This window comes from Citrifermentans bremense (assembly GCF_014218275.1).
Classification (GTDB): domain Bacteria; phylum Desulfobacterota; class Desulfuromonadia; order Geobacterales; family Geobacteraceae; genus Geomonas; species Geomonas pelophila.
In genome coordinates this window covers 1-57,671 of the sequence record NZ_AP023213.1, presented here as the reverse complement: position 1 = coordinate 57,671, position 57,671 = coordinate 1, and the positions used below count along the sequence as shown (strand labels likewise).

Here is a 57,671-nt window from a genome sequence, read left to right as displayed (position 1 = left end):
GACCTCGACCTGGGGCTCGACATCTTCACCAGGATCGGGAAATCCGTGGGAATAATCTAAAGGCCGGATCGGTCCAGGACCGGTAAAAGGAAGCCCCCTCCTCCCGCAACCGACGGGAAAGAGGGGGCTTTTTCAGTGGGAAATTTCATCATGACGGAATTGAGCGGCGGGGGAATTTGCGTCAGCCGCGACCCCCCTTGATTGCTCTCGGGTTGCAAAGCACGCATGGGTCGTTCGCCTGCATCCTGCACTTGTTGCAAAAGACGATGGGGTCTTTCTGGTATTTTTCCAGCTCCTCGACCCTCCCGTCTTTTTTCAGCTTGCACATGTGGTCCCTGTGTTTCACTGGATTTTCGCACTTAACTTTATCGCCCATCAAACAGCTCCTCCTATGAATTTGCCTCCGAAAATGGCCAGGGTGACCAGAAGCGGGTAGCAATGGAGCACCAAGGCGGCGACCCGGTCCCAGCGCCGCCAGGACAGGAACAGAAACGGGAGCGGCAGCAGCAGGGCGCAGAGAATGGGCGCAGCCTGTACCACGCCGAACACCGGGAGCATCAAGGTTGCCGTGATCATGGAGATGATCCAGAGCCGGCCAAGCGGCGCCGACCCTTTTTTGCCGACTGCAGGCGTGAAGACATGGAAACCGGCGCGCCGATAGTCGTCTGCCTCTTTTCGCTGCAACTGCCAGAAATGCGGGACCTGCCAGAGGTAGATGACCCCGGCGAGCAGGACGATGCGAAAATCCCCGAGCCCACCGCCCGCGGCGCTCCAGCCGACCAGCGGCGCGCCGCACCCGCACACCCCGCCCACCAGCAGAGCCAGAGAACTTACCCGCTTCAGTGGGGTGTACAGCGCCAGGTACCATATGAGCGTCACGAGTGCGACGGCGGCCGGAACGGCGCCGGCCGCGAAAAAGAGAAGGGAGGCGCCCGCCGCGAGCGCCGCCAGTCCCGCGAGGGTGGCTGCGGCCGGTGACAGCTTTTTCGTGGGGAGAGGGCGGTCGCAGGTGCGCCGCATCAACGCGTCGAGGTCGCGCTCCAAGACCTGGTTCAGGGCGGAGCCTGCCGCGGCCGAAAGCGCCACCCCCAGGAACAGGGCCAAAAGGGTCGGGCGCTGGACCGGGGAGGGGAACAGGAGGTAACCCGCCGCCGCCGCGAATCCGTTCATGAGCGAAAGCCGCAGCCGGAAAAGTCTCGCCAGCATTTTCACTTCAACCCCTTCAGGTACTCGATCACCGCCTTCAGATCCGCTTCCGGCATGGCCGATTGCGGCATTACCGCAGGGAAGTCGTCCACGACTGCGGCCGCAGGGTTCAATATCGATTCGCGCAGGTAGCCTTCGTCGACCGTGACCGTCTCCTCCTTGTCTCCTCTATGCACCTTGACCTGGCTTCCGTAGAGCCCCTTGAAGGTTGGGCCGACCTTTGCTGTGCCGTCCAGCGAATGGCAGCCGAGACAGCCGTATTTTTCCAGAAGCGCCTGCCCCTGTGCCGCGCCCCCTGCGGCCTGCTGCTGCAGCCAGGCGGCGAACTGCGCCGGTGGCAGGGCCTCGACCGTGGTGATCATGGCGGAGTGGCCGGTGCCGCAGTACTGCGAGCAGAACAGGTCGTAGGTACCCGGGCTCGTCGCCACGAACCAGACGTGGTTCTTCATCCCCGGGACCACGTCGCGCTTGATCTTGAAGGCCGGGACGTAGAAGCCGTGCACCACGTCCTTCGACTCCAGGTTCACCTGCACCGGTCTCCCGACCGGGACGATAAGCTTGCCGCTTTGCTTGCCGTTGTCGTAGATGAAGTTCCAGGACCACATCCTCGCCTCAGCCTTCACCTGCATCGCGTTCTTCGGCACCGTCCTGAGCGACAGATAGCTGGTCCAGCCGTAGTAGAACATCCCCATCACCAGGAGCGTGGGTAGGACGGTCCAGATCACCTCCAGAAGCGGGCTCCCCGAAACCTGCGAGGTCGGCTCCGGGTTCTTCGAGCGGCGGTAGCGGACCACGAAGAAGACCATGGTGGCGGTGATCCCCACCAGCAGCACCAGGCAGGCGCCGAAAAGGAAGGTGAATACAGGGTCGACTGCTTGCGTCGTTGTCATTAGCTGATTTTCCACGATGCCCCTCTAACGGTAGAGTACGTCGAAAAAGGTGCCCCCGATGAAGCCGGCCAGGGTGAAGAGCGCCACGAAGAGGATAATGCGGAATAGCCGCGGCTCGTACTTCATGTGCATGAAGAAGGCGATAACCAGGCCGGACTTGATGCTCGCGATGGCGAGCGCCGCCCAGACCTTCCAGACTCCGAGTTCCACCCTCGTCACCATGATGGTGGCGGCGGTCAATACCAGCAGTGCCACCCAGACGGCCATCAGTTTGCCGTAACTCAGGATATGTTCCGAATGTTCAGTATCCACCTGCTTCTCCTCTTAAAAACCTTAATCTGCCTCACCTCTCAATCTGCTTCACCTCTGTTTCTACAGAATCAGGTAGTAGAGCGGGAAGATGAAGATCCAGACCAAATCGACCAGGTGCCAGTAGAGGGTCACGTTCTCCAAGGTCACGTTGTCGGTGCTGTTTAGTATCCCCTTTTGCACCATGACGGCGGTCCAGGTCATGAGGATCCCCCCGATGACGACATGGATACCGTGCAACCCCGTGGTGAGATAGTACAGGCTGAAGAAGATCGATTCTCCCGGCGGCCCCGCGATCAGCTTGGGCGAATTCGGGTAGATGCCGTGATGAAACTTGGCGCTCCACTCCAGGTACTTGATGCAGAGAAAGACGAGCGCGCAGCCGATCGTGACTGAGAGGAGCCCCAGGGTGAGCCGCTTCGCCCCGCGCTTGATGGCGGTGACCGACATGGCTGCGAAAAGGGAGCTGGTCAGAAGTACCACCGTGTTGGTAGCGCCAAAGACCAGGTCCAGCTGGTGCCCCCCCAGGCCGAACTCCTTCGGGTAGCGGTTAAGGTAGACCGAGTAGAGGATGAAGACGCCGCCAAAAAGGAGCATCTCCGTGAACAGGAACAACCACATGCCAAGCTTTGCCCCGAAACTGTCCTTTTCCTGGTGACTCATGGAACCCCCGCCCCCTTGAACTCGTACGGCCCGTGTGTCACCACCGGGTCCTCGTCGAAATTCTCCGTGGGAGGCGGCGTGGCGATGCTCCATTCAAGGGTCGCGCCTCCCCAAGGGTTGCCGGTGAACGGCTCGCCGCGAAACAGTCCGCGCCAGAGGTTCCAGACCACGATGATGATCCCGGCGACCAGGATCCAACTCCCGACGGTGGCGACGAGGTTCAGCCGGGCGAACTCGGGGAGGTAATCGTAATAGCGCCTGGGCATACCCTCCATACCCAGCACCTGCATGGTGAAGTACATGACGTTGAACCCCACGAACATCAGGATCCAGCCGACGATGGCCGGTTTTTCCTTGTATCTCCGCCCGTAGTACTTGGGGAGCCAGTAATGTGCCGCCGCGAAGAAGGCGAAGCCGGTGCCGCCGAACATGACGTAATGGAAGTGCCCGACGACGAAATGGGTGTCGTGCACGTGGATGTCGGTGGCGGCGGCGCCGAGGATCAGGCCGGACAGCCCGCCTATGGAGAAGAGCAGGATGAAGGAGAGCGCGAAGAGCATCGGGGCCTCGAGCGATATCGACCCCTTGTACATGGTGGAGACCCAGTTGAACACCTTGATGGCCGAGGGGATGGCGACGATAAAGGTCAGAAACGAGAAGACCAGGATCCCCAGGTCGCTCATACCCGAGGTGTACATGTGGTGTCCCCAGACTGCGGATCCGGCCGCGGCGATGGCGAGGCTCGAGAAGGCGATCATCTTGTAGCCGAATATCGGCTTCCTGGAGAAGACGGGGATGATGTCCGAGATCACCCCCATCCCGGGGAGGATCATAATGTACACGGCGGGGTGCGAGTAGATCCAGAACATGTGCTGGTACATGACCGGATCGCCGCCGCGGGTCGGGTCGAAGAGGCCCAGGCCTAGGATGCGCTCGGTGATCACCAGCAGCAGCGTGATTGCGATGATCGGGGTGGCGAGTACCTGCACCCAGGCGGTGGCGTAGAGGCTCCAGGCGAATAGCGGGATCCGGGTCCAGGTCATCCCCGGCGCCCGCATGCGGTGGATGGTGGTGATGAAGTTGATCCCGGTGAGGATCGACGAGAAGCCGAGGACGAAGACACCGAAGACCGCGAGCGAAACGTTGGTGGTGGTCCGGGCGCTGAAGGGGACGTAGAAGGTCCACCCAGTATCGGGCGCGCCGCCGCCGGTGAAAAGGGAAACCAGCACGATGACCGCGCCTATGGCGTAGAGCCACCAGGACAGAAGGTTCACCCGGGGGAAGGCGACGTCCCGCGCGCCCAGTTGGATGGGAAGCACCAGGTTGCCGAAGGAGGCCGGTATTCCTGGGATGATGAAGAGGAAGATCATCACCACCCCGTGCACGGTGAAGAGGGCATTGTAGGTCTGGGCGGTGACGATGGTTGGGCCTGGGGCGATCAGCTCCAGCCTGATCAGCAGCCCCAGAGAGACCCCCACCAGGAAGAAGCCGAGCACGCAGTAAAGGTACATCAACCCTATCCGCTTGTGGTCTGTGGAAAAAATCCAGGAGCCGATCCCGGTCCTCCCGGTGTCCCGCCAGAACCCTCCCTGCCCAATTGCCGTGTCTTGACTCATTTTCCCCCCAAACGAACCGGCGCCGCTGCCACGGGCGCCGGGTGATCTTCCCGCTTTATTTCTTTTCCTGCCCTTTTCCACCCGGCGCGTTTTTCCCCCCGAAGACGAGGAAAGCTGCGAAAGCGAGCACGCAGACGATGATCACCGTGGCGCTCACCCGCAGCAGGTTGAATTCGTAGCTTTTGCTCTTGGGATCGAAGCTGAAGCAGTAGCTCACCATCTTGCTGATGGTGGCTCCGACCCTTCCCTGGCGCGCCTCCATCAGGGCGAGGGTGACGTCCTTGGCCAGGAACTGGGTGCCGTAGAGGTAACGCACGATCATGCCGTCCCCCGCCACCACGAAGCTCACCACCGGATGCACGAAATCGTTCCCCTGGCGCTGGAACTGGAACCCAGCCGCCTCGGTAAGCCTTCGGATGTTGGCCGCCTCGCCGGTAAGAAAGGTCCAGTTGCCGGCAGGGAATTTCCCACGCATAACCGTCTCGTACATCCGCTTCGAGCGCGCCGCCCGCTCAGGCGTCTCGCGCTCGTCGAAGCTGACCGACAGGACCCGGTAGTCCTTCCCCGGAACCAGCTTGATCTCGGGAAGCACCCTGGCCAACCCTTCCTGCAGATAATTGCAGACGTTGGTGCAGGAGTAATAGACGGGAAGGATGATGGTCGGGCCGGTGACCAGTTCCGACAGGCGCAGTTCGCGCCCCGTCTCGTCCCGGAAGGTCAAATCGAGCGGAATGCGCGCGCCCAGCTTCTCGTTAAGCCCGACGGGCTGGACCTTGGCGCCGGCGGAGGAAAAGGAGCCAAGCGGCTGGGTCCCTTCCACGTGCGCCAGTGCGGTGCTTCCCAAAAGCAGCACCAGAACCGGCACCAACGCTCCCCACCACCTCGCAAACCTCATCAAACCCCGCCCTTTGCCTCGATCATTAAGAAACAAGTGCTCATTATAAATGAAAGTCGCGGCGTGTCCATTACCGGGACGATAAAAGGTAAAACCGCGCTGGAAGCAGGGCGGTGGGTTTGTACTACAACGACGGCGGCGCTGCGAACCCTTCAGAATTAAGCTTGACTTAAAAATGTTTTACATTAGACTGTCTCAATCCTCTTCCTCATCATGGCAATCTAGCCGGTGGCGGCGATCCGCTTTTCGGCGACAAGGAGGCCGGCATGAAGAATTACCGCGGCAAATTCGTCATGGCAGCAATAATCCTCTCCTGCGGTTTGGTGATGCAGGTAGAGCAGGCGGAACGGGCTCAGATGAAGCAGGACAATGGCGGTATCCGCAGAAGCGTCCAGGACAGCACGGTAGCACCCAGCAGCGGGACGGTCGCACGCAACGAAGGAAGCTCGTGGTAATTGCCGTCAGCTAGAGATCTGGCGCCCGCCCCGCACCTGACAGTCGCGGGACGGGCTGCCCCTCCCCCCAAGCCCTCCAGGTTTCCTCTATATACTTTCACTAATTGCTCAAGTTTTAAATTCCGCTGGACGATAAACGACTGTGAATCTCAAATGCCAAGGTCTACAGGAGATCATACATGTCTTTATTCTCTCGGATCCTAACGATCAACTTGATCGCTGTCGCGGCCACCATTGCCGCTGCCATTGCTATCGGGGGAGGGGTTGGCCTTTTTGCCGCCGGCGCCTTGATAATGCTTCTCTCGGCAGTTGCCTGCGGCCTGTTGTCGCGCGGGGAAGCGAAGGCCTTGGAGGAGATGGCCATCGCTCTGGAAAACGCTGCTGCAGGCAACCTCAGCTACCGGGTGGCCGCCACCGGAAGCGGCGAGATAGGACGCATAGGGACCGCCTTCAACACCATGATGGGCGACTGGAACAAGACCATGCACCAGTTCTTCACGGTCACCGACCTGGTGCGCGACTCCGTTGCCCTGGTTAGCGCCACGAACGACGCGATGGCCGCCGCGGCCGAGGACGTGGCGCTTCAGGCCTCGACGATAGCAACCGCCAGCGAAGAGATGTCCGCCACCTCCGGCGACATCGCGCGAAACTGCCTCTACGCCGCCGAGAACGCCCACAGGGCGACCGAGGAGACCACAAGCGGCGCCGAGATCGTCAGCAACAGCGCGAGGCTCATGGAGAACATCGCGCAGCGCGTCATGGCGACCTCAAGCTCCGTCGCCGGGCTGGGAGAGCGCTCCGACCAGATCGGCGCCATAGCCGGAACCATCGAAGACATCGCCGACCAGACCAACCTTCTGGCCCTGAACGCCGCCATAGAGGCCGCCCGCGCCGGCGAGACCGGCCGAGGCTTCGCCGTCGTCGCCGATGAGGTGCGCGCGCTGGCGGAGCGGACCACCCGCGCCACCAAGGAAATCGACGCCATGATCAAGTCGATCCAGACCGAGACCAGGGCCGCGGTCGGCTCCATGGGAGAAGGTGTCGAGCAGGTGAACCAGGGAACCGCCGAGACCTGCCGCTCCGGGGAGGCGCTTAACGGCATCCTCAAGATGATCAACGATCTGACCATGCAGCTCTCCCAGATAGCCACCGCCGCCGAGGAGCAGACGGCGACCACCCACGAGATCACAAGCAACATCCAGATGATCACCAGCGTGGTCAACAACAACGTGGAAAGCGCCCGCGACACCAGGGCGGCCACCGCGAAGCTGGTGCAGCAGGTGGACGAGCTGCACCAACTGGTTGCCCACTTCCAGCTCTCCGACGCGATGGTCTGGGACCAGAGCTTCGCCACCAACATCGGCACCTTCGACGATCAGCACAAGAAGCTCTTCGCCATGGTGAACGAGCTGAACGAGGCCATGCAGCACAAGCGGAGCAAGGAGGCGATCGGCTCCGTCTTGAACCGCCTGATCGAGTACACCGGCAGCCACTTCGCCGCAGAGGAAGAGGCTTTCCGCAAGAGCGGCTACCCCGAGGAAGAGGCCCACGTCCGGGCGCACCGGGACCTGGTGCAGCAGGTGGTGGCGCTGCAGCAGAAGTTCAACTCCGGCGAGACACTCCTGACCCACGACGTGATCGAATTCCTGCAGAACTGGCTGGTCAAGCACATCAAGGGGACCGACGTCCGCTACACCTCCCACCTGACCAAGGCCGGTATCCGTTAATCCCGCCGATCGAAAAAGGAAGGCCGCTTCACAAGGTTGAAGCGGCCTTCCTTTTATTCTCCGCCGATATTAGTGCCTCGCCTCCAGCTCCCCAATGAATTAAAGAAGTTCTCCTGTTCGCCTTTTTCTGCTACATTTTGGTCTAATCTTCCTGCCGAGGTCGCCATGTCACCAAAAACTGCACTGCTACTGCTCCAGATGGGAGGCCCGGACTCCCTGGAAGCCGTGCACCCGTTTCTCATGAACCTGTTCACGGACCGCGACATCATTAAAATCGGTCCGGCTTTCTTGCAGCCGTTCATCGCCCGACGCATCGTCAACAAGCGCGCGCCCAAGGTGGAGGAGTACTACCGCCAGATCGGCGGCAAGTCCCCGATACGCGAGCTTACCGAGGCGCAGGGAGAGGGGCTGCAGCAGCTTTTGGGGGAGGATTTCCGCTCCTTCGTGGCCATGCGCTACTCGCGCCCCACTACCATCGACGCGCTGGCGGCTATCAAGCGCGCCGGGATAGAGAGGGTGATCGCCCTGTCGCTCTACCCGCACTACTCCAAGGCGACCACGGGGTCGAGCGTCAACGAGCTTAAGCGCGTGCTGAAGGAGTCGGGGGCGAAGTTCGAGATCACCTACATCGACCGCTTCTACAACCACCCGCTCTACATCAAGGCACTGTCGGAGAAGGTGATGCAGGGGTTGGCGAAGTTCCCGGACCGCAAGGACGTGGAGATAGTGTTCTCCGCCCACTCGCTCCCACAATCCTTTATCGAGGAAGGGGATCCGTACCTGGACCACATCCAGGAGACGGTGCGCCTGGTCATGGAGCAGGTGGGGGAGGGGAGCCACACCCTTTGCTTCCAGTCGAAGGCGAGCCGGGTCAAATGGCTGGAGCCTTCCACCGAGGCGACCATCGAGCAGATGGCCAAGGCCGGGAAAAAGAACCTCCTGATGGTGCCGCTTTCCTTTGTTTCCGACCACATCGAGACCCTGTACGAGATCGACATCCAGTACGGCGAAGAGGCCAAGGCGCTCGGCATCGAGCGCTTCATCCGGACCGAATCTCTTAACTCCTCGCCGCTCTTCCTGCAGTGCCTGGCGGACCTGGTGAAAACGGCGGCAACGTAATGAAAACCTGCAGCATCTGCAAGAAAGAGTACGACGAGAACGAGCCCGACACCCTCTACGGGGAAGCCGGGGAATGGCTGGCAGAGGAGCTTTTCCAGGATGCCGGCGAGCTCTGCCGGAGCTGCCGCGAGAACCGCGCCCGGCTGGTCATGATGTACGGTCACGACGTCAACACCTGAAACCCGTTTGGAGCCTTACATGGAACGCATCACTTTGGACGGCATCAACCTCACCCTCGCCAACCCCATAGAGCTGCCGCTGCGCTGGGTGGGGGACGAGGAACTTCTAAGGCAACTCCTGGCCGCCTGGATGGTCATCGACGAGCGGGACATCCCCTTCAACCCCCGCCTGATCGGCAAGCCCGGCGTGGGTAAGACCACCCTCGCCTATGCCGCAGCGAAAAGGCTAGGGCGCAAGGTCTACCTCTTCCAGGCCACCATGGACACGCGCCCCGAGGACCTGATCGTGACGCCGGTGATCGGGCCCGAAGGGTCGATCCAGTACGCGGCCTCCTCCCTGGTCTCGGCGATGATCAGCGGCGGCGTCCTCATCCTTGACGAGGGAAACCGCATGAGCGAGAAGGCCTGGGCCTCGCTCGCGCCGCTTCTGGACGACCGCCGCTACGTCGAATCGATCATCACCGGCCTGCGCATCACCGCCCACCCTGATTTCAGGATAGTGGTGACCATGAACGAGGACTCCTCCACCTTCGAGGTCCCCGAATACATCCACTCCAGGCTGCAGCCGCAGCTCTTCATCGATTTCCCCGAGGCGGACGAGGAACTGGCCATCCTGAAGGAAAACCTCCCGTTCGCCGGAAGTTCCATCCTGAACTACGTGGTGCAGTTCCTCCAGCGCGGGCACGCCTCCGACGAGCCGTACTCGGTGCGCGACGGGATCAACATCGCGCGCTACGCGCTTAAGATGATGGCCGCCACCGAAAAGGACCCGCGCGAGCTGCTGCCGCTTGCGGTGGAGAGGATCCTCGGTGAAGAGGCGCTGCGCTATCTGAAGTAGAGAAAACACCTTATGCCCGAGCGCCTGCATCTCGAAAATTTCGGCAACGTCCACGCCCTTCCCATCCTGCACTACCGGATGGAATTCGCGCAGCTGGTACGCGAGGCGTATGAACTGCTGAAACCCGACTGCATCGCCATCGAGCTCCCCCGGACCCTGGAGCCGCAGTTCCTGCGCGCCATCGCGCGCCTGCCCGAACTTTCCGTCCTCTCCTACCAAGTCGCCGGCCAGTCCGTCTTTCTCCTCGTCGAACCAGCCGATCCTCTCATCGAGGGGGCGCGCCTCGCGCTCGAGAACCACATCCCGCTACACCTGGTCGACATCGACCTGGACAGCTACCCCTCCCACGACGAGCAGCTTCCCGACTCCTACGCGGTGCAGCGCATCGGCCTCGAGCCGTTTTACCGGGAGGTGGAAAAGCTTTACCGCGACCTGGAGCCGTGCGACGAGGACCTGCGCCGCGAGCGCGGCATGGCGCACAGGCTGCAGCAGCTTTCCGCACAGCACCAAAGGGTCCTTTTCATCTGCGGCATGTCGCACCTGCAGCGGATCCGGGAGAACTTCGGGAAGCTTCTGGCTCAGCCGCTCACCCGCACCCGCCGCGAAGGGATCGCCATCTTCAACCTGCATCCGGAATGCTGCCACGAGGTACTGGCCGAGTACCCGTTTCTTTCCTCCCTCTACGAGATGAGGAGATCGCCCCTTCCCCCGGAACCCGCGGCGGGTGGCGCCTCGTTGCGGAAAAGCTTCAACGCGTTCGAGCTGATCCTCGGAGGGAAGCAGTCGATCCCCGAGGAGCAGGCCCTCTTGGAGGCCATCCAGCGCAGCGCCCACCGCATAGGGAGCGAAGGGGAGATGCCGGACCGCCAGAAGATCATGCTGCGGCTGTTCCTGGAGGCGGCGCGCCACTACCGCCAGGAGACCGGGGACAAGGTCCACTACTGGCAGAAGCGCGCCTTCTTCCGCTTCGCCCGGAACTACGCGCTCCTGTCGCAGATGCTCCTTCCCGACCTGTACCAGATGCTCGCCGCTGCCCGCGGCTGCCTCGACGACAATTTCGCCTACGCCTTTTTCCGGCTGGCCGCGCACTACCCGTGGCAGCGGGAGCAAAGCGAGATCCCGACCATGAGGCTCTCCGCCGCCGAACTCTGGGCCGGCACCCGCAGGATTCGTTTCCGCCCCCGCCAGCAGGTGCGCGGCAAGGGGCGCTCCGGCATCAAGATGACGAACCGGCGCAAGGAGAAGCGCCCCGGCGACTGGCTGGAGGGGTTCGACGACCCGTACATCTGCTCCTATCCCCCCGAAGACTTGAGCATCGAGGAGTACGGAAGGAACCTGAAGCGGATCGGGGCGCGGCAGTTGAGCGAGGAGGCGAGCAGGACCGAGCCTTTCTCGGCGTCGCTACTGGACGGGATCGACATGCGCGAGACCATCAGGAACCTGCACGAGGGGAAGATCTACGTAAAGGAAAACAAGCGGTTAAAGAGCGGGGTAGGGTGCGTGGTTGTGGTCTTCGACGAGGACCGTGAGGACTCCAGGTATCCCTACTGCATGACCTGGCTCGGGGAGCACGACCAGGAATCGGACATGGCCTTTTACGCCACCCCTCCCACCGACAACATCGTCGGGCCCGGCATTTCCCGCTGCGAGTACGGGGGGTTCCTGTTGAGCTACCCGCCGCGCCGGATGCACGACGTCTGGCAGGACCCGGATTACCGGGGCGCCCTGGGTAAGGGCGAGGTGCTTTTGATGGCGGCGCTTGATTATTCCCTTGAAAAGGATGTGGTGTATGCCGCGGCGAAGCCGCCGAGGAGCTATCTGAAGCAGCAGGCGGCGCGGCTGGGGAAGAGGATCATCTATCTGCCGCTGGGGAGCCTCTCGCCGGTGGCGCTCAAGAGGCTCAGGGCGTTTCACATCCTCTACGGCAAGGACAAGCGGGACATCGCCAAGGACTACATCTGGTAAAAATTTTTATCCCTTCCGCAATATCCTCTTGTCCCCCATCCGGATGGTGAGCTTCTCGCTGTCGAAGTATTCCAGAAGCGGAATCATGAACTTGCGGCTGAGACCTGTGATCTCGCGAAACTCCGGAGGGGTGATCTCCCCTTTTTCCTTCAGATGGGCGACGAGCTTCTCGCGCAACTCCGCGACGGCCCCGGGAGCATAGAAGATATCTCCCTTGATCTTCGCCACCCTTCCTTCGCGGGCTAGTAGGTTCGCGTGATCGAGCACCTGCTTTTCCGTGCAGCCAAGCAGGTCGCATAACTCCTTCAGGGTGGGAGCCTCGAACCACCCCTTTTTCAGCGCCTCCTCCAGCGTCGCCTGGACGCTCGCCTGGTCCTGGGTCACGCCAACCTTGCGCCCGGGGAGCTTGACCAGATCCCGGTCCGATAGCGCCTGCCCATCCTTCTCCATGCTAGCCAAGACCGGCCCAAAGAAACGGGGGTCACTCCGCTTCGGTATCCGTGACTTGAGCTCTTCCTTCCCAATCCCCTCGTACATCGGGTTCTCTTCCAGGTAGTCGCGCAGTTCTTCTGAGAGCTTCTGCTTCAATTGGGCAAAGGCGTCCTTCCCCAGGAAGATGCGAGGTTCTTTCACCACCTGGAGCACGGCGCCGCTGGAGAGGAGGGGCGACAGGGCCGCCTCGATTCTCTTTGCAGACATCCCGGAGCGGTTCACCATCTCCTGCACCGAGATCCCCGACAAAAGCGACGACTCCACCAGGAGCCGGATCCGCTCCTGGTCCGCCCCGGACTCGGCCGCGGCCAGAAGCTCCAGCGCCTCGGCGGAGCGCCTGCGCCTTCTAGGCGGCGCGGGGTCGAGGACAGTCCCCCCACCGAGGGTCGCCTGGGGTGAATAGGTGCGGAGCACGAACGGGTCCCCCGGCAGCAAAAGCACCGGCCTGGAGAGGCGCAGCTGCACGTAGGCGCTCTCCCCAGGCTGCAGCGCGTCCCGGTCGAAAAGGATGACCTTGGCTGGAACCTCGTAGGTCGCCGAATGCAGCCTGACGGTAGCGCGGTGCTTCAGCTCCTTTCCAGCGGAGGCCAGGTAATTGAGCCTGACGTCGACGGCGCTCGTCGGCTTGTAGAGCCCCTTGGGGACGACCACGTCGCCGCGCTCCACGTCCGTGTGATCCACCCCCTGCAGGTTGACCGCCAGCCTCTCCCCCGCTCCCCCCTTCTCCACCTTGGAGCCGAAGGACTGCACGCCGCGCACGCGGCAGGCGATACCGGAGGGGAGTATCTCCACCTCGTCCCCGACCGATACCGAGCCTGACAAAAGGGTCCCGGTGACGACGGTACCGAAACCGGTCACGGTGAAGACGCGGTCCACCGGGAGGCGGAAAGGGGAGTCGACCCGCTTCTGCTCGATCTCTCCCGCCATCCTGGTCAACTCGGCCTTCAGCGCCTCTATCCCGTCGCCGGTCCGGGAAGAAACGGCGACGATGGGGGCATCCGCTAGGAAGCTTTCGGCAAGATACTCGCGCACCTCCTCGGTCACCAGGTCGAGCCAGTCCGGCTCCACCATGTCCCTCTTGGTGAGGACCACGATGCCGCGCTTCACCCCCAGGAGCTGGCAGATCTCCAGGTGCTCGCGGGTCTGTGGCATGATCCCCTCGTCGGCTGCGATGACCAGGAGCACCAGGTCCATTCCCCCCACCCCGGCGACCATGGTGCGCACGAACCTCTCGTGCCCCGGCACGTCGACGATGCCGAAACGGAGCTCTCCCGGCAGCTCCAGGTGGGCAAAGCCGAGCTCGATGGTGATGCCGCGGGCCTTTTCCTCCTTGAGACGGTCGGTGTCGACGCCGGTCAGCGCCTTCACCAGCGAGGTCTTGCCATGGTCTATGTGTCCGGCAGTGCCGAGAATAAGATGCTTCATCGTTAATTGCTCCAAGAGAAAATAAGTTTCTCTTATATCTCAATATTTACATAAAAGGCAACTTTAAGCTCTGCTACCGACCGCGGCAAAACAACCTTTCCTGAGGCGCGGAAGATCACCTCCCCCCGGAGGGGGGAGGGAGTCTAATCCTTGAACTGCAGCTGGTAGAGCCGGTAGTAGAGCCCTTTGGCCTCCATCAGTTCCGCGTGGCTCCCTTCTTCCATCTTTTCGCCATGATGGATGACCACGATGCGGTCGGCGTCGCGGATGGTGGAGAGCCGGTGCGCCACGACCAGCGTGGTCCTTCCCTGCATCAGCCCCTCAAGCCCCCGCTGGATCAGGCGCTCGCTCGCCGTGTCCACGCTCGCCGTAGCCTCGTCCAGCACCAGTATGTCGGGGTCGAAGGCCACCGCGCGGGCGAAGGAAATCAGCTGCCGCTCCCCGGCCGAGAAGTTCACCCCGCGCTCCCGCACCTCCTCCTCGAACCCGTTGGGAAGCTCGTTGATGAAGCGGTCCGCGCCGACCACCGCCGCTGCCTGTTCCACGCGCTTCAGCGCCTCCGGGTCGCCCAGCGATATGTTGTAGGCGATGGTCCCGGAAAAGAGGTAGGGATCCTGCAGCACAACCCCGATCCGCTTTCGCAGGGTCTTCAGCGGGATCTCCCTGATGTCTGCTCCGTCGACCGTTATCGAGCCGCGGTTCACGTCGTAGAGCCGGGAGAGAAGGCGCGTCACCGTGGTCTTGCCGCCCCCGGTCTCCCCGACCAGCGCGACCTTCTCGCCACGCTTCATCTGCAGGGAGAAGCCTTTGAGCACGTAAGCGTCCTCGTTGTAGGCGAACCAGACGTCGTTGAAACAGATGCTGCTCCCGACCTCGTCCGGCGCCGCCTGGCAGGGGGCTCCCTTTTCTTTTTCCGCGTCGGCGGCTCCCTCAGCGAGCAGTGCCGGCTCCAGCGCCTGGTTGTCCAAAAGCGTGAAGATCCGCTCCAGGGACGCCATCGCCCCCTGCATCACCGAGTATTTCGCAGAAAGGTCCCGGATCGGCGAGAAGAAGCGCTCGATGTACTGTATGAAGGCTACCAGGGCGCCGAAGGAAAGGGTCCCCCTGACGATCTCCCCTCCGCCGTACCAGATGATGAGCGCCACCGCTACCGAGGAGAGGGTCTCCACCACCGCGTAGAGCGCCGCGTCCCAGGTGATCACCGGGAGGTTCGATTCCATGTAGGCCGTGTTCAGCCTGCGGAATTCCCGCGCCTCGTCCCTCTCTCGGTTGAACAGCTGGACCACCGCCATGCCGCCGATGCTCTCGGTGAGGAAGGCACTCAGGTTGCTCTGCCTGGCCCGCACCTGCCTGAAGGCCGCGCGCATCCATTTCCTGAAGGCGAAGGCGGTCCAGAGCAGGAAAGGGAGCACCGAGAAGGTGACCAGCGAAAGCTTCACGTTCATGAAGAGCATGATGCCGACGATCCCCGCCAGCACCAGTATGTCCCCCACTACGGTGACGATTCCCGCCGCGAACATCTCTCCCAGCACCTCGATGTCGCTGGTAAGCCTGGAGACGAGGCTCCCGACCGGGGTCCGGTCGAAGAAGCGTGCCGAGAGGCGCTGGAGGTGCGAGAAGAGCTGCACCCGGATGTCGTACATCACCTTCTGTCCCACGTACTGTAAGAGATAGACCTGGGCGAACATGAGGAGCGATTCTGCGAGGATGACGCCGAGAAAAAGGCCCGCCAGCGACGGGAGCCCGGCCATCGCCCCCTTGGTGATGTGGTCGTCGATGGCCAGCTTGAGGATCCAGGGCTGGACCAGTTTTGCCGCCGCCACGAAGGGGAGGAGTATGAGCGCGGCCGCGATGAGACGGCGATACGGCAGCAGGTAGGGGAAGAAGCGCCCCATCAGCCGCCGGTCGTACATCTTGCCGACTATCTCGTCCTCGTAGATCCCGCCGAAGTGCATATGCTAAAGCCTCTCTATCTCCGCCTTCAACTGCTCTTCCTTGTGGATTGCGGCGTAGCGCCCGCCGAGATCCAGCAGCTCCTCGTGGCTTCCCTGCTCGACGATCGCCCCCTGCTCGAGAACGATGATCTGGTCGCACCCACGCAGGGGGGAAAGCCGGTGCGAAACGATCAGCACGGTCCGCTCGCCGTAATACCCGGAAAGTGCCGACAATATCTCTTCCTCGGTATCGGCGTCGACCGCGGAAAGCGGATCGTCCAGCACCAGGATGCTCGGCTCCTTCAAGAGAGCGCGCGCTATGGAGACCCTCTGGCGCTGCCCACCGGAAAGGGTCACTCCCCTTTCCCCCACCAGGGTCTCCAACCCTTGGGGAAAACGCGCAATGTCCCCGGCGAGCCCCGCTATCCTCACGGCCCGCTCGATTTCTTCCCGCCCCGCCCCCGGCTTTCCGTAGGCGATGTTCTCGGCGATGCTGCGCGAGAAGAGGAAACCTTCCTGCGGCACGAAGCCTACCGCGGCGCGGATCTTCTCCAGGGAGATCCGGTTCAGGTCGATGCCGTCGATGAAGACGGTGCCGTCGGGGACCGGGAAGAGCCTGGGGATCATCCTGACCAGGGTGGACTTGCCGCTTCCCACCACTCCGACGATGCCTAACCGCGATCCGGCCGGTATTTTGAGGGTTATGCCGCGCAGCATCTCTGTCGTGCCGTAGGAGAAGGTGAGGTTCCGAAACTCAACCTCTCCCCTGATCTCGCCGGGATCGATCGGCTCCGACGGTTCGACCACCTCTGCCTTTGCGTTGAGGATCTCGCCCAGTCGGGCCATAGAGGCGGCCCCCCTCTGCACCAGGTTCAGGATCCATCCCAGCATGATGGTGGGCCACACCAGCATCGCGAGGTAGCCGTTGAAGGCGACGAAGCCGCCCAGGGTCAGCTCGCCGCTCACCACCTGCGCGCCCCCGACGAAAAGGATGATGAGGGTGCCCAAGGCGCCGGTCGAGGCCATTATCGGGAGCATCAGCCCCCTGATCTTGGCAACCGCCATGCTCGCGTCGCTGTAGTCGTCACAGGCGTGCCGGAAGGTCTCGATCTCCCCCTCCTCGCGACAATACGCTTTCACCACCGCGGCCGCGGAGACGTTTTCCTCCACCCGCGTGGTCAGCCTGGAAAGGGCCTCCTGCATGCGCTTCGAGGTCCTGAACATCGAGGCGCTAAGCTTCTTCACGATGAAGATCATCAAGGGGAAAGGCGCTACGGCGCAGATGGTGAGAAAAGGGGAGATGCGGGTCAAGAGGATCAGGGCCGCGGTGTAGACGATGAAGGTGTTCAGCACGCTCAGCACACCGAAACCAAGGAGCATCCTGACGTTGGTGAGGTCGTTTGCCAGCCGGGAAAGGATGTCCCCGGTGCGCCAGTTGGAGAAATAGGTGCGGTCCAGCGTCAACAGCTTGCCGTAAAGGTCCTCGCGCAATAGGTACTCGATGCGGCGCCCCGCGTTCAAGAGGGTCGTGCGCGAGAAAACACGAATGATCCCCTGGCCCACGGCGGCAGCCGCGATCATGGCGCCGTACTGCCCGGGGGTGAAGCGGCCTGAGGCGGGCTGCTGCAACTCCTCTATGGAGAGTTTCAATAGCCAGGGAATGGCAAGCCCGCACAGGTTGGTGCCAACAAGCAGCAGCGCGCCGCCCAAGTAGGCCCCGCTGCAGGTCCGCACATAGCGGTATAGTCTCTTGAGTTCCTCGATGCCGCACCTCGTCCGGGTCTAACGCCACGGTACTATTATTACATTTCACTTTTCCTGTCAAAGCATTTGCCCCCCGCAACATGAGGACTTTCTGTTTTAAAATCATGTATACCACCACCAAACTCCGGTTTTCTACGGCTGATGCGACAAAGCCAGCCTATGCTCCCCTTTTCCCCGTAACTTCAGTGACTTTTGCCTCATATCGCTTACCATACCGCTGCTGTTCTAAAATTCACTATTTTTCACTGATTCGGATGCCGAATTTTTCTGATAATTTCATGTTATTAGCGCAATTTTCTTCAAAAGTTATTCTTTTTCAACTACTTCTGATCAAAACAAATTGTTGCTTTTTTGTTTTAAAATGGCGTATATTTCAGCAGCGTTTTTTCGGCGCCTGCCAAATCGCGCTTTTGTAAAACATCGTTCTTGTGTAATGGCATATGAAGGAACTTTCTCCTTGCCTCCGGGTTGGAGTGGTCGTATGATTCTCGCCGTTTATTAAATTTCTCACTACCTCACGAGGTCCGTTGTGAAAAACAAGTTGATGCACCTGTCGAACGAAACCATGAACGTCGGTTTCGTGAAAAAGGTGGAGGCGCTTTCCGGCAGCTCGGTGCGGCGCTGTTTCCAGTGCGGCAAGTGCTCCGCCGGCTGCCCGATGTCGGCATTCATGGAGCATCCCCCCAACCGGATCGTCCGGCTGCTGCAGCTGGGGCAGGGACAGCGCGTGCTGGCCGGCCGCTCCATCTGGTACTGCGCCTCCTGCGAGACCTGCACCACCCGCTGCCCAAACAAGGTGGACTTGGCAGCCATCATGGACGCCCTGAGAAAGCTCTCCTGGGACGCCGACGGCCCCTCCAAGGAGAGCTACGTGCAGCTCGCCAACCGGCTCTTCATCGAGAACATCCGCACCTACGGCAGGCAGTACGAGCTGAGGCTCGGCGCCGCGTTCAACATGAAGAGCGGCCAGTTCCTCAAAGACCTGATGCTCGGGCCGAAGCTGATCTCCAAGGGAAAGCTCAAGATGTTCCATTCCAAGAACAAGAACATCGGTGAGATCGAGGCGATCTTCAAGAGGATCGAGGAGATGCGCAAGAAAGGAGAGGCGCTGTGACACCTGGCAAGAAACGGCTCAATTATTCCTACTACCCCGGCTGCTCGCTGCATGCCTCGGGGCGCGAATACGACATCTCCACCCGGGCGCTTTTCAAGGCGCTGAACGTAGGGCTGAAGGAGGTGCCGGACTGGTTCTGCTGCGGCGCCACGCCGGCCCACAACGTGGACGAGCTTTTGTCGCTTTCCCTTTGCGCCAAGAACCTCTCCCTCGCGGAGCAGGTCGAGGGGGACCTCGCCGTCGCCTGCGCTGCCTGCTTCTCGCGGCTTAAGACCACGCAGCACCACCTGAAAGAGGACGAGGAGAGAAGAAAGCAGGTGGAAACCGCCATCGCGGGCCCTGCCGCCCTCGACAAGCCGGTCAAGCACATCCTGGAGATCCTGGCGCGTGAATTCGGCCTCTCCAAGCTGGAGGAGAGCGTCAAGAAGCCGCTGCTCGGGCTGAAGGTCGCCAGCTACTACGGCTGCCTCCTGACCCGCCCCCCCGAAGTTCCGGAGCTAGACGACTGCGAGGACCCGAGCATCATGGAGGACATACTGCGAGCGCTCGGCGCCGAGCCGGTCCAGTGGTCGCACCGGATGGAGTGCTGCGGCGCCAACTTCACCCTGTCGCGCCCAGGCGTGGTGCTGAAGCTCTCCAACGCCATCCTGGAATCGGCGCGCCGGGCCGGGGCCGACTGCATCATGGTCGCCTGCCCGCTTTGCCACGGCAACCTGGACATCAGGCAGAAGGAGATCAAGGACGCTTACGGCGCTCCGGACTCCACGCTTTTCGGCAACATCTTCGGCTCCGAACTGCAGCAAGGCGCGTCCAGCGACCAGCGCGACCTGCCGGTCTTCTACATCACGCAGCTCGCCGCCCTCGCCATGGGGGTCCCCTCCGGGAACCTCGGCTTCGAGAGCGTCATCACCGACCCGAAGCCGCTTTTGAGAGAGAAACAACTGCTGTAGCCCAAGGGCGGGCAGCTAACGGATTGAGGAGCTTATGTCCAGAATCGGTGTTTTTGTGTGCCACTGCGGCGAGAATATCTCCCGCACGGTCGATGTGGAGCAGGTGGCGAGAGCCGCCGGGGAGATCCCCGGCGTAGCCTACGCCTGCGATTACAAGTACATGTGTTCCGACCCGGGGCAGAACCTTTTGAAGAAGGCGGTCGCCGAGCACAAGCTGGACGGCGTGGTCGTGGCGGCGTGCAGCCCGCGCATGCACGAGAAGACCTTCAGGAAGGCGGCATCGGCGGCCGGCCTCAACCCTTACCTCTGCGACATGGCCAACATCCGGGAGCACTGCTCCTGGGTCCACGAGGACAAGAAGCTCGCGACGGCGAAGGCCGCCGACATCGTGAAGCTCATGGTGGAGCGGGTGAAAAAGGGGAAGTCGCTGGCGCCGATCACCGTGCCGGTCACCAAGCGCGCCCTGGTCATCGGCGGCGGTATCGCCGGGATCCAGGCGGCGCTCGACATCGCGGACGCAGGGCACCAGGTGATGCTGGTCGAGCGCGAGCCCTCCATCGGCGGCCACATGGCACAGCTCTCGGAGACTTTCCCGACGCTCGACTGCTCGCAGTGCATCATGACCCCTAAGATGGTCGACGTCGCCAACCACCCGAACATCACCCTGCACACCTTTTCCGAGGTCGAGAAGGTCGAGGGGTACATCGGGAACTTCCAGGTGACGCTCAAGCACAAGGCGCGCTCGGTGGATGAGTCCAAGTGCACCGGCTGCGGCATCTGCATGACCAAGTGCCCGAAGAAGAAGATCCCCAATGAGTTCGACCAGGGGCACGGGATGCGCACCGCCATCTACGTCCCCTTCCCGCAGGCTGTACCCAACACCCCGGTCATCGACCGCGAGAACTGCACCATGTTCCAAAGCGGCAAGTGCGGCGTCTGCGCCAAGGTCTGCGGCCCCGGAGCGGTCGACTACCAGCAGGAGGATCGCTTCTCCGTTGAATCCGTGGGCGCCGTCGTCGTCGCCACCGGGTTCAAGCTCTACTCCATCGACAGAAAGCCCGAGGGGAGCCCCATCCAGGGTTACGGCGAGTTCGGCTACGGCACGATCCCCGACGTCATCGACGGGCTCACCTTCGAGCGTCTCGCCTCCGCCTCCGGCCCCACCGGCGGCAAGATCCTGAGGCCGTCCGACGGCAAGGAACCGAAGCAGGTCGTGTTCATCCAGTGCGTCGGCTCGCGCGCCAGGGAGAAAGGGATCTCCTACTGCTCCAAGGTCTGCTGCATGTACACGGCGAAGCACACTATGCTCTACCACCACAAGGTGCACGACGGCCAGGCGTACGTCTTCTTCATGGACGCGAGGACCCCGGGCAAGGGATACGACGAGTTCTGGAGGCGCGCCGTCGAGGAAGAAGAGGCGGTCTACATCAGGGGGATGGTCTCCCGCATGTACCAGAAGGGCGAGAAGATCGTGGTGATGGGGAGCGACATCCAGGTCGGCGTGCAGGTGGAAATCGAAGCCGACCTCGTGGTCCTCGCCACCGCGGTGCAGGCCCAGGACGGCGCCGACCTCCTGGCCCAGAAGCTCGGCATCTCCTACGACAAGTACAACTTCTACTCCGAGGCCCACGCGAAGCTAAAGCCGGTTGAGTGCGCCACCGCCGGGATCTACCTGGCCGGCGCGTGCCAGGGGCCGAAGGATATTCCGGACACGGTGTCCCAGGCCTCCGCCGCCGCGGCCAAGGTGATGACCCTCTTCTCCAAGGACCAGCTGGAGCGCGACCCGGTGGTCGCCAAGGTCAACGAGAAGTACTGCGTCGGCTGTCTCGCCTGCAAGAAGGTCTGTCCCTACGGTGCGGTCGAGGAGAAGGAGATCAGGGACCGTCAGGGGAACCTGGTCAAGGTGGTAGCGTACGTGAATCCTGGCGTCTGCGGCGGTTGCGGCACCTGCCAGGCCACCTGTCCGTCCAAGAGCGTCGAGCTCGACGGCTACACCGACGAGCAGATCATGGCGATGATCGAATCGCTGTAAAACGAACCGAAAAGCTTTACCACAGAGGTCACGGAGGTTCACTAAGGACACAGAGGTAAAACAAAAGCTTGAGGGTTTTAAACCCGAACCTGATTTTGCCTTTTCTCTGTGACCTCTGCGATCCTTTGTGACTTCTGTGGTGAGCTTTTAGACTCAGCTATTTAAAGGATTCTTCCATGCACGCTGAAGCTAAACAGCACGATTTCGAGCCGAAGATTGTCGCTTTCGTCTGCACCTGGTGCACCTACGCCGGCGCGGACCTGGCCGGCACCAGCCGAATGCAGTACCCGGCCAACGTACGGGTGCTCAAGTTCCCCTGCACCGGCCGCATCGATCCGGTCTTCATCCTGCGCGCCTTCCAGAAAGGGGCGGACGGGGTGCTGGTCTCGGGGTGCCATCCCGGCGACTGCCACTACATGGCCGGCAACTTCCACGCCCGGCGACGCTTTGCCGCATTCCGCGCCCTGCTCGATTTCGTGGGGGTTGACCTGCACCGGCTTCAGTTCTCCTGGGTCTCCGCAGCCGAGGGGGGGAAATGGGTCGAGGTGGTGACCGAACTGACCGAAAGGGTGCGTGCCATGGGGCCGATGCTGGAGTTCAAATCGCTGGAGCACGAGGAGCAGTGGTCTGCCTTTCAAGCCCTGGCTGACGTACCCGGCGTGGTGAACACGCCTGAACTGAAAGAGGCCTACGACAAAATATGAACGCTAAAGCCAACAAAAACCAGGGGAGCTGCATCGAGCCGTCCTATTACCAGGCGGTCACCAAGGCGATCCGCACACAGGCAGTGCAGATCCTTAAGGAGGGAACCGTGGCAGGCTTGGTCGGATACCTTCCCGGCCGCCGCAAGGGGACTGCCCGCCCCGCCCTGATCACCACGCCGGAGGAAGCGGAAAAGCTCATCTTCTCGCCGGCCTGCGTCAACAACCTCTCGGTTTACCTGACCAAGTCGAAGAAAGGGGTGCTGAAGCAGGGACGGATCGGCATCGTCGCGAAGGGTTGCGACATGCGCGCGTTAGCCGGGCTGATGGGGGAATCCCAGATCAAGAGGGAGGACCTTTTCATCATCGCCGTCGACTGCGCCGGGGTCTACGGCTCCGGGGCAGAGCGCAGCGAAACGGTGACCGAGGCGAACATCGCGAGGAAATGCCTGGAGTGCTCCGTTCATCACCCGGAGGGGGCGGATTTCGTGGCTGGCTCCGCCACTGATCTTTCCGGCCTGACCCCGCTGGAGGCCGAGGAGATGGCGCGCATCGAGGCGCTGCCGCAGGCTGAGCGCTGGGCTTTTTGGAAAGAACACTTCTCCCGCTGCATACGGTGCATGGCCTGCCGGCAGGTCTGTCCCTTTTGCTACTGCGAGCAGTGCCTGTGCGACAAGAACCGCCCCCAGGCGGTGGAGAGTTCCCCAAGGCCCGCCGGCAACACCGCCTGGCATATCGTGCGCGCCATGCATCTGGCGGGGCGCTGCGGCGGTTGTGCCGAGTGCGAGCGCGTCTGCCCCATGGACATCCCGCTGAACCTTTTGAACCGACGCATGGCGAAGGAACTGAAGGAGCTCTACGACTACGAGGCAGGCCTCGCGCCCGCCGAGAAGGGGCCGCTCACCCAGTACCGGGAGGACGACGACCAGTCGTTCATCAAATAGCAGGGCAACGCCAATACTAAGTCCCTCACCCGGAGGGGGAGGGTCAGGGAGGGGGCTTCGCTGGTTAAGGTTCCCCCCTCACGACCTCCCCCCTCCAGGGGGAGGAGTTCAAACAACCTGTCTCTGGCTCCCAAGCCGGAGCACCGGAATTTGCTACTCAACATCATCTCAACCGGCATCCTAGGCACAGCAATTGCCGTTCGGACGCACTAAAGAGAATCCTATGCCGCAGATAATCACGGAAGAGAACCTTCGCAATCTGATCGACCTCCTGGTCAAGGAATCAAAAGTCGTGGTGGGCCCGAAAGAGACGGGATCGGTCGTACTGTACCAGCCGCTTACCGCTGGATCCGACCTCAGGCTCGACTCGCTTCCGCGCCGGTCCGCCAAAGAGCTGTTCTTCCCCATCTGCGAGAACATCCTCACCTACCAGAGGCAGGACGGGAAGATGCAGGTGACCGACGTGGACCGTTCCCATTTCCCAGAAACGGTCCTGATCGGTGCCCCCCCCTGCGATGCCGCCTCTCCGGCCATACTGGACGCGGTGTTCTCCTGGGATTACAACGACGAGTTCTACCTGGAGCGCCGCCGCAAGAGCACCATCGTGGGGATTGCCTGCACCAAGGGCGATGACGCCTGTTTCTGCACCGCGGTCGGTCTAGCTCGCGATACCGAGGCAGGAAGCGACCTGTTCCTCACCCCGCTCAAAGACGGCTCCTACGGCTGCAAGGCAGTCACCGAGAAAGGAAAAGCCTTGGTCGATGCTCACGCTGCGCTCTTCGGCGAGGCTGCTTCGGTGGACGCCGCCCTGTTCGTTGAACAGGGGACAGAAAAGCTGGACCTGGCGAAGATCAAGAATTGGCTCGAGGGGCACTTCGAGGACCCGCTCTGGGAGAAGATAGCGGACATCTGCGTCGGCTGCGGCTCCTGCGCCTTCATCTGCCCGGCCTGCCACTGCTTCGACATCAACGACGAGGGTAGCACCGAGCAAGGCTCCCGCCGCAAGCACTGGGACGCCTGCGGCTTCAGCAAGTTCACCAATCACGCCTCCGGACACAACCCGCGCGACGTGCAGAACAAGCGCTACCGCAACCGGATCATGCACAAGTTCAAGTACTACGACGACAAGTTCGGCAAGACGCTCTGCACCGGCTGCGGACGCTGTGTCCGCGCCTGCCCGGTAGGGATCGACATAGCCGAGATCCTAAGCACCATAAACGCAAAGCAGGACTAATCAAATCGACTACAGGGATAAAGGGGATGAAAGGGATCCCTGCATCCCCTTCATCCTTGTCAAACGCCTTTACGAGAGAGAAGCCATGTGCCAATCGAAGAACATCTACCTGCCGAACCTTGCCACTATCGAGGCCATCGTTGATGAGACCCCCGATGTCCGCACTCTGCGCCTGGTCTTCCAGGACGATCAGGTCCGCGAGAACTTCAGCTTCCGGGCGGGGCAGTTCGCCGAATACTCAGCCTTCGGTGCCGGCGAGTCGACCTTTTGCATCGCCTCCGCCCCTACCAGGAAAGGGTACATAGAGTGCTGCTTTCGAAGCGTCGGGAGGGTGACGGAGTCGCTCAGGAGACTGGAGGTCGGCGATAGCATCGGAGTGCGCGGCCCTTACGGCAACTCCTTCCCGATTGAGCAGTTCTACGGCAAGAGCCTCGTTTTCATCGCCGGGGGCATCGCTCTCCCGCCGCTCAGGACCGTGATCTGGAACTGCCTCGACCTGCGCGACAAGTTCAAGGACATCACCATCGTCTACGGTGCCCGTTCCGAAGCGGACCTGGTCTACAAGCGCGAGCTTGCCGAGTGGCAGGAAAGAGACGACGTGAGGCTGGTTAAGTGCGTCGATCCCGGCGGCAACGGCCCCGACTTCGACGGCAAAGTCGGATTCGTCCCCAATGTTCTGGAGGAAGCAGCGCCCAGTTCCGAGAACGCCGTAGCTCTCGTCTGCGGACCGCCGATCATGATCAAGTTCACTCTCCCCGTGCTGGAGCGCCTCGGCTTCGCCGACGACCAGATCTACACTACGTTGGAGAATCGGATGAAGTGCGGCGTCGGCAAATGCGGCCGCTGCAACGTCGGCAACGTCTACGTCTGCAAGGACGGCCCGGTCTTCACCGCCGGTGAAGTAAAGGCGATGTCGCAGGAATTCTAGGGAAACCGCTGATCACAGAAACAGAAGAGGGGGAAAGGCTCGATGCCTTTCCCCCTTTTTTTGCCTGCTTACGTTGACTCTCGGTATCAGTATTGATACTATAATTCCATGGGCTTTCCACAAGACATCCTGGACAAGATGCGGACAAGTCCCGCCGGGACTCGTTTCGCAGACCTTTGCAAGGTCTGTGATTACTATTTCGGGCCTGCACGTCTAGCAAGCGGGAGTCACCGTGTCTATAAGACGCCGTGGATCGGCGATCCCAGAGTCAACATTCAAAACGACAAAGGATTCGCAAAAGCATATCAGGTAAAGCAGGTGCTAAAAGCTATTGAACGGTTAGAGGTGGAGCATGGCACAAGATAATGACAAATATACCTACCGGATCACGTGGTCGGAAGACGATGAGGAATATGTTGGACTATGTGCTGAATTTCCCAGCCTAAGCTGGCTGTCTGATACTCCTGAAGCTGCACTAAAAGGTATACGGAAGCTGGTCGAAGAAGTAATCTCCGAAATGATGAAAAGCGGTGACAAGGTTCCCGAGCCCATCGCCGCCAAGCATTTCAGCGGGAAGTTCATGGTGCGCGTTCCTCCTGACGTGCATCGACAGTTGGCGATCGAAGCGGCTGAGGCCGGAGTGAGCCTGAACCGTTTAGCCAGTGCGAAGTTAAGCCAGTAATCTCATTACCCTTTATCGCGCGATTTGCCTTGACATTCCCACCCTAATGAGCGAAGTTGCCAATCTTCCGGTTACCCTCGTCCTGCTCTCCCTTAAGGCCGAGAGAGCCGGATTGCTACTTATTTGCGTCCCCCGAAGGATCCACAATGCCGTACCTTCTCCTCACCCTGAGCGCCCTGATCTGGTCCGGCAACTTCGTCATCAGCCGGGCGATGAACAATGTGATACCGCCGGCAGGCTTCGTTTTCTGGCGCTGGGTTGTGGCTTTGGTGGTGCTACTTCCGGTCGTGCTGCCGCGGTTGCGCAAGGAATGGCCTATCGTGCGGGCGCACCTCCCGCTCATCGCCGTCTGCGGTCTCTTCGGGGTCACGCTCTTCAACTTCCTCATCTACACGGCGATGCACTTCACCACCGCCATCAACGCGGCGCTGGTCAATTCCGCCATCCCCATCTTCATCCTCATGTTCGCCCGCATCTTCTACGGCCAAAGGGTCGTGCTGCGCCAGCATGTCGGGATAGCACTCTCCCTCATCGGGGTCGCCGCGATCATCCTGCGGGGGGACCCCTCGCGCATCCTCACGCTCAGTTTCAACCACGGCGACCTGCTGGTCCTGCTGGCGGCGATCGCCTGGGGCCTTTATTCGGTCGCCATCAAGCGTTACCCGCAGGGGCTGAACCCGTTCGTCTTCCTGTTCAGCATGACGGTAGCCGGATTGCTGCTCCTCGTCCCCTTTTACGCCTGGGAGATCATGCAAGGTGAGTTGATGACGCTGAACCAGCCCACCGTCCTCAGTATCGCCTACGTCGGCATCCTCGCCTCCGTCGTCGCCTTCACCGCCTGGAACCACGGTCTGCGCAAGATCGGACCGCACATCGGCGGGCAGTTCGTCCACCTGATGCCCGCCTTCAGCACCATCCTTGCCGTCATCTTCCTGGGTGAGCGTCTGCAATCCTTCCACATCACGGGGATCGCGCTCATCTCCGCAGGCATCCTCTGCGCCACCTATAAGATCAGGTCTTAGCACCCGGCAGCACCAGCTCCCGCAGGCTCAGTCGAACCTTTCTCACGAGTTCCCGCCCCTGGAGGGGAATGTCTGTGTCTTTCCCCCTCCCGACCTCCCCCCTCCTGGAGGAGGAGAGATCAGGCGGAGCATCGTCGATTTCCCGTCCCCGCCTTTCGTTGTCAATCGTCCATTGTCAATCGTCAATTGGTTTTAACCCTTTTCTGTTACTTTCCGTATACTTCCTTGCGAAATCCCCTCCGTTGTTGATATCGTATTCACTATCGCAGCACATTTGCAGCAATCCCCTTAGACAAAAGGTGACCCCCATGTTCGAAGTCGTAAGCAACGAGATACTCGCGGAAAACCTCCACAAGATGGTGCTCGTGGCGCCACGGATCGCACGTGCCAGGAAGGCAGGGCAGTTCGTCATGGTCAGGCTGGCGCAAGGCGAGGAACGCATCCCTTTGACAATCGGTGACGCCGACCCGGAGGCCGGAACCATCACTCTTTTCATCCAGGCCATAGGCGCCTCTACCCGAAAGATCGTCGACACCCCCGTTGGTGGATCTATCCGCGACGTAGCAGGGCCCCTCGGCAAGGAGACGCACATCACCAACTGGGGCCGCGTCGCCTGCGTGGGTGGCGGCGTCGGCACCGCGGTCCTCTTCCCGCTGGTGAAGGCGTTGGCGGAGGCTGGCAACGAAATCACCACCATCATTGGCGGGCGTTCCAGCCGCTACGTCATCCTGGCGGACGAGTTGGGCGCCCTCTCGAAGAACCTGCTGATCACGACCGAGGACGGCAGCCTCGGCTCCAAAGGTTTCGTCACAGGGCCGCTCGGCGAGATGATTGCCGATCCGGCGTGCGCGCCTAAGGCGGTATTCGCCGTAGGTCCCGTCCCGATGATGAAAGCTGTGGCCAACATGACCCGCGAGCCGGGCATCGAGACCATCGTCAGCTTGAACCCCATCATGATAGACGGCACCGGCATGTGCGGCGGCTGCCGCGTGCAGGTGGGGAGCGAAACCAAGTTCGCCTGCGTGGACGGCCCCGAATTCGACGCGCACCTGGTCGATTTCGACGGTCTCTCCGACCGCCTCACCAGCTACCGCAAGGAAGAGGCCCAGCGGCACGCAGCAACGGATTGCAAGATAGCTAAGGAGGTAGCAAAGTGAGCAACGATTTGTCCCCCAAAGAGAGGATGGCTATAGAGCGGGTCCACATGCCGGAGCTTCCGGCGGACGAAAGGAGCAAGAACTTCGAGGAGGTGAACCAGGGGCTCACCCCGGAGCAGGCGGTTGCCGAGGCGCAGCGCTGCCTGCAGTGCAAGAGCAGGAACTGCGTGGCCGGGTGCCCGGTCGGCGTTTCCATTCCCGAGTTCATCGATGCGCTGGCGAGCGACGACCTTCCCAGGGCGGCCCAGGTATTGCGCGGCGACAACGCGCTGCCCGCGGTCTGCGGCAGGGTCTGCCCTCAGGAGACGCAGTGCGAGGCGCTCTGCGTGCGCGGCAAGAAAGGCGACGCGGTGGCCATCGGCTACCTGGAGCGCTACGTGGCCGACTGGGCCATGCAGCACCCGGAAGGGCTGATAGCCATTGAGGCTCCCGAGCCGACCGGCAAGTCGGTGGCCGTGGTCGGCTGCGGCCCGGCAGGACTCACCGCCGCCGGCGAGTTGGCGCGGCAGGGGCACAAGGTGACCATCTTCGAAGCGCTGCACGACACGGGCGGGGTGCTCCGCTACGGCATCCCCGAATTCCGGCTTCCCAAGGAGATCATCGACCGCGAGGTGGCGGTCTTGAGCCGGATGGGGGTCACCATCGAGTGCAACGTCATCATCGGCAAGACCCTGACCATCCCGCAACTGCGCAGCGAGTTCGACGCCGTCTTCATAGCCAACGGCGCGGGCCTTCCCACCATGCTGAACATCATGGGCGAGAACCTGAAGGGAGTCTACGCCGCCAACGAGTTCCTCACCCGCGTGAACCTGATGGAAGCCGGGCGCAGGGCAGACAGCTCCACCCCGATCCTGCAGCGGGACGAGGTAGCGGTGATCGGCGGCGGCAACACGGCCATGGACTGTGTCCGGACCGCCCGCAGGCTAGGCGCCAAGCGCGCCATGATCGTCTACCGCCGCAGCGAAACCGAGATGCCGGCCAGGGTCGAGGAGATCAAGCACGCCAAGGAGGAGGGGGTGGAGTTCATCATGCTCACCGCCCCCATCGCCATCGTCCCGACCGAGGATGGTTGGGTCTCAGCGCTTCGCTGCCAGAAGATGGAACTCGGCCCCGCCGACGACTCCGGCCGCCGCAGGCCCCAGGCGATAGAAGGCTCGGAGTTCGACCTTCCCGCCGGGATCGTCATCAACGCCGTCGGCACCAGCGCCAACCCGCTCCTCACAGCGACGGCCCCCGACTTGACCCTCAACAAGTGGGGCAACATCGTGGCCGACGAAGAGGGTGAAACCAGCATCCCCGGCGTCTTCGCCGGTGGCGACATCGTAAGGGGCGGGGCCACGGTCATCCTGGCGATGGGCGACGGCAAGCGTGCCGCAGCCGCCATCGACAAATACCTGAAACGCTAGCCTGATTTAGCAAAAAGAACCGAGGGGCGCCGAATGGCGCCCCTCTTCTTCATCCGCCCCTCGTTGGCCCCCCTGCCCCCCCACCACTACCCCGCCCCCTGTTGACACCCCCAAACAAATGAGTATGTTTAAAACGGCTTCTAATCCTATCGTTCACAGGAGGCGTACATGAAAATCACATGGATCTTACTGCTCCTAACGCTGCTTCCCGGCTGGGCCGATGCCGCCGAGAAGGAAAACATGTCGCGAGCCCAGGCCACCTTCAAGCCAATCCCGGTTCACCCCCCTGCCATCAAGGGGAACAAGGCGACCAAGGCCAAGGTAGACCTGGGGATGAAGCTATTCTTCGACCCCCGCCTCTCCACTTCTCAGCTCATCAGCTGCAACACCTGCCATAACGTCGGGCTCGGCGGCGCCGACCTCCAGGAAACCTCCGTCGGCCATGGCTGGCAAAAAGGTCCCCGCAACGCCCCCACCGTCTTCAACGCAGTCTACAACGTCGCCCAATTCTGGGACGGCCGGGCCAAGGACCTGCAGACCCAGGCCAAGGGGCCGGTGCAGGCGTCCGTCGAGATGAACAGCAACCCAGAACTGGTGGTGAGGACATTGAAGAACATCCCGGGATACCCTCCACTCTTCGAAGCGGCCTTCCCCGGCTCCCGCGATCCGGTCACCTTCGACAACATGGCAAAGGCGATCGAGGTCTTCGAGGCCACCCTGGTGACTCCGAATGCCCCGTTCGACCGCTTCCTCAACGGTGAAACTGGCGCTCTCAACACGCGGGAGCAGGCCGGCCTGCGGATCTTCATCGACAAGGGGTGCGCCGCCTGTCACGGGGGAATCAACGTCGGCGGAGCCGGCTATTACCCCTTTGGCGTCAGGGAGGTACCGACCGCCGAAGTCCGTCCCGAGGCCGATACAGGGCGCTTCAAGGTGACCAACACCGCCAGCGACAAGTACGTTTTCAGGGCGCCGTCGCTCAGGAACGTGGCGATCACCCAGCCTTATTTCCATTCCGGAAAGGTGTGGAGCCTCAGGGATGCGGTGGTAGTGATGGGATCGGCACAATTGGGAACAACGCTGAACGAGACGGAAGTGAACGATACGGTGGCATTCCTGAAGAGCCTGACCGGAAAGCAGCCGAAGGTGGGATACCCGCTGCTCCCGCCGAGTTCGGACCAGACCCCGCATCCGCAGCTGAAGTGACTTGTGAGACGTTGAAGCAGAGGTTCAATAGGAGAGATGAAGAGGATTCGGCAACGGCTTTGCAGCACTTTGGACAAGGGCCTGCTTGCCTGCGCGGCTCAGGCCCTTGATGTGCAGTTCCCGCTTGCTGGCGCTGCTCCTGTCGTGACCTCCCTCCAGGAACAGAACCTCCTTCGGCCGCCGCCCCCGGAAATACTTCGCTCCGGTGCCTGACGCGTGCTGCCGCAGGCGACGCGCGATATCTGTGGTTATACCCGTGTAAAGGGTACCATCAGAGCAAAGGATGATATATACCTGCCAATTCACCGGCGCCCTCCCTCATTTCTGGACCGGACCATACCTCTTACCGCCACGGCGGTCAATCCGCCAAAAAAAGGACAGGCCACCTTGTTTTTCTCAAAGGTGGCCTGTCCTCTTTTGGCGCTTTTCGTCTGTGTCCTGCACAGGACCGGAGGCTTATCAACGCAGGGCGGGGAGGAATACCTTGATGGTGGTCCCTTCACCCGGGGCGGTATCGACCAGTATGGCGCCGCCGCTCTTCTTTACGATCCCGAGCACCGCCGCAAGCCCAAGCCCTCTGCCGGCGGCCTTGGTTGAGAAAAAGGGGTGGAACATGCGATCGCAGGTTTCCCCGTCCATGCCGCAGCCGCTGTCGGCGATTTCGATGAACACGAAGCGGCCCGGAACCGGCTTCGGCTCGACCCGGCTCCAAGTGAACTCCGCTGAGGGAAAATCCCCCGTCCCCGTCGCCACGTTTATGGCGCCCGTTTCCCCGAGCGCCTCGGCCGCATTGGTTACCAGGTTGACTATCAACTGCTGCATCTGACCCGGGTCCGCTTCCAAGGCGGGAAGTTCCGGTTCCAGCCGCGCCGACAACGCCACCCCTTTGCGCATCGATCCTTTCATCAGCTCGAGGTTCTCGGCGACGACCCGGTTGAGATCTACAGCCTTGATCTCGCTGCCTCCCTTCCTGGAGAAGGCGAGCAGCTGCCGGCTCAGGTTCGCAGCGCGCCTGGAAGCGTCGAGCGCGTTGTCCATGTATTTCAGGGAGGCCGATTCCGGCTCCGTTATCCCGCGCAGCAGTTCGAGGTTGCCGCTGATCCCCATGAGGAGGTTGTTCAAGTCGTGCGCGATGTTCCCCGCCATGACCCCGACCCCTGCCAGCCTCTGGATTTGCAGCAGCTGCTTTTCCAGCTCTATGAGCGCGACCCCGAGTTCCGGGGGCACAGCGCCGGTTGCAGGTGAGCTGAGCTCCTTTCCTGTCTCCGGTTCCGTGGGACACGAGCATCGGGTGTACCTGGTCAGCACGTCGCGGCACCAATCGCGAAGCGACATCATCTTCCTTCCTTCTCGTCCTGCCGCTGCCGTCCGTTGGCGTGGGGCGGCGGCAGGTCGACACGCCTCTTTACAGAGTGTGAAGCTTGGATAGTGGATCTGAAAAGGGCGCCGTGACACTACGACAGGGTCCACAGTACCTGCTGGACCTATCGGCAAGGGAGAGGATCCTCTTTAGGGATTCCTGACAGTGGTCGACACGGCCGTGAGCTGCAGTCAGGCAGCACAGCAACTTGCGGCAGCGCTGCCTGTGACATTCCGCGCCCTTGACGGAACCAGATTTGCTTCTAAGGGCGCTTTTAGAGCCATCCCTTGCGTTTGAAGTACCAGTAGGGAGCGATGCCGGAGAGAATCATCAGCGCCAGCGCCCACGGGTACCCGAAGGCCAGTTTAAGCTCGGGCATGACCTCGAAGTTCATGCCGTAGATGCTGGCGACCAGAGTAGGGGGGAGGAAGACCACGGCGGCTATGGAAAAGATCTTGATGATCTGGTTCTGCTCGATGTTGATGAAGCCCTGGGTGGAGTCCATCAGGAAGTTGATCTTGTCGAAGAGGAAGGTGGTATGCGACATCAGGGTCTCGACGTCTCGGGCGATCTCGCGCAGCGTCTCGCTCTGGTCGGCGCGGTCGCGCAGGTGACGCAAAAGGAACGAGATGTCCCGCTGGGTATCCATCAGACAGAGCCGGATCTTTCCGTTGCTGTCCTCGAGCTTGGCGAGCTTGCTGATGGCGTCTTCCAGCTCTGAGTCCTCGTCTTCGAGCACCAGGTGGCTTACCCCTTCCAGCTGGCGATGGATGTCCTCCAGGGTGTCCGCGTGGTTCTCCACCTTCTGGTCCAAGAGAAGCACGAGCAGCTCGGACGGGGTGCGGCATTCCACCTGTCCCCTCCTGGCGCGCATGCGCAGGAGCCGGAAGTCGGCGAGGTCCCCCTCACGGATGGTGATCAGGTGCTTGGTTTGCAGGATGCAGGCGACGGTAAGCGTCACGTGGCGCCCCTCGCTTTGCGACAGGAACAGGGGGTGCACGTGTATCCCCGCCTGATCCACGAAGCAGCGGGCAGAGATCTCGATCTCGTCCACCTCGTCGGACTCAGGAATGTCGGTGTGCAGCAGCAGCTCGAGCAGGTCCCTCTCTTCGTCATCCGGCTCGTGGGCGTCGATCCAGTCGGCATGCAGGATCTGATTGGGGAGATCGCTTCTCTCGAAGTCCATCTCCTTGATGAGCCCGTTGTCTATTCTGAAAAGCCTGAGCATGTCTACTCCCGCTGATCCGGCGCGGCAGGCAGCCGTGGCCTGCGCCCTCGGCCGGATCCTTTGTTGCCTGTTCAAGAAGAAGGGCGGCCTCATCGGCCGCCCTCCGGTTTGCCTCTATTTGCGCGACAGCCGGTGCACGCAGTCTACCATGAAGATCGCCTTTTCAGGCGGGACCGTCGGGAGGATGCCGTGTCCCAGGTTGAAGATGAGACCAGGCCTGCCGGCGTTTTCGTCCAGCACCCTCTTCACCTCGCGCTCGATGATCTCGTTGGGAGCGAAGAGCACGGTCGGGTCCAGGTTCCCCTGCACTGCCATGTCGCCCAGGATGTCGCGGGCCTTGCCGAGGTTCACGTGCCAGTCGAGGCCCATGACGTCGCCGCCGGCCTGCTTCACGATCTCCAGCATGGTCCCTGCGCCCTTTACGAAGTGGATCACCGGGATGTTGGTGCGGTCCAGGCCGTTGATGAGGCGCTGGGTGTAGGGGAGGACGTAGCGCTCGTAGTCGGCCGGGGAGAGCATGCCGCCCCAGGTGTCGAAGATCTGGATAGCCTGCGCGCCCGCCTTGATCTGCGCGTTCAGGTACTCCATGTCCATGGTGGTGATCTTTTCCATCAGCGCCGCGTACACCTCGGGGTCGGCGTACATCATCTTCTTCAGGGCGGCGAAGTCCTTGGACCCTTTACCCTCGACCATGTAGCAGGCCAGGGTGAAGGGGGCGCCCCCGAAGCCGATCAGCGGCACCTTGGTGGCGAGTTCCTTGCGGAGCAGCTTTACGGCGTCCAGCACGTAGGGGACGTCGGTCTCCATCTTCGGGATCTTGAGCGCCTCCACGTCGGCCATGGTGCGGATCGGCTTGGCGAAGACCGGGCCCGGGGTGAAATCGAGCTCCATGCCCATCGGCTCGATCGGGGTGAGGATGTCGGAGAAGAGGATAGCGGCATCGACGCCGAGGATGTCGACCGGCTGGACGGTTACTTCGGTGGCCAGTTCCGGGGTCTTGCACAGTTCCAGGAAGGTGCATTTGGAGCGGACGCGCATGTAGTCGGGGAGATAACGTCCTGCCTGGCGCATCAGCCAGACCGGCACCGTGTCAACCGGCTTCCCCCAACATGCGTCTAAGAATCGAGTGTTCATTGTAAGTCCTCCTGGGTGAATTTTTATGGCATTCGAAACGTCGCCCTCACCCTGTCCCTCTCCGGGAGGGAGAGGGGACGCTGCAGGGGAGGGGGCTATCAGTTCAACGCAGAACCTTGGACAGCAGTTAATCTTTCTGCTTTCTCTGCACCTTGATCGGGACGTAGTTGCAGAACGGTTCCTCTTCCATGTAGTCGCCGTACACCGCATCGGCACGGGCCCGGCAGCCGCCGCAGACGTTCAGGTACTCGCACTCGCCGCATTTTCCCTTGTAGCTCTTGAAATCCCTCAGGTCTTTGAAGATCTCCGAGTTCTCCCAGAGCTCGCGGAAAGGGGTTTCCTTGACGTTGCCGGCGGTGCGGTGGAAGTAAGAGCAGGGCTTCAGGTTACCGTAGCAGTCGATGAGGCAGATGGTCTGAGCCGCGATGCAACCTTTGCCCCCGCCGGTGGAGAAGGTGAGCGAGCGGCGCTCGAATTTCTCTCCCTCGGCCTTGGCCTTTTGCGGCACGATGCGGTAGTAGTGCGGCGCGCAGGTGGGGCGCATCAGGATGTCGTCCTCGTTCTTCTCCTGGTGGTAGTGCCAGTCGAGGATCTCCTCGTAATCTTCCTTGGAGATCAGTTCGTTCATGATCTCCTCGCCGCGGCCGGTGGGGACGATCATGAACATGTACCAGGCGGTGGCGCCCAGGGACTTCGCCACCTTGAAGGTGTTGGCGATGTCGTTCTGGTTCCTCTTGGTGAAGGAGGAGTTGATCAGAAACTTCTGGCCGTGCTTTTTGAAGAGTTCGGCCGCGCGCAGCACCCCTTCGAAGGAGCCGGGGCACTGGCGGAAGTTGTCGTGCACCTCGGCGGTCGAGCCGTCCAGCGAGAGCGAGACCATCTTGATGTCGGCTTTCTTCATCTTCTCGCAGACCTCGTCGGTCACGAGCGAGCCGTTGCTCGCCATGCACATCCTGAGGCCGAGCGAGGTGCCGTACTCGGCCAGCTCGAAGATGTCCGGCCTCATCAGCGGCTCGCCGCCGGAAAGGACCACGACCGGCTTCGAGAAATCGGCGATCTCCTTCAGGAGCTTCTTCCCCTCTTCGGTGGTGAAGTCACCTTCGGAGGAGGTCAGCTCGGAGGAGCAGCGGCAGTGGACGCATTTGAGGTTGCAGCGCTGGGTGGTCTCCCAGGCGATCCATTTCGGTACGAACTCTTCGGCCATGGCATCTCCAATAATTTGCCCTGGAAAAGCGTTGCTTGTGGCGGGGGGCGCATCAGTCAGGCAGGAAAAAATTTTCACGCCAAAACGGTAGGCTCTGCGGCAACGTACGCTCGATTTGCCTTCTTCGCGCCCAAAGCGCTGCAGAGGCATCCAGGAGGTAACAAAGTTTAGGGCAAACTTTACTATGAAACTAGTGGGAAACTCAAGAAGAATCGCTTATTCAGCCATTTTACGATCCCTCGCCTGCTCCCGGGGCGACCGGAACGGAAAGGGCGGGGAGCGCCATCGGGGGAAGGAACAACACCCGGATCATTCCGACATCTTGCGGTTGAAGGTGTAGACCGCCACCAGGAAGGATACGGCAGCGGTGGCTATCAGGTTCACCAGGTAGGGGGCGGGGATCGAGCCCTCAAGCAGCGCATCCCGCGCCCCCTCGAAGACCGCCGTCGTGGGGAGGAGATCTATCAGGGGGCGGATCGACGCCGGATAGGAGGAAAGGGGGAAGAAGATGCCGGCCATGAAGATGAGGGGGACGATGACCACCGACTGCACGCGGCCGATGTTCTCCGGCTTGTCGATCACCGTGCCGCAGATGGTTCCCAGGCAGGAGAAGGTCATGGACGAGATGGCGATGCACATCAGGTAGACGGGGAGGTGGCCGTAGTCGATCCGGAAGGGGGTCAAGACGAGGATCACCAGGAAGACTACGGACCCCTTGACGGCGCCCTGCGAGAAGCCGGAGAAGATCTTGCCGATGACGATGTCGTAGACCGTGATCGGGGTGACCCGGTACTCCTCGATGGTCCGCTGCACCCGGCGGTGGAACCACATGCTCCAGGAGCTTTCGTCGAAAGCGGCGTTGATCGCGGTCATCGAGATGAGGCCTGGGGCTATGAAGAGCGGGTAGGGGACGCCGTTTACGTCGGTGATGTAACCCTTGAGGCCGAAGCCGAAGGCAAGGTAGAGGGTGAGGGGGTAGGCGATGACGGCGACGAGCTCGGAAAAGATGCTCCGCCTCAAGACCATCATGTCCCTGCCCCAGATGGAAAACGCGCCTTTGAACATAGTCCTATTCCTCGCGCACCTGTCTGACTTGTCTGACTCCGGCCGCCGTCATTCCCGCACCTTGTCCCCGGTAAGCGAGATGAAGACATCCTCCAGGGTCGGCTCCTTGAGGCAGATCCTGCGGATATCCGCCCCCCCGAGGTGATCCATGAGCGGCTTGATGGACTCCTCGTCGCTCAGGGTGATCTGGAAGGTGCTCCCGCTGCGCTCGACGCTGCGCACGAAGGAAAGCCCCGCCAGCACCCCCTCATACCTGTCGCTGTCGCGCCGGAACTCCACCTGGTACACGTGGGCCCTGGAAAAGGCGTCCTTCAGCTCCGCGGCCGTGCCGTCGGCCAGGCAGGCGCCGTGGTCCATGATCATGATCCGGTCGCAGAGCGCGTCGGCCTCGTCCATGTAGTGGGTGGTGAGAAAGACGGTCATGCTCCGCCTAAGCCCCCGGACGTAGTCCCACAGCGCGCGCCTGGACTGCGGATCGAGCCCGGTGGTGGGCTCGTCCAGAAACAGCACCCGCGGCTCGTGCACCAGGGCGCGCGCCACGACCAGCCGGCGCTGCATCCCCCCGGAAAAGGTGTCGGGGAAATCGTTTTGACGTGAGGAAAGCCCCGTCATCTCCAGGAGCTCGTCGATGCGCCTGTTGTAGGCCGCCGGGCGCATGCCGTGAAGCCTGGCGTGGAGAGCCAGGTTTTCCCTGGCCGTCAGGTAGCGGTCTAGGTTGTTTTCCTGGGGGACGACGCCGATGACGCGGCGCACCGACTTTGCCGCGGTGAGGATGCTGAACTTTTCTACGAAGGCGTCGCCATGGGTCGGGCGCATCAGCGTGGTGAGGATCTTGATCAGGGTGGTCTTTCCGGCGCCGTTGGGGCCCAGGAGCCCGAAGACGGTGCCGCGGGCGACCTCCAGGGAGAAGCTGTCCACGGCCTTGAACCCGCCGTAGCTCTTGGTTATCTCATGCAGCGTGATTGCGTGCGGCATCGGCGGCTCCCGCTCCCGGGACCGTGCGATCCGGGACCCGGCAATTTACATCTGGAGAATATACCCGATCCGGCGGGAGTTGCAGGGACCGTTCCCACTCATTCCATGGGGAAGAGAAGCGAGAAGACGCTCCCCCCTCCCTCGGCCTCTTCGACCCAGACCGCCCCCTCATGGGCGTCCATGATGCCGCGCACGATGGAGAGACCCAGCCCCGACCCCTTGGACATGAAGGCGGTGGCGCCCGAACTGTGGTGGTCGATGTCCCCGACGCCGTAGAACTTTTCGAAGACGCGGGTCCTCTCGTCGGCGGGAATGCCGATGCCGTTGTCGCACACCTGGAGCAGGTAGTATTTCCCGGTAGCCGCGATGTTGTTCGGGAAGGAGGGGTAGAAGGAGCGGAGCGTCAGCGTCATCTCCTTCAACTGCGCCTGCTTCAGAACCCGCCCGGAAAGCCGCACGCACCCTCCGTCCGGGGTGAACTTGATGGCGTTTTCCAAGAGGTTGCGCACCGCCAGCATGGCAAACGCCTCGTCCACCGGCACCAGCAGGTCCTCCCCCGATATCTCCACCTTTATGTGCCGTTCGGAGAGCGGCAGCGCGAATAGATCGTGCACCTCGCGGCAAAGCCGCACCAGGCTTGCCGGCTTCTTCTGGGCCAGCGGTCCCTGCGCCTCGATGCGGGAGATGGAGAGAAGATCCTCCACCAGTTTTCTGAGCTGCACGGTCCCTTCGTAGACCGAAACGAAGATGTTGTGCTGCTCGGGAGTCATCTGGATCCCGGAATACTTCAGCAGGAACTCTACCCCCCCCATGATCGAGGTGATAGGGGTCTTCAGCTCGTGGGAGGCGATGCCGATGAAGTTGTTCTTCGCCGTGTTGAGGCGCCCCAGCTCGATGTTGGCGCGCTTGACCTTCTGCAGGTTCTCCTTGAGCTCCATCTTGCTGCGGTAGAGCTCGTCCGCCTTCTCCTTCATCTTGTCGTAAAGACTGTAGTTGTCGATGAGGACCGCGAGCTGTCCCGCGATGGAGCAGAGCAGGAAGACGTCGCGGTCGCTGTAGCTGCGTCCGGAGAGGGTTCCTACCGTCATCACCCCCATCACCTCCTGCCCTATCTTGAGCGGTACGGTGCACCAGGAATGCAGCTCCATCTCGATGGCTGCCTTTTTGGCCCGGGCCGGGAACCTCGCGTCGGGCTCCTCCCCCAGGAAGGGGCGCCCCGCCTGAGCCAGGGTCGTCCACTGCGTCTCCTTGGACAGCGTTTTCATCGCCTTTTCGAACGAGGGGGAAAGTCCCAGCGAGGCGCGCATCCTGAGCCTGTCGTGATCGAAGAGGTGGATGCAGGAGAAGTCCATCTGCAGCATGTTGTGCAGTTGGAAGAGGAGATCCCCCATCACCTTGTCGACCCCCTTGGTGTACTGCAGGCGGAAGGCGACAGCGTAGAGGGTGAGAAGCTCCCGGTCGCTGGTCCTTTTCTCCTCCTCGACCTCGCGTCTCTTGGTGATGTCCTTGATGATGAAGACCAGGTTCGGGCGGTCGCTCCCCTCGGTGCGCATGGGGTAGCTGGCGACGTTGTACCAGCCGCTCAAGTTGGGGAAGCGGATGTCCTCGTCCGCCTCGCTCTGGACGCTGTGCAGGAAACGGAACAGCTTCCCCTCGGGCTGCTCGGATCCGAAAAAGATCTCGTCGATCCTGCGGCCGATGATGGCGCCGTACCCGCCGGGGAAGTAGGCCTTCACCCGGCCGTTGCAGCGCGACACGACGCCGTCGGCGTCGGTGATGATGATCAGGTCGGAGACCGAGTCGAAGACGCTCTCCCACTCCGCCTTGCCGCGGCGCACCGCCTCCTGGGTGAGCCGGTGCGTCCTGCGCTCCTCCGCCTCCCTCAGTTCCCGCTCCATTACCGGCACCAGCCGGGCCAGGTTTCCCTTCATCAGGTAGTCGCTGGCCCCCGATTTCATGGCCGCTACGGCCAGGTCCTCGCCGATCTTTCCGGAAACGATGATGAACGGGATGTCCTGACCGGATTCGTGCAGAACCTGCAGGGCGCCGGGGGCGTCGAAGGAGGGCATGCGGTAGTCTGAGAGGACCACGTCCCACTCGCAGTCCTGCAGGGCCCGGCGCATGCTCTCCGCAGTCTCCACCCGCATGTGCGCCAGCTTGTAGCCGCCGCGGCGCAGCTCCCTGATCAAAAGCAGGCTGTCTTCTTCCGAGTCCTCGACCAAGAGGACCCTAAGCTCTTCTGACATGCTCCTTACCTCAATTGACAATTGACAATGGACAATTGACAACTAAAACCTTTAGCTGCATTCGTTTGACTTTATTTAACCCCGACGCAATGGCGGGCCTTGCGGCAGCAGGTGCCAAAGGCAGATTGAACCATTGTCAATTGTCAATCGTACATTGCCTTTACCCGTCAATCGTACTTTGCCTCTCGCTTCCGAGCGTGAAGTAGAAGGTGGCACCGGCGCCGGGGGCGCTCTCGGCCCAGATCCGGCCGCCGTGGCGGGCCACGATCCGCTGCGCTATGGCTAGCCCCACGCCGCTTCCCTCGAATTCGTCGGCACGATGGAGCCTGTGGAACACGGTGAAGAGTTTGTCGGCGTAGGCCATGTCGAAACCGGCCCCATTGTCCCTGACGAAGTACGCCTTCTCCCCCTGCTGCTCGACGGCGCCGAAGCTGATCAACGCGGACGGGGTCTTGGAGCTGAACTTCCAGGCGTTCCCGATCAGGATCTCCAGCAGCTGCCGCACCAGCTTCGAGTCGGCCTCAGCCTTCACCCCCTCCTCGATGGCGAACTCGACCCGGCGGCCGGGCTCCCGGTGCTTGAGTTCCAGCGAGATCACCTGGGCCTTCACGCTCAGGTCGACCTGCTCCAGGCTCAACTCGGCCCTTCCCACCCGCGAGAGTTGCTGCATTGCGTCGATGAGCTGGGACATCTTCTCCGCCGCCTGGCAGATCCTGGTCAGGTACTCCTTCCCCTGGCCGTCCAGAAGGGTTCCGTAGTCGTCCATGAGGGCGCGGCTGAAGCCGTCGATGTGGCGCAAAGGGGCACGCAGATCATGGGAGATGGAATAGCTGAAGGTCTCCAGTTCGCGCTGCGCCGCCTCCAAGAGGCTTCCCTGCCGGACCACCCAGTCCCGAAGCTGCGCCTCCTGCTGCGCATTGCCTTCCTCGCACACCAGCACCAGCTGCACCCGCTCACCTTTGAACTGGCAGGGATGGCAGACCAGTTGGGCCTGGAAGGAACTGCCGTCCTTTCGCAGCTGCCTTGAGCGCAGCAGCTGGTCCTGTGTCGCAGCCGGATCCCCCATCGTCTCCCCGCCGTTCAGATGATCCAGGGCCAGTTCGAGAAACTGTTCACGGCGATATCCGTAAAGCCGCAGGGCCGCCTCGTTCACCGCCAGAAGCCTCCTGCTCTCCCGGTGGCATACCCACATAGGCTGAGGGTTTTCTTCAAACAACTCGCGATATCCGGAGTCACTTTCGCGCAGTGTCACATCGCCCCCTTCCCCGTCAGAATTGCCTTGCTTCACCTGTCTTGTCCCATGAGAGCTTTCCGGTCACAAGCAAAGAGTTTACTGTACAACATTCCAGCCAACAGAAAAGAGGAATGATTAAAATAGCTTTCACCTTTCCAATTTTCCCGTCCCTGCTGCATGCGCTAATTAAAGCCTCGAAGGGGAGGCTGTTATTCGTCCTCTTCCTCGGCAAGCGCCGGGAACAAGACGGTGAAGACGCTGCCGGCGCCCGGCTCGCTCTCCGCCCAGATGTACCCGCCATGGGCGTCCATCGCCTTCCTGCAGAAGGCGAGTCCGAGGCCGGTGCCGCGGGTCTTTCCCTGCCTGCGGTTTCTGGCCTGCACGAAACGGTCGAAGATGGAACCGAGCGATTCCTGCGGGATACCTACGCCCGAGTCCCGCACCCTGATCCTGACGAACTCACCCTCCTGCGGCAGCTCCTGCCCGGGATAGACCTCGTCCGGCACGTGGGCCAGAACCGGGGCCGGGTCCCGCACCAGGTCCGCCGACACCTCGATCTCCCCCCCCTCGGGGGTGAACTTCACAGCGTTGGAGAGGAGGTTTCCCAGGATGCGGCTGAACGAGGAGCGGTCGGCCGAGATCGCGGGGAGGGACGGGGGGAGGGTGGCGAAGAGCCTGACAGCTGCGCGCTGGGCCGGCGTCTGGAACTTGGTCACGCTGCGGTTGATGAGCAGCGCCGGGTCTTCCTCCCGGAAGCTCAGCTTCATCTTCCCAGCCTCGAACTTGTGGATGCCGAGCAGGGTGTCGATCATCTCCACCATCTCCTCGCAGCTCTCGATGGCGGCGTTGAGATACTCGGACTGGTCCGGAGTCACCGGCCCCAGCTTCGCCTCTCGCACCAGGTCAATGGAGCCGACCACCGCGGTGATGGGGGACTTGAGGTCGTGGGAGAGCATACTGACGAAATCCTCTTTTTCCTGCTCCAGTTCCTTGAGCTTCGAGATGTCCCTGATGATCTCCACGCTCCCAGTCAGCTCGCCGGCGCCGTTGTAAAGCGGCGCCGCCGAGGAGAGTACCGGGACCAGCTGCCCTCCGATCTTCAGCTGGTAGCCGACGTCGAGCCTCGGCTCCCCGCTGCGCAGCACCGTCCGGGCCGGGAGCTCCCCTCCAGGAACGTCAGCCTTCAGCACCTCTTCCAGCGTTTTCCCCAGAAGGTTCTCCCCTTCTGGCGCCAGGAGCCTCGCAGCCTGCCGGCTCAAGGTGATGATGCGCCCCTGCAGGTCCACTGCGACCAGCAGGTCGGCCATTCCCTGCAGCACCGCCTCCATCTTGCGCCGCTCCTCGTCCAACTGCTGCGAAAGCCTGGCGTTTTCCTTGCGGGTGCGGTCGATGCCGATGGCGCGCTCCACCTTCTGCAGCATGTCGTCGGTGGAGAAGGGCTTCGAGATGTAGTCGAGCGCCCCCTTCTTCATGGCGTCGACGGCGATGTCCTCGCTGCCGTGGGCGGTCATCATCACCACCGGGGTCTGCTCCCCTTTCAGACGGCCCAGCACCTCGAGCCCGTCCATCCGGGGCATCTTGATGTCGAGCATGATGAGGTCAAACGGCTCCTTTTCCACCGCCTCCAGGGCCTCTACCCCGTCGCGGGCCCGGACCGTCTCGTAGCCTGCGTCCTCCAGCTGCAGCTTGAGGATGAGCGCTATGTCCGCCTCGTCGTCAACGATGAGAATCTTATCCTTTTGCATCTGTCTCCCCTATGATCGGCACAGTGAAGCTGAAGGTATTGCCGTATTCCTTTGCTGCGGTGTAGAAGATCCTGCCGTGATGCCGCTCGACAATCTCCTTACAGATGGCGAGCCCCAACCCGGTGCCGCCTATCTTGCCGCGCTCGCTGCACTCTATCTGCTGGAATTTCTTGAAAAGCTTGTCCCGGTCGGACCACTGGATCACCCGCCCCCGGTCGGCGACCGAGATCACCACGTAGTTTCCTTCCTGCTCCGCGGTGACCATGACCACCTTCCCCTCGGGCGAAAACTTCACCGCGTTGGAGAGGAGGTTGGTCATCACCTGGATCAAACGGTCGCTGTCGCCGAACACCATGGGAAGATGCTCCCCCACCGTGTTGACGATGGTGATGTCCCGGCCCATGGCGTAGGACTTGATCTCCTCGACCGCGTACACCGCGAGTTCGCCGATGCAAACCGGCTTGAAGTTGAAGATCATCCCCCCGGATTCGATCCCGGATATGTCCAGGATCTCGCTGATCAGCCGGATCAGCCTTTGGGTGTTGCGGAAGCAGACGGTAAGGAGCTGTCTCTCGGTGTCGGTGAGCCACTTGCTGCGGGTCAAAAGGAGCTGCAGCGACCCCTTGATCGAGGTGAGCGGGGTCTTCAACTCGTGGGAGACGGTGGAGATGAACTCGGTCTTCATCCGGTCCACCTGCTCCTCCTTGGTGACGTCGCGGATGGACATGACCATCCCGGCGAACTCCCCTGTTTCGTCCCCGAGGGTAGCCGTGTTCACGTGCAGCCGTTTCCCCTTCACCGTGATCTCTTTTTTCCCGCCGCGCTGAGCTTCCCACGGCTTCTTTTCGCTGACCGGATCGAGGACGTTGCAAAAACCGGTCATCTCGCACAGGCGCTCGATGGATTGGCCGATCACTCGGTGCGGCACCAGTTCGAAGAGCTGCTGCGCCGCCGGGTTGAAGAGGACCACGCGGTTGTCCCGGTCGGTCACCACCACCCCTTCGGCAAGGCTGGTCAGCACCGCCTCAAGCCTTCCCATCTCCACGCTTAAGGCCGAGGTGCGCTGCTCGACCATCCTCTCCAGCTGCTCGTTCAGCTCCTGCAGATCGCTGGTCTTCCTGTTGATAATGCCGTCGCGCTCCTTGAGCGATTCCGCCATGTTGTTGAAGGAGGAGGCCAGCATCCCAACCTCGTCGCGCTGGTGGCCGACGACCCTCTGGTCGAGGTCTCCCTCCTCGATGCGACGGGCGCTCGCGGCGAGCTGCCGCAAGGGCCCCGTCAGGTGGCGCGAGGCGAAGAAGGCCAAGCCGAAGGAGCAGATGATGCCCAAAAAGGCAGAAGCGAGGATGTTCTGGAGGTTCTCCCGCCTGCTGTTGATCACCGTTTCCGTGGAGATCGCCACCGAAAGCGAGCCGACGAACTCCCCCCGGCTGTTCAAAAGAGGGTCGATGATGGTTTCGTAGCTCTTGGAGCCGATGTCGGTCCGCCCGCGGTAGACCTCGCCGCGTTCCAGCACGTCCAGCACCTTCGGGGAAAGGGTGTAGGATTCCCGCGCCCGCTCCGGAAGGCTGCTCGCGACCCTCAGGCCGCGCTGGGTGAGGGTCACCTCGACGGCGTTCCCGGAGACCTCCTGCAGTTGGCTGGGTAGAGTAGGGTGGTGGTTCAGGATGTCCCCGGTGAGCACGCAGCCGAGCACGCCGCCGTCGGACCCGATGACCGGGACCGCCACGGTGGCCACCAGGGCCTCGCTCTCGGGACGGTCGCAGTACCCCTCGACCCCCGCCCGGCACATGAACTCGCCGCTGAAGATCTCGGTGGATATGACGGCCCTCTTGCTGGCGATGGCCTGTTTCACCACCGCCGGGGCGTCGATTGCCGCGTTTTCAACAGTTCCCTGCAGTGCGGCCAGGACCTTTTCCTGGGGATCGACCACGACCAGCAGGTCCATGAAGGGGAGCACGGTATGCCAGCTCTTTAAGCGCTGCGTGAGCCAGGCCCCGTCGCGCTCGGCCAGGCGCTGCTGCACCGTCTGCGAGACCACGGAATGCATAACCGAAAACTTGGCGATCTGTGCCTGGCCCAGGTACTGGCTGCGCGCGAACTTGAGGTTGGTCGCAAGGTTTCGGTCCAGCTCGGTGCGCAGCGACGCATTGAGGGTCTTCATTGTGGAGTAGAGCAGGGTTGAGTAGGAAACTAAGAGTATGGCGAGGATGGACAGGAGCAGTTTTGTTCTTATGCCAAAACGAAGTTGCATCACCTATCCTTGTATATCAGATAAAGATACAGATTAAGATTGAGATTGTGTAGAAATGTAAGCCCTTTTGTCAGGGTTTCATTCTTTGTCCTGTCTCAATCCTTGAAATCAGAAAAAGATCAAGATTGAGATCGAGGAAACCTGAATCCGCATGGTTCAAGGTTTTCCTAAATCTCAATCTTAATCTTGATCTGCTTTTCTCTAAGCTCCTTCAGCTTTCAGGTTCCTGGTCATCAGCTCCAGTACCGCTTCGCGTGCGGGCTTGTTCTGGTAGAGCATCTTGTACATCTGCTCGATGATGGGCATCTCCACCCCAAGCTTCTGCGCCAGGTTGTAGGCCGACTCGGTGGTCTTCACCCCTTCGGCCACCATCCGCATCTCTCCGAGGATCTCGGAGAGGGTGCGCCCCTGCCCGATCTGGATGCCGACGCTGCGGTTTCTAGAGAGGTCTCCGGTGCAGGTGAGCACAAGGTCCCCCATACCAGCAAGCCCCGCGAAGGTGGAGGCTTTAGCCCCCATGGCGAGCCCCAGGCGGGTCATCTCGGCCAAGCCGCGGGTGATGAGGGCTGCCCTCGTGTTGCTGCCGAAGCCAAGTCCGTCCGATATCCCGGCTGCGATGGCGATGACGTTCTTGATCGCCCCGCCGAGTTCCACCCCGACCACGTCGGAGTTGCGGTAGACCCGGAAATAGCTGGTGGTGAAAGCCTCCTGCACCCTGAGGGCAACAGCCTCCGAGTTTGCAGCCGCGGCGACGGCCGTCGGCATCTCCAGCGCGACTTCGCGCGCAAAGCTCGGTCCGGATAGCGCCGCCAGGGTCTGGTACTGCTCGGGGGGGAGGATATCCTGGTAGATCTCGGAAACCGTGGCCAGGGTGTCGACCTCGATCCCCTTGGAGGCGCTGACGATGATCGCCTCCTTGGGAAGGAAGGGGAGCGAGTTGGTCATCACCCGGCGCACCAGCTGCGAGGGGACCACGCAGAGCACCATGCTGCAGCCGCGGTACGCCTCTTCAAGGTCGTTGGTGAAGGACAGACGCTCGTTCAGCTTGATGCCGGGGAGAAACAGGGTGTTCTCCCTGATTTCGCGCATCTCCAGCACCAGCTCGGGCTCATAGGCCCAAAGCGTCACCTCGTGCCCTTTCTTGGCGAGCAGGTCGGCAAGGGTCGTACCCCAGCTACCTGCACCGATAACGGCTATTTTCTCTGCCATCCGATCTCTCTTTTTATGGTGATCCCCTGCCGGGGTCTTTGGGTTGCTAGAACTCTTCGGCTGCCCGAAGCGGCGGTTCGTCGCCCCGCTCCAGGGACTCTTTCGCGATTTCCATGCTTTCCAGGGCGAAGCAGCGCAGGAAGGGGTGATGGTGCAAGGGGAGCGGGTTGTCGACGAGGCTCTCGGCGAGGGAGACCACGCTGGTAACCTCGAAGGAGGAGGTACCCAAAACTCGCATCAGGTCGGCGCTAACCAGGAGCCTCTCCCGGACCAGTTCCAGTTCGGGTGCGAGTAGCTCCTCGCAAAACATCTGCAGCACCTGCTCAACATCGGCGCCGGCGCGGTATTCCTCGGCGAAATCGTAAACCCTCTGGCTTGCCATGAACCACCCGTGGAAGAGCGGGTTCTTGAAGAGGGCCCGGGCCGCCTGCTCTCCCTCCTCGAAACTCAGCGTCCGGTGCTGGGGGAGGGAGGTGAGCGTCGGCGCGAGCGGAGCCGGGGTCATGTCCTCGCCGGCGAAGATGCCGCGGCGCATGTAGAAGTCGGCGGGAAGGTAGCAGAGTTCCCGGCTCCAGTAAAGGGCGTCGCGCACCAGCGCCAGCAGGTAGGCAGGGGGAACTTCATGCAGGTCGTCCTGCATACGGAAACCGTCGACCTCCGAGCGGAACTCCTCGAAGCTAAGCTCTGGCGAGCCCCAGGCCGCCAGCACTCCGCGCCGTTCGTGCACCTGCAGGTACAGGACGCAGAGCCGGCCCTCGCTGCTTTGGCGGGACAACAACAACGACCGGTAGCCGTCACCGTCGGGCGCGGTCGCGTAGGCCGCATGGAAGGGAAAAAGCTGCCGCGGCGCAGGCGCCTTGACCCCGAGGAACCCGAGGCGGCGCAGTGATTTTTGCGCGGGCTCGACGTACTCCTGAGCGCAGTCGGCGATGAAATCCTGCAGCACCCCTGCGGCCTGCGGGTCGCGGACCCTGCCCAAGGCCTGCAGCGCGGAGAGCACGATGGTGCTGTCCTCGTGCCAGAGCATGGCGGTCAAAAGCCGCGAGCTCGCAGCGTCACCTGACTGCGACAGCTCACGGATCACGATCTGCTGCACCTCTTGCGGATAGGAGAGGAAGTCGTCGAGGAAGGTGACCATACCCTCCTCGCCCAGCCTGATCGCCCCCTGGACCGTTTCGCCGAGGGTGCTTCGGGGAGCGGGGGGCTCCTGCTTGAAGGGAGGGGAGTGGACGTCTACGCCGTAGCCTTCGAGCGCCACCATGAGCGCCGCCTTGCCGTCCGCGCCGAGGTCCTTCCTCTTGAGCGCTATCTGGATCAGCTGGTCCAGCCAGTCCTCGGTCTCGAAGAAGTCCAGGATGTAGGCGTACTTGGTGATCAGCTCGCCGGAATTCTCGCGCCATAGCTCGCGCACCAGCGGGCGCAGCGCGCGCCTTCCCGCCTCCTGGAACTTCTGGCCGATCTTTTCCATCTCGTGGATGGAAATTCCCTCGCCCCTGAGCTTTCCCAAGAGATCCAGGATGTCCCGGCGTTCCTTGAACGAGTTGTCTATCCTGTTGGTTTGCATGCCCTACCTCGAAAACACGACACCCCGAAACGGGTAACATTACAAGGTCCGACTGTATCTGGTCCGCTGCGCCTGCATCCTTCACCCCTCTCCCAGAGGGCGAGGGGCCAGGTGGTTATTCTTCGTCCTGCTCCTCGCCGGATTCCAGTTCCACGATCTCGTCGAGTTCGCTCTCTTCCGGTTCGTCCTGCTCCTCTTTCTCGGCGAGGCGGGCCACGGCCACCACCCTCTCGTTCTCTTCTTTCACCATGAGACGCACCCCTTGGGTGTTGCGCCCGATTATGGAGAAGCCGGCGACCGGAACGCGCAGGATCTTACCCTGGTCGGTGATCAGCATCAGGTCGTTGTCGTCGTTGACCTGCTTGATGTCGACCACGCAGCCGTTTCTCTCGGTGGTCTTGATGGTGATGATCCCCTTGCCGCCGCGGGACTGGGTGCGGTACTCGCTGATCTCAGTCCTCTTGCCGTAGCCGTTCTCGGTCACGGTGAAGATGGTGGAGTCGGTGAAGTTCTCGTTGAGGATCTCCATGCCGATCACCACGTCCTCTTCCTCGAGCGTCATGCCGCGCACCCCGCGCGAGACGCGCCCCACGGTACGGACGTCGTCCTCCTTGAAGCGGATCGCCTTGCCGCTGGCGGTGGCTAAGAGCACGTCCTGCTTGCCGTCGGTGAGCGCCACCGAGATCAGCTTGTCTCCCTCGTCCAGGTTGACCGCGATGATGCCGCCAACTCTCGGGTGCGAGTACTCCATGAGGTTCGTCTTCTTGACCACGCCGTTTCTGGTCGCCATCATGATGAACTTGTCGTCCACGAACTCCTTCACCGGGAGTATGGCGGTGATCTTCTCGTTCGCCGCCAGGTTCAGGAGGTTCACGATCGCCTTGCCGCGCGCCGCGCGGCCCGCCTCCGGGATCTCGTACACCTTGAGCCAGTAGACCTTGCCGGCGTCGGTGAAGAACATCAGGTAGTCCTTGGTGGAGGCGATGAACAGCTGCTCCACGAAATCCTCTTCCTTGGTCTTCATGCCGGTCTTGCCCTTGCCGCCACGGCGCTGGGCGCGGTAGAGGGTGACGGCGTTGCGCTTGATGTAGCCTGTGTGCGAGATGGTGACCACCATGTCTTCCTCGACGATGGTGTCCTCGAGCGAGATATCGGCGGTCTGCATCACGATCTCGGAACGGCGCTTGTCGCCGAACTTGTCCTTCAGCTCGACGAGTTCCCCCACGATGATCTTGAGGATCTCCGCCTCGGATGCGAGGATTTCCTTCAACCTGGCGATGTACTTCAGGATCTCGCGCAGCTCCTCCATGATCTTCTCGCGCTCGAGACCGGTTAGGCGGTGCAGCCTCATGTCGAGGATCGCCTGGGCCTGAAGGTCGGAGAGCCCGAAGCGCGCCATGAGCCCCGCCTTCGCCTCGGCCGGCGATGCGCTCGCCTTGATCAGCGCGATCACCTCATCCAGGTTGTCCAGCGCTATCTTCAGGCCTTCCAGGATGTGCGCCCTCGCCTCGGCCTTCTTCAGGTCGAAGATGGTGCGGCGGGTGACGATCTCCTTTCTGTGCTCGATGAAGAAGTCGATGGTCTCCCGAAGCGTCAAAACGCGCGGCCGGCTGTTGACGATGGCCAGCATGATGATGCCGAAGGAAGACTGCATCTGGGTCTGCTTGTAGAGGTGGTTCAGGATGATGGTGGGGTTTTCGTCCTTTTTCAGTTCGATGACGACGCGCATCCCTTCGCGGTCGCTCTCGTCCCTCAGGTCCGAGATCCCCTCGATCTTCTTCTCCTTGACCAGCTCGGCTATCTTCTCGACCAGTCTCGCCTTGTTCACCTGGTACGGGATTTCCGTGACCACGATGGACTGGCGCTCGGTCTTTTTCTGGGTCTCGATCTGCACCTTGGCGCGCATCTGGATGATGCCGCGGCCGGTCGAGTAGGCCTTCATGATACCTTCGCGGCCGTAGATGAAGCCTCCGGTCGGGAAATCCGGCCCCGGGATCAGCTCCACCAGCTCCTCGAAGGTGAGCTGCGGGTTATCGATGATGGCCACGATGCCGTCTATAACCTCGGTAAGGTTATGCGGCGGGATGTTGGTGGCCATGCCGACCGCGATGCCGGCGGAGCCGTTCACCAGGAGGTTCGGGAACTTGGACGGGAGTACCAGCGGCTCCTTCAAGGAGTCGTCGTAGTTGGGTCCGTAGGGAACCGTTTCCTTATCGATGTCAGCCAGAAGCTCGTGGGCCAGCTGCTCCATCCTGATCTCGGTGTAACGCATCGCCGCAGGAGAGTCGCCGTCGATGGAGCCGAAGTTCCCCTGGCCGTCGACCAGCGGGTATCTGAGCGAGAAGTCCTGGGCCATCCTGACCAGGGTGTCGTAGACGGCGGTGTCGCCGTGCGGGTGGTACTTACCGATGACGTCGCCGACCACGCGGGCCGATTTCTTGTACGGCTTGTTCCAGTCGTTGCTCATGTCGTACATGGCGAACAGGCAGCGCCTGTGTACCGGCTTCAGCCCGTCGCGCACGTCCGGAAGAGCGCGCCCCACAATGACCGACATGGCGTAGTCCATGTAGGAGCGTTTCATCTCGTCTTCGATGTTTACCGATACCTTGTTCAGTTGATTCAGCATTTAGGAACCTTTCCGTCAAAAGGCGGCGTCATCGCCGTCGCTATTTGAGTTGCAGTAGAAATATGCAAAACGCTATCCCCTCCCGAAGGGAGGGCAGATTTTTTTTCTTTAAGGAACCACCCATCGGTAAACCGGGCTAAATACCTCTTTATAAAAGGGGTATTTTCATGATTCACCAGATCCCTCAAGGCCGTTCAAGTATCTCGAAGTTGTTTATTACTAATTAAAATAACTACAGACCAACATGGAACTCAGGGCCAACCCCTGTTAAAAAATTCGACAATACGGCTTTTTAACCGGGGCTCGCTGCTCAAACCTTGAACCGTTTCCTCCCGAAGGGAGGGCGGCGAAAATTTTTTAAATATCGAGGTTCGAGACGTTCAGCGCGTTCTGCTCGATGAAATCACGCCGCGGCTCGACCTGGTCCCCCATGAGAACGGTGAAGATCTCCTCTGCGGCCACCGCGTCCTCGATCTTCACCTGCAAGAGCACCCTGTTCTCCTGGTGCATGGTGGTTTCCCAGAGTTGCTCCGGGTTCATCTCGCCCAGACCTTTATAGCGCTGGATGTAGAGACCCTTCTTGGCGCTCTCCATGAAGAAGGAGAGGATCTCCTCCTGGTTTTCGGTCTCGAGCACCACCTTGTCCTCGGCGCCCAGGACGATGCCGGCGCCTGCCCCCATCACCGAACGCATCCTTTTGTGGCTCTCCAGGAGCATGCCGTATTCGTAGGACTCGAGCACCGTGAAGATCTGGTGGTCTATCTTCACCCTCAGGTTGCCAAAGGCGAAGATGATGCTGTCGCCGAACTCCTCGGTGGTCACCTCGGGGAAGGCCTCCTTCATCTTCGGCAAGAGGGCGATCAGGTCAGCCATCTCTTCAAGGCCGGGTTTTACCCCGATCTTAAGGAACACGCGCAACAACTCGTCGTTGATCCCCTTCTTTACCACCTTGTCCAACAGTTCGTTGTAGTCGATCAGCTGGGTCAGGATGGGGATGATCTGCTTGCCGCGGTATACCCGCTCGTCGCTCCCCACTCCGAGCTTGAGCGTCATCTCCTCGGTCCCTTCCTCCAGGAGGTAGGCCTGCAGGGCCGCTTCGTTCTTCAGGTACTGCTCCTTCCTGCCGCGCTTGATCTTGTACAAAGGCGGCTGCGCGATGTAGAGGTAGCCGCGCTCGATCAACTCCATCATCTGGCGGAAGAAGAAGGTCAAAAGGAGGGTGAGTATGTGCGAGCCGTCGACGTCCGCGTCGGTCATGACGATGATGCGGTGGTAACGGAGCTTCGCCATGTCGAAGTCTTCCTTGCCGATGCTGGTCCCGAGCGCAGAGATCAGGGTCCTGATCTCCTGGGAAGCCAGCATCTTGTCGAAGCGCGCCTTCTCGACGTTGAGGATCTTGCCCTTCAGGGGGAGGATCGCCTGGTACTTCCTGTCGCGCCCCTGCTTGGCGGAGCCGCCTGCGGAGTCGCCCTCGACCAGGAACAGTTCGCAGAGCGCGGGGTCCTTCTCCTGGCAGTCGGCGAGTTTCCCCGGCAGCGTCCCCACCTCCAGCGCCCCTTTGCGGCGGGTGAGTTCGCGCGCCTTCCTGGCCGCCTCGCGGGCCCGGGCCGCATCGATCGATTTCTCCAGGATCTTCCTGGCCATGGCCGGGTTTTCTTCAAGGTAGGTGGCGAGCTTCTCGTTCATCAGGGTCTCGACGTACCCCTTCACCTCCGAGTTCCCCAGCTTGGTCTTGGTCTGCCCCTCGAACTGCGGCTGCGAGATCTTCACCGAGATGACCGCGGTGAGACCCTCGCGCAAGTCGTCGCCCGAGATCGCCACCTTCACGTTTTTCAAAAGGTTGTTCGTGGTGGCGTAAGTGTTCATGGTCCGGGTCAGGGACGCCTTGAAACCGATGAGGTGCGTGCCGCCCTCGTGGGTGTTGATGTTGTTGGCGAAGGAGAAGACCTTCTCGTCGTAGGAGTCGTTGTACTGCATGGCGATCTCGATATCGACGCCGGACTTCTCCCCCTTGATGTATATCGGCTCTGGGTTGACCAGGTTCTTGTTCTTGTTGAGGTACTCGACGAAGCTCCTGATCCCCCCCTCGTAGAAGAAGTCGTGATCCTTCTCGGTCCGCTCATCGTGGATCTTGATACGGACCCCCGCGTTCAGGAAGGCGAGCTCCCTGAGCCGCTTCGAGAGAACGTCGAAGGAGAACTCCGTGGTCTCGAATATCTCACCGTCCGGCATGAAGGTGATCTTGGTGCCGCGCTTCTTGGTCTCGCCGGTTATCTCCAAGGGCGCCTGGGGTACACCCTTGCGGTAGGTCTGTGTGTAGATGTGGCCGTTTCTGCGGATCTCCAGGTCGAGCTTGGTGGAAAGCGCGTTTACGACGGAACTGCCGACGCCGTGCAAGCCACCCGAGACCTTGTATGAGGAGTTGTCGAATTTGCCCCCTGCGTGCAAAACGGTAAGGACGACCTCCGCCGCCGACCTCCCTTCGGTCGGGTGCATGTCGGTCGGTATGCCGCGGCCGTTGTCCTCGACCGTCACCGAGCCGTCCAGATGGATGATCACCTGGACCGAGTCGCAGTAGCCGGCCAGCGCTTCATCGATGGCGTTATCCACCAGTTCGTACACCAGGTGATGCAAACCCTGAGCGGCCGTGGAACCGATGTACATGGCCGGACGTTTTCGTACCGCTTCCAGTCCTTCCAGTATCTGGATCTTATCTGCCCCGTAATCGCCCTGTTCTTCTGAGTTCATCTTTACCCCTAGTCGAGAATTTTTCCCTCTTTGATGCGAAACGTCTTGTTGTCCTGCAGCTGATCGACGTCCACGTTATGGAGGGACGTCGTGGTGATGAAGACCTGCATCTCTCGTTTCTTCAAAAATTCCATCAGGTTGCGGTTGCGTTCCCGGTCCAGCTCACTGGTCATGTCATCCAGCAAGAGCACCGGCGGCGCATCGAAGCACCTGGTGATATGCTCTATCTCCGCCATCTTGAGCGCCAAAACGAAGGACCTCTGCTGTCCCTGCGAGGCGAACTGCCTGGCGCTTCGGCCGTTGAGGCCGAAGTAGAGGTCGTCGCGGTGGGGGCCTATGGCCGTCGAGCCGCGCCTTCTCTCCTCCGCCGCATGCGTCTTGAGCGCCTGGGCGAGCGCCCCGGCCGGATCCCCGGCGAAAAGCTGAGCGTCCACCCCGTGCAGCCGGTATTCGATCTGGACCGTCTCGTCGTTGCCGGAGATCTCGCTGTAGAACCCTTGCAAGAGCCTGTCTATCCGCTCCAGGTACGCCTTTCTCCGCTCTATCACCAAAAGCGCAGCCTGCACCAGTTGTTCGGTCCAGACCTCGATCCCAGCGGTCTCGTTCACCTTGAGAAGCGCATTGCGGTTCTTAAGGATCTTCGCGTAGTCGTGGTAAGCGGTCAGGTAACCTAGGTCGCAGGTGAAAACCGCACGGTCCAGGTACCTGCGCCTTAGCTCCGGCCCCCCGCGGACCATCGAGATCTCTTCGGGAGTGAACAGCACCACGTTCAGGTTGCCGAAGAAGTCGTCCAGCCTGGTCATAAGCTTCGCGTCTATCTTCGCCTTCTTACCCTGCTTCTCGATGAGTACGGCTATTTCCCGCCGCACCTGGTCGCGCTCCACGGTCCCCTTAACCAGGGCGAACTCGCCTCCGAACGCGATCAGCTCAGCATTTCTCGCCTGCTTGAACGACTTCATCGTGGCTAGGAGGTAAATCGACTCCAGCAGGTTGGTCTTGCCCTGGCCGTTGTTGCCGTAAAAAACGTTGAACTTCTTGCCTGGCGCAAGTTCTATGTTTTGCAGGTTACGGAAGGAAGCAAGTTTGAGCTTTATCAGTTTCATCTAAGGCAGCTAAAACAGGATCGAGATTAAGATTGAGATTAAGAAAACCTGGTTGTGCCAGAAAAACATCTATCACTCCGCCTGTTGTCTAGGTTTTCTCAATCTTAATCTTTATCTTAATCTGGTTTTTACAGCCTCATCGGCATGATGACTGCCAGGAACTCCTCCTCTGCCGCGGCCTTCATGATCACCGGGGAGAGCTCGTCTTTAAGCTTCAGCTCCACCTCGCGCTGCTCCATCACCGAGAGGACGTCGATCAAGTACTTCGCGTTGAACCGGGCCGAGATCTGGTTCCCTTCGTACTGCACCTCTATCTCCTCGCGCGCCTCGCCGAGTTCCGGGTTACTGGACGAGATGATCACCAGCTCCGGGTTTACGTCTATCTTGACCCCTTTGAACTTCTCGCTGGAGAGGATGGCCATCCTTTTCAGCGAGTGCAGGAACTTGTCGCGGTTTATCTGCACGATCCTGTCGTTGCTGGCGGGGATAACCTTGGTGTAGTCCGGGAACTCGCCGTCGATCAGCCGCATCACCACCACGGTGTTTCCTTTCTTGATCACCGCGGAGTTGTCCATGAAGCCCAGCATGATCTCGCCGTCTTCCTCCTCCACCATCTTTTTCAGCTCGAAGATACCCTTCTTCGGGAAGATCACCCCTTTGGAGAGCTCGGAGGTGATGTTGCCGGAGATCGTCTTTTGCGAGACTGAGAGGCGGTGACCGTCGGTTGCGACCATCTTGAGGACGTTCTCCCCGTTTTCATCGAACGCCTTGATGAAGACGCCGTTGAGGTTGTACTTGGTCTCGTCATAGCAGATGGCGTAGGAGGTCTTCTCGATCATGTCCGCGAGGATCTCGTTCTTGAAGATAAGGAAGCTCTCTTCCTTCACCTTGGGAAAATAGGGGAACTCCTCCGAGGAAAGCCCGACGATGTTGAAGCGCGCCTTGCCACAGGTGATCTCGACCCAGTCGTTATCCTTGGTGGTGAAATGGATCTCCTCGTCCGGCATCTCCTTGACGATCTCGTAAAGCTTTTTGGCCGAGACGGTGATTTTGCCTTCCCTGATGACTGCAGTAGGGTAGGAGCTCTTCATGCCGACCTCCAGATCGGTAGCCGTGATGAAGAGCTGGTCGTTTTGAACCTCCAGCAGCGCGTTGGAGAGAATCGGCATGGTATTGCGTTTTTCTACGATACCCTGGATTCTCTGGAGGGCTTTCATAAAAATCTCTTTGCTGATTCTGAACTCCATGTGTGTCCCCCGGTTCTTTTTCTATTATATTTTTAAAGTTTTTAAGTAGTAGTAGATAGAGGGCTGTTGATATGTGGACAAGCCCTCTTACTATTTGAAACGCCGCCGTTTTTTGCCCTGGAAACTCACAGGCATAATTCCATGACTTCGGCTCGTTTCTGCACAGGCTTTTTTGACCCAGCGCTGAAGGGGGGAGTTATGCACAGTTTTCCCCTCTAAGTGAACAGCTTTTTCCTGATGTCTTCCACAGTCGCCTTGAACTCATCGTCACCTGCGAGCTGTTTCTCAATCTTCTTTACCGAATGGATGATGGTGGAATGGTCCTTTCCGCCGAACTTTTCACCAATCTCCGGGTAGCTGGCCTTGGTGAGCTCGCGGCAGATGTAGATGGCTATCTGGCGCGGAACCACGAGGGTCTTGATCCTCTTGTCCGATTTCAACTCCGAAACCTTGATGCGGAAATGCTCCGCCACGGTCTTCTGTATCATCTCGACCGTGATGTCGCGGGTCTTTTCGACGATGATGTCCTTCATCACCTCGCGCGCCATGCTGAGCGTTATTTCCTGGCCGGTGAGGCTTGCGAACGCCTCCAGCCTGATCAGCATCCCCTCCAGTTCGCGGATGTTGCTGTTCGCACCTTCCGCGAGAAAGAGGGCCACGTCGTCGGGGAGGTTCACCGCGTGCATGTCGGACTTCTTCTTGAGGATGGCTACCTTGGTCTCGATCCCCGGGGGCTGGATGTCTGCGATCAGCCCCCACTCGAAACGGCTTCTCAACCGCTCCTCGAGCCCCGGGATGTCTTTGGGGAACTTGTCCGAGGTGACCACGATCTGCTTGTGCGATTCGTAGAGCGCGTTGAAGGTGTGGAAGAACTCCTCCTGCGTCGCCTCTTTTCCGGCCATGAACTGTATGTCGTCGATGAGCAGCAGGTCCATTTTCCGGAACTTGTTGCGGAACTCGTCCATCTTTTTATAGCGGAGCGAGTTGATCATCTCGTTCATGAACTTCTCGGAGGAGTAGTAGCAGATCTTCGCCTTCGGGTTCTTGGCCAGGATGTGGTTACCGATGGCGTTGACCAAGTGCGTCTTCCCGAGACCAACCCCTCCGTAGATGAAGAGCGGGTTGTAGTTGGTGGCGGGCTTGTTGGCCACCGCCTGTGAAGCTGCATAAGCGAACTGGTTGCTCGGACCGGATACGAACGATTCGAAGGTGTACTTAGGGTTCAGATTTGGAACCAGCTCCTTCTTGTCCTTCTCTTTATCCTTCTCTTTTTCCTTGTCCTTGTCCTTATCCTTATCTTTATCTTTCTCCCTGGAAGGCTTCGCCTCCTTCTCGGGCTTGGCTTCGGTAGCGGCCTCCGGCTTCTCTTCGGCTATGTGGAACTCGATCTGGTAGCTCTTGCCGTTGACCGCGGAGATGGCTTCCTTGATCATGGCGAGATATTTGTCGGTGACCCACTTTTGAAAGAACGAGCTGGGGACTTCCAGGACTATGGTATCAATGGTGGCGCCCAGAAACTTCAACGGGTCGATCCACGTACTGTATGTCTGTTCTGTTAATACTTGTTTAAGATTTGTCTGGGCTTCCAGCCAAATATTTTCCATGGAGAGAGGCCTTTTTTTTCACTGTTTTTAAACAGATTTATCAACAACTGTTGATAATAAATAAGAAGGGTAAATACAGTAGGTTATTGGGTTTTGCACAGACTAAGCCGATGTTAATTTTTTTGCAGCCGCAGACTAACAGACAGGGCCCCTTTTTGCAAGGCAAAACTTGGGTCTGGAAAAACCCCTTGACAAGGATTGGCGATTATGTTTAAGTTCGACACTTGCCTTTAAAAGTACTGATTACCATAACGTTTAAGGAGTAGATAAAG

General features: G+C 60.9%; 47 protein-coding genes (1 of these 47 running past the window's edge). 19 read left to right on the top strand and 28 right to left on the bottom strand.

All coding sequences use genetic code 11. The features are described 5' to 3' along the window. Positions 1-60, top strand: partial view of a glycine C-acetyltransferase gene (locus GEOBRER4_RS00240; RefSeq protein ID WP_185243739.1) — the 3' portion only. 1,128 nt of this gene lie to the left of the window's left edge; 60 of the gene's 1,188 nt are visible here — the last part of the coding sequence; its start codon lies off the left edge, out of view; it ends in the stop codon at positions 58-60. Between the two features lie 121 nt (positions 61-181). On the opposite strand, the gene GEOBRER4_RS00235 is transcribed toward GEOBRER4_RS00240, so the two are convergent. From GEOBRER4_RS00235 to GEOBRER4_RS00205, 7 genes are read right to left on the bottom strand one after another with little or no spacing between them, the layout of a single operon-like run. Further along, the gene (locus GEOBRER4_RS00235) at positions 182-376 is read right to left on the bottom strand and encodes a hypothetical protein (protein ID WP_185243738.1); all 195 of its coding nucleotides are present in this window, start codon (positions 374-376) and stop codon (positions 182-184) included. Beyond that, a complete protein-coding gene (locus GEOBRER4_RS00230) occupies positions 376-1,206 on the bottom strand; it encodes a UbiA family prenyltransferase (protein ID WP_226377846.1) in 831 nt (276 codons plus the stop codon). The genes GEOBRER4_RS00235 and GEOBRER4_RS00230 overlap by 1 nt, the downstream gene beginning before the upstream one ends. 2 nt (positions 1,207-1,208) lie before the next feature. Next, positions 1,209-2,096, bottom strand: a complete 888-nt coding sequence (gene coxB, locus GEOBRER4_RS00225; protein ID WP_226377845.1) for a cytochrome c oxidase subunit II — start codon at positions 2,094-2,096, stop codon at positions 1,209-1,211. Positions 2,097-2,120: 24 nt separating this feature from the next. Further along, positions 2,121-2,408 carry a cytochrome C oxidase subunit IV family protein gene (locus tag GEOBRER4_RS00220; RefSeq protein WP_185243735.1) on the bottom strand — a complete coding sequence of 96 codons (288 nt, stop codon included), beginning with the start codon at positions 2,406-2,408 and terminating at the stop codon, positions 2,121-2,123. Between the two features lie 60 nt (positions 2,409-2,468). After that, entirely contained in the window at positions 2,469-3,068 is a 600-nt protein-coding gene (locus GEOBRER4_RS00215; protein WP_085814437.1) for a cytochrome c oxidase subunit 3 family protein, read from the bottom strand. Next, positions 3,065-4,684 carry a cytochrome c oxidase subunit I gene (gene ctaD, locus GEOBRER4_RS00210; RefSeq protein WP_185243734.1) on the bottom strand — a complete coding sequence of 540 codons (1,620 nt, stop codon included), beginning with the start codon at positions 4,682-4,684 and terminating at the stop codon, positions 3,065-3,067. The genes GEOBRER4_RS00215 and ctaD overlap by 4 nt, the downstream gene beginning before the upstream one ends. Before the next feature lie 55 nt (positions 4,685-4,739). Beyond that, positions 4,740-5,549 (bottom strand): SCO family protein, encoded by an 810-nt coding sequence (locus GEOBRER4_RS00205; RefSeq protein ID WP_226377844.1) that lies wholly within the window; start codon positions 5,547-5,549, stop codon positions 4,740-4,742. Between the two features lie 296 nt (positions 5,550-5,845). Here GEOBRER4_RS00205 and GEOBRER4_RS00200 point away from each other — a divergent pair, with 296 nt between their 5' ends. From GEOBRER4_RS00200 to GEOBRER4_RS00175, 6 genes are all read left to right on the top strand, one after another. Next, the gene (locus GEOBRER4_RS00200; RefSeq protein WP_185243732.1) at positions 5,846-6,034 is read left to right on the top strand and encodes a hypothetical protein; all 189 of its coding nucleotides are present in this window, start codon (positions 5,846-5,848) and stop codon (positions 6,032-6,034) included. A 179-nt stretch (positions 6,035-6,213) separates the two neighbouring features. Next, a complete protein-coding gene (locus GEOBRER4_RS00195; RefSeq protein WP_185243731.1) occupies positions 6,214-7,761 on the top strand; it encodes a bacteriohemerythrin in 1,548 nt (515 codons plus the stop codon). 165 nt (positions 7,762-7,926) lie between these two features. Beyond that, positions 7,927-8,880, top strand: a complete 954-nt coding sequence (gene hemH, locus GEOBRER4_RS00190; RefSeq protein WP_185243730.1) for a ferrochelatase — start codon at positions 7,927-7,929, stop codon at positions 8,878-8,880. Then, positions 8,880-9,059 carry a hypothetical protein gene (locus tag GEOBRER4_RS00185; RefSeq protein ID WP_185243729.1) on the top strand — a complete coding sequence of 60 codons (180 nt, stop codon included), beginning with the start codon at positions 8,880-8,882 and terminating at the stop codon, positions 9,057-9,059. The genes hemH and GEOBRER4_RS00185 overlap by 1 nt, the downstream gene beginning before the upstream one ends. Positions 9,060-9,078: 19 nt before the next feature. Beyond that, positions 9,079-9,897 (top strand): AAA family ATPase, encoded by an 819-nt coding sequence (locus GEOBRER4_RS00180; protein ID WP_085814444.1) that lies wholly within the window; start codon positions 9,079-9,081, stop codon positions 9,895-9,897. A gap of 12 nt (positions 9,898-9,909) precedes the next feature. After that, complete coding sequence (locus GEOBRER4_RS00175) at positions 9,910-11,862, top strand: TraB/GumN family protein (protein ID WP_185243728.1); 1,953 nt, start codon at positions 9,910-9,912, stop codon at positions 11,860-11,862. A 6-nt stretch (positions 11,863-11,868) separates the two neighbouring features. Here the strand turns inward: GEOBRER4_RS00175 and selB are convergent, their stop codons facing one another. From selB to GEOBRER4_RS00160, 3 genes are all read right to left on the bottom strand, one after another. Further along, the gene (gene selB, locus GEOBRER4_RS00170) at positions 11,869-13,779 is read right to left on the bottom strand and encodes a selenocysteine-specific translation elongation factor (protein ID WP_185243727.1); all 1,911 of its coding nucleotides are present in this window, start codon (positions 13,777-13,779) and stop codon (positions 11,869-11,871) included. A gap of 143 nt (positions 13,780-13,922) precedes the next feature. Beyond that, positions 13,923-15,734: an ABC transporter ATP-binding protein gene (locus GEOBRER4_RS00165; RefSeq protein WP_185243726.1), complete on the bottom strand. Its 1,812-nt coding sequence runs from the start codon at positions 15,732-15,734 to the stop codon at positions 13,923-13,925. Between the two features lie 3 nt (positions 15,735-15,737). After that, positions 15,738-17,447 (bottom strand): ABC transporter ATP-binding protein, encoded by a 1,710-nt coding sequence (locus GEOBRER4_RS00160; protein ID WP_185243725.1) that lies wholly within the window; start codon positions 17,445-17,447, stop codon positions 15,738-15,740. A gap of 559 nt (positions 17,448-18,006) precedes the next feature. Between GEOBRER4_RS00160 and GEOBRER4_RS00155 the strand changes: the two genes are divergently transcribed. The 12 genes from GEOBRER4_RS00155 to GEOBRER4_RS00100 all read left to right on the top strand — a co-directional run bounded on the left by GEOBRER4_RS00155 (position 18,007) and on the right by GEOBRER4_RS00100 (position 30,853). Beyond that, a complete protein-coding gene (locus GEOBRER4_RS00155; RefSeq protein WP_026842211.1) occupies positions 18,007-18,591 on the top strand; it encodes a 4Fe-4S dicluster domain-containing protein in 585 nt (194 codons plus the stop codon). Beyond that, positions 18,588-19,541, top strand: a complete 954-nt coding sequence (locus tag GEOBRER4_RS00150; protein ID WP_185243724.1) for a CoB--CoM heterodisulfide reductase iron-sulfur subunit B family protein — start codon at positions 18,588-18,590, stop codon at positions 19,539-19,541. The genes GEOBRER4_RS00155 and GEOBRER4_RS00150 overlap by 4 nt, the downstream gene beginning before the upstream one ends. 34 nt (positions 19,542-19,575) lie before the next feature. Next, positions 19,576-21,573, top strand: a complete 1,998-nt coding sequence (locus GEOBRER4_RS00145) for a CoB--CoM heterodisulfide reductase iron-sulfur subunit A family protein (RefSeq protein ID WP_185243723.1) — start codon at positions 19,576-19,578, stop codon at positions 21,571-21,573. Between the two features lie 176 nt (positions 21,574-21,749). Next, positions 21,750-22,277: a hydrogenase iron-sulfur subunit gene (locus GEOBRER4_RS00140; protein ID WP_185243722.1), complete on the top strand. Its 528-nt coding sequence runs from the start codon at positions 21,750-21,752 to the stop codon at positions 22,275-22,277. After that, positions 22,274-23,218, top strand: coding sequence for a 4Fe-4S dicluster domain-containing protein (locus tag GEOBRER4_RS00135; RefSeq protein ID WP_185243721.1), 945 nt, complete (start codon positions 22,274-22,276; stop codon positions 23,216-23,218). The genes GEOBRER4_RS00140 and GEOBRER4_RS00135 overlap by 4 nt, the downstream gene beginning before the upstream one ends. A gap of 223 nt (positions 23,219-23,441) precedes the next feature. Beyond that, positions 23,442-24,452: a 4Fe-4S dicluster domain-containing protein gene (locus GEOBRER4_RS00130; protein ID WP_185243720.1), complete on the top strand. Its 1,011-nt coding sequence runs from the start codon at positions 23,442-23,444 to the stop codon at positions 24,450-24,452. An 85-nt stretch (positions 24,453-24,537) separates the two neighbouring features. Next, on the top strand, positions 24,538-25,380 hold the full coding sequence (locus tag GEOBRER4_RS00125) for an FAD/NAD(P)-binding protein (protein WP_185243719.1): 843 nt from the start codon (positions 24,538-24,540) through the stop codon (positions 25,378-25,380). Positions 25,381-25,732: 352 nt separating this feature from the next. Then, positions 25,733-26,062: a type II toxin-antitoxin system HicB family antitoxin gene (locus GEOBRER4_RS00120; RefSeq protein ID WP_185243718.1), complete on the top strand. Its 330-nt coding sequence runs from the start codon at positions 25,733-25,735 to the stop codon at positions 26,060-26,062. A gap of 146 nt (positions 26,063-26,208) precedes the next feature. Continuing rightward, the gene (locus tag GEOBRER4_RS00115) at positions 26,209-27,084 is read left to right on the top strand and encodes a DMT family transporter (RefSeq protein ID WP_185243717.1); all 876 of its coding nucleotides are present in this window, start codon (positions 26,209-26,211) and stop codon (positions 27,082-27,084) included. A 308-nt stretch (positions 27,085-27,392) separates the two neighbouring features. After that, positions 27,393-28,241: a sulfide/dihydroorotate dehydrogenase-like FAD/NAD-binding protein gene (locus GEOBRER4_RS00110; RefSeq protein ID WP_185243716.1), complete on the top strand. Its 849-nt coding sequence runs from the start codon at positions 27,393-27,395 to the stop codon at positions 28,239-28,241. After that, positions 28,238-29,647: an NADPH-dependent glutamate synthase gene (gene gltA / locus GEOBRER4_RS00105; RefSeq protein WP_185243715.1), complete on the top strand. Its 1,410-nt coding sequence runs from the start codon at positions 28,238-28,240 to the stop codon at positions 29,645-29,647. Before GEOBRER4_RS00110 ends, gltA begins: the two co-directional genes overlap by 4 nt. Positions 29,648-29,815: 168 nt before the next feature. Then, complete coding sequence (locus GEOBRER4_RS00100) at positions 29,816-30,853, top strand: cytochrome-c peroxidase (protein ID WP_185243714.1); 1,038 nt, start codon at positions 29,816-29,818, stop codon at positions 30,851-30,853. A 24-nt stretch (positions 30,854-30,877) separates the two neighbouring features. On the opposite strand, the gene GEOBRER4_RS00095 is transcribed toward GEOBRER4_RS00100, so the two are convergent. The 18 genes from GEOBRER4_RS00095 to dnaA form a co-directional block, all read right to left on the bottom strand. Further along, positions 30,878-31,159 (bottom strand): GIY-YIG nuclease family protein, encoded by a 282-nt coding sequence (locus tag GEOBRER4_RS00095; RefSeq protein ID WP_185243713.1) that lies wholly within the window; start codon positions 31,157-31,159, stop codon positions 30,878-30,880. A 153-nt stretch (positions 31,160-31,312) separates the two neighbouring features. After that, positions 31,313-32,188, bottom strand: coding sequence for a two-component system sensor histidine kinase NtrB (locus GEOBRER4_RS00090; RefSeq protein ID WP_226377843.1), 876 nt, complete (start codon positions 32,186-32,188; stop codon positions 31,313-31,315). Between the two features lie 299 nt (positions 32,189-32,487). After that, on the bottom strand, positions 32,488-33,441 hold the full coding sequence (gene corA, locus GEOBRER4_RS00085; RefSeq protein ID WP_085814463.1) for a magnesium/cobalt transporter CorA: 954 nt from the start codon (positions 33,439-33,441) through the stop codon (positions 32,488-32,490). 114 nt (positions 33,442-33,555) lie between these two features. Beyond that, positions 33,556-34,575 carry a uroporphyrinogen decarboxylase gene (hemE, locus tag GEOBRER4_RS00080; RefSeq protein ID WP_185243711.1) on the bottom strand — a complete coding sequence of 340 codons (1,020 nt, stop codon included), beginning with the start codon at positions 34,573-34,575 and terminating at the stop codon, positions 33,556-33,558. A 127-nt stretch (positions 34,576-34,702) separates the two neighbouring features. Continuing rightward, positions 34,703-35,779: a radical SAM/SPASM domain-containing protein gene (locus tag GEOBRER4_RS00075; RefSeq protein WP_185243710.1), complete on the bottom strand. Its 1,077-nt coding sequence runs from the start codon at positions 35,777-35,779 to the stop codon at positions 34,703-34,705. Between the two features lie 309 nt (positions 35,780-36,088). Next, the gene (locus GEOBRER4_RS00070) at positions 36,089-36,844 is read right to left on the bottom strand and encodes an ABC transporter permease (RefSeq protein WP_085814466.1); all 756 of its coding nucleotides are present in this window, start codon (positions 36,842-36,844) and stop codon (positions 36,089-36,091) included. A gap of 48 nt (positions 36,845-36,892) precedes the next feature. Continuing rightward, positions 36,893-37,819, bottom strand: coding sequence for an ABC transporter ATP-binding protein (locus tag GEOBRER4_RS00065; protein ID WP_085814467.1), 927 nt, complete (start codon positions 37,817-37,819; stop codon positions 36,893-36,895). Positions 37,820-37,917: 98 nt separating this feature from the next. Beyond that, positions 37,918-40,065 carry a hybrid sensor histidine kinase/response regulator gene (locus tag GEOBRER4_RS00060; RefSeq protein WP_185243709.1) on the bottom strand — a complete coding sequence of 716 codons (2,148 nt, stop codon included), beginning with the start codon at positions 40,063-40,065 and terminating at the stop codon, positions 37,918-37,920. A 160-nt stretch (positions 40,066-40,225) separates the two neighbouring features. Further along, positions 40,226-41,317 carry a sensor histidine kinase gene (locus GEOBRER4_RS00055; protein WP_185243708.1) on the bottom strand — a complete coding sequence of 364 codons (1,092 nt, stop codon included), beginning with the start codon at positions 41,315-41,317 and terminating at the stop codon, positions 40,226-40,228. Between the two features lie 191 nt (positions 41,318-41,508). Next, positions 41,509-43,044 carry an ATP-binding response regulator gene (locus GEOBRER4_RS00050; protein WP_185243707.1) on the bottom strand — a complete coding sequence of 512 codons (1,536 nt, stop codon included), beginning with the start codon at positions 43,042-43,044 and terminating at the stop codon, positions 41,509-41,511. Continuing rightward, on the bottom strand, positions 43,031-45,298 hold the full coding sequence (locus GEOBRER4_RS00045; protein WP_185243706.1) for an ATP-binding protein: 2,268 nt from the start codon (positions 45,296-45,298) through the stop codon (positions 43,031-43,033). Before GEOBRER4_RS00045 ends, GEOBRER4_RS00050 begins: the two co-directional genes overlap by 14 nt. A gap of 201 nt (positions 45,299-45,499) precedes the next feature. Further along, entirely contained in the window at positions 45,500-46,507 is a 1,008-nt protein-coding gene (locus GEOBRER4_RS00040; protein ID WP_185243705.1) for an NAD(P)H-dependent glycerol-3-phosphate dehydrogenase, read from the bottom strand. A 46-nt stretch (positions 46,508-46,553) separates the two neighbouring features. Beyond that, positions 46,554-48,071, bottom strand: coding sequence for a HEAT repeat domain-containing protein (locus GEOBRER4_RS00035; RefSeq protein ID WP_185243704.1), 1,518 nt, complete (start codon positions 48,069-48,071; stop codon positions 46,554-46,556). A gap of 115 nt (positions 48,072-48,186) precedes the next feature. Further along, positions 48,187-50,697 (bottom strand): DNA gyrase subunit A, encoded by a 2,511-nt coding sequence (gyrA, locus tag GEOBRER4_RS00030; RefSeq protein WP_185243703.1) that lies wholly within the window; start codon positions 50,695-50,697, stop codon positions 48,187-48,189. A gap of 357 nt (positions 50,698-51,054) precedes the next feature. Continuing rightward, positions 51,055-53,445 (bottom strand): DNA topoisomerase (ATP-hydrolyzing) subunit B, encoded by a 2,391-nt coding sequence (gene gyrB / locus GEOBRER4_RS00025; protein WP_185243702.1) that lies wholly within the window; start codon positions 53,443-53,445, stop codon positions 51,055-51,057. 8 nt (positions 53,446-53,453) lie between these two features. Further along, positions 53,454-54,548, bottom strand: a complete 1,095-nt coding sequence (gene recF / locus GEOBRER4_RS00020) for a DNA replication/repair protein RecF (protein WP_185243701.1) — start codon at positions 54,546-54,548, stop codon at positions 53,454-53,456. Between the two features lie 128 nt (positions 54,549-54,676). Beyond that, positions 54,677-55,795 (bottom strand): DNA polymerase III subunit beta, encoded by a 1,119-nt coding sequence (dnaN, locus tag GEOBRER4_RS00015; RefSeq protein ID WP_185243700.1) that lies wholly within the window; start codon positions 55,793-55,795, stop codon positions 54,677-54,679. Positions 55,796-56,010: 215 nt separating this feature from the next. After that, on the bottom strand, positions 56,011-57,399 hold the full coding sequence (dnaA, locus tag GEOBRER4_RS00010; RefSeq protein WP_185243699.1) for a chromosomal replication initiator protein DnaA: 1,389 nt from the start codon (positions 57,397-57,399) through the stop codon (positions 56,011-56,013). Positions 57,400-57,671 lie beyond the last annotated feature (272 nt).

Bases quoted from the DNA above. Each gene is read 5' to 3' on its own strand.
- GEOBRER4_RS00235 (WP_185243738.1), bottom strand. From the start codon at position 376: ATGGGCGATAAAGTTAAGTGCGAAAATCCAGTGAAACACAGGGACCAC.
- GEOBRER4_RS00230 (WP_226377846.1), bottom strand. From the start codon at position 1,206: ATGCTGGCGAGACTTTTCCGGCTGCGGCTTTCGCTCATGAACGGATTC.
- coxB (WP_226377845.1), bottom strand. From the start codon at position 2,096: ATGACAACGACGCAAGCAGTCGACCCTGTATTCACCTTCCTTTTCGGC.
- GEOBRER4_RS00215 (WP_085814437.1), bottom strand. From the start codon at position 3,068: ATGAGTCACCAGGAAAAGGACAGTTTCGGGGCAAAGCTTGGCATGTGG.
- ctaD (WP_185243734.1), bottom strand. From the start codon at position 4,684: ATGAGTCAAGACACGGCAATTGGGCAGGGAGGGTTCTGGCGGGACACC.
- GEOBRER4_RS00200 (WP_185243732.1), top strand. From the start codon at position 5,846: ATGAAGAATTACCGCGGCAAATTCGTCATGGCAGCAATAATCCTCTCC.
- GEOBRER4_RS00195 (WP_185243731.1), top strand. From the start codon at position 6,214: ATGTCTTTATTCTCTCGGATCCTAACGATCAACTTGATCGCTGTCGCG.
- hemH (WP_185243730.1), top strand. From the start codon at position 7,927: ATGTCACCAAAAACTGCACTGCTACTGCTCCAGATGGGAGGCCCGGAC.
- GEOBRER4_RS00185 (WP_185243729.1), top strand. From the start codon at position 8,880: ATGAAAACCTGCAGCATCTGCAAGAAAGAGTACGACGAGAACGAGCCC.
- GEOBRER4_RS00180 (WP_085814444.1), top strand. From the start codon at position 9,079: ATGGAACGCATCACTTTGGACGGCATCAACCTCACCCTCGCCAACCCC.
- GEOBRER4_RS00175 (WP_185243728.1), top strand. From the start codon at position 9,910: ATGCCCGAGCGCCTGCATCTCGAAAATTTCGGCAACGTCCACGCCCTT.
- selB (WP_185243727.1), bottom strand. From the start codon at position 13,779: ATGAAGCATCTTATTCTCGGCACTGCCGGACACATAGACCATGGCAAG.
- GEOBRER4_RS00165 (WP_185243726.1), bottom strand. From the start codon at position 15,734: ATGCACTTCGGCGGGATCTACGAGGACGAGATAGTCGGCAAGATGTAC.
- GEOBRER4_RS00145 (WP_185243723.1), top strand. From the start codon at position 19,576: ATGTCCAGAATCGGTGTTTTTGTGTGCCACTGCGGCGAGAATATCTCC.
- GEOBRER4_RS00140 (WP_185243722.1), top strand. From the start codon at position 21,750: ATGCACGCTGAAGCTAAACAGCACGATTTCGAGCCGAAGATTGTCGCT.
- GEOBRER4_RS00135 (WP_185243721.1), top strand. From the start codon at position 22,274: ATGAACGCTAAAGCCAACAAAAACCAGGGGAGCTGCATCGAGCCGTCC.
- GEOBRER4_RS00130 (WP_185243720.1), top strand. From the start codon at position 23,442: ATGCCGCAGATAATCACGGAAGAGAACCTTCGCAATCTGATCGACCTC.
- GEOBRER4_RS00125 (WP_185243719.1), top strand. From the start codon at position 24,538: ATGTGCCAATCGAAGAACATCTACCTGCCGAACCTTGCCACTATCGAG.
- GEOBRER4_RS00120 (WP_185243718.1), top strand. From the start codon at position 25,733: ATGGCACAAGATAATGACAAATATACCTACCGGATCACGTGGTCGGAA.
- GEOBRER4_RS00115 (WP_185243717.1), top strand. From the start codon at position 26,209: ATGCCGTACCTTCTCCTCACCCTGAGCGCCCTGATCTGGTCCGGCAAC.
- GEOBRER4_RS00110 (WP_185243716.1), top strand. From the start codon at position 27,393: ATGTTCGAAGTCGTAAGCAACGAGATACTCGCGGAAAACCTCCACAAG.
- GEOBRER4_RS00100 (WP_185243714.1), top strand. From the start codon at position 29,816: ATGAAAATCACATGGATCTTACTGCTCCTAACGCTGCTTCCCGGCTGG.
- GEOBRER4_RS00090 (WP_226377843.1), bottom strand. From the start codon at position 32,188: ATGTCGCTTCGCGATTGGTGCCGCGACGTGCTGACCAGGTACACCCGA.
- corA (WP_085814463.1), bottom strand. From the start codon at position 33,441: ATGCTCAGGCTTTTCAGAATAGACAACGGGCTCATCAAGGAGATGGAC.
- hemE (WP_185243711.1), bottom strand. From the start codon at position 34,575: ATGAACACTCGATTCTTAGACGCATGTTGGGGGAAGCCGGTTGACACG.
- GEOBRER4_RS00075 (WP_185243710.1), bottom strand. From the start codon at position 35,779: ATGGCCGAAGAGTTCGTACCGAAATGGATCGCCTGGGAGACCACCCAG.
- GEOBRER4_RS00070 (WP_085814466.1), bottom strand. From the start codon at position 36,844: ATGTTCAAAGGCGCGTTTTCCATCTGGGGCAGGGACATGATGGTCTTG.
- GEOBRER4_RS00065 (WP_085814467.1), bottom strand. From the start codon at position 37,819: ATGCCGCACGCAATCACGCTGCATGAGATAACCAAGAGCTACGGCGGG.
- GEOBRER4_RS00060 (WP_185243709.1), bottom strand. From the start codon at position 40,065: ATGTCAGAAGAGCTTAGGGTCCTCTTGGTCGAGGACTCGGAAGAAGAC.
- GEOBRER4_RS00050 (WP_185243707.1), bottom strand. From the start codon at position 43,044: ATGCAAAAGGATAAGATTCTCATCGTTGACGACGAGGCGGACATAGCG.
- GEOBRER4_RS00045 (WP_185243706.1), bottom strand. From the start codon at position 45,298: ATGCAACTTCGTTTTGGCATAAGAACAAAACTGCTCCTGTCCATCCTC.
- GEOBRER4_RS00040 (WP_185243705.1), bottom strand. From the start codon at position 46,507: ATGGCAGAGAAAATAGCCGTTATCGGTGCAGGTAGCTGGGGTACGACC.
- GEOBRER4_RS00035 (WP_185243704.1), bottom strand. From the start codon at position 48,071: ATGCAAACCAACAGGATAGACAACTCGTTCAAGGAACGCCGGGACATC.
- gyrA (WP_185243703.1), bottom strand. From the start codon at position 50,697: ATGCTGAATCAACTGAACAAGGTATCGGTAAACATCGAAGACGAGATG.
- gyrB (WP_185243702.1), bottom strand. From the start codon at position 53,445: ATGAACTCAGAAGAACAGGGCGATTACGGGGCAGATAAGATCCAGATA.
- recF (WP_185243701.1), bottom strand. From the start codon at position 54,548: ATGAAACTGATAAAGCTCAAACTTGCTTCCTTCCGTAACCTGCAAAAC.
- dnaN (WP_185243700.1), bottom strand. From the start codon at position 55,795: ATGGAGTTCAGAATCAGCAAAGAGATTTTTATGAAAGCCCTCCAGAGA.
- dnaA (WP_185243699.1), bottom strand. From the start codon at position 57,399: ATGGAAAATATTTGGCTGGAAGCCCAGACAAATCTTAAACAAGTATTA.